At 66.7% G+C, this 53,022-nt stretch carries 49 protein-coding genes (1 of these 49 only partly in view); 33 read left to right on the forward strand and 16 right to left on the reverse strand.

Going from position 1 to position 53,022, the window contains the following annotated elements:
* A protein-coding gene (locus KOE53_RS09000) for an acyl-CoA dehydrogenase family protein (protein ID WP_188058201.1) crosses the window boundary here: on the forward strand, window positions 1–172 show its end. It extends 995 nt beyond the left edge of the window; only the last 172 of its 1,167 coding nucleotides appear in the window; the start codon falls outside the window, past its left edge; the stop codon is at window positions 170–172.
* Between the two features lie 108 nt (window positions 173–280).
* Here KOE53_RS09000 and KOE53_RS09005 read toward each other — a convergent pair whose 3' ends face one another.
* From KOE53_RS09005 to xseA, 6 genes are all read right to left on the reverse strand, one after another.
* Window positions 281–775 (reverse strand): tetratricopeptide repeat protein, encoded by a 495-nt coding sequence (locus KOE53_RS09005; RefSeq protein ID WP_188058202.1) that lies wholly within the window; start codon window positions 773–775, stop codon window positions 281–283.
* A 99-nt stretch (window positions 776–874) separates the two neighbouring features.
* Window positions 875–2,281, reverse strand: coding sequence for a class II fumarate hydratase (locus KOE53_RS09010; RefSeq protein WP_188046274.1), 1,407 nt, complete (start codon window positions 2,279–2,281; stop codon window positions 875–877).
* A gap of 57 nt (window positions 2,282–2,338) precedes the next feature.
* On the reverse strand, window positions 2,339–3,013 hold the full coding sequence (locus tag KOE53_RS09015; protein WP_188046275.1) for a carbonic anhydrase: 675 nt from the start codon (window positions 3,011–3,013) through the stop codon (window positions 2,339–2,341).
* 10 nt (window positions 3,014–3,023) lie between these two features.
* A complete protein-coding gene (locus tag KOE53_RS09020; RefSeq protein WP_188046276.1) occupies window positions 3,024–3,674 on the reverse strand; it encodes a DUF4245 family protein in 651 nt (216 codons plus the stop codon).
* 2 nt (window positions 3,675–3,676) lie between these two features.
* Window positions 3,677–3,910: an exodeoxyribonuclease VII small subunit gene (locus KOE53_RS09025; protein ID WP_188046277.1), complete on the reverse strand. Its 234-nt coding sequence runs from the start codon at window positions 3,908–3,910 to the stop codon at window positions 3,677–3,679.
* A 9-nt stretch (window positions 3,911–3,919) separates the two neighbouring features.
* Entirely contained in the window at window positions 3,920–5,167 is a 1,248-nt protein-coding gene (gene xseA, locus KOE53_RS09030; RefSeq protein WP_188058203.1) for an exodeoxyribonuclease VII large subunit, read from the reverse strand.
* Between the two features lie 111 nt (window positions 5,168–5,278).
* Here xseA and KOE53_RS09035 point away from each other — a divergent pair, with 111 nt between their 5' ends.
* Complete coding sequence (locus KOE53_RS09035; RefSeq protein WP_188046327.1) at window positions 5,279–6,310, forward strand: 4-hydroxy-3-methylbut-2-enyl diphosphate reductase; 1,032 nt, start codon at window positions 5,279–5,281, stop codon at window positions 6,308–6,310.
* Between the two features lie 33 nt (window positions 6,311–6,343).
* On the opposite strand, the gene KOE53_RS09040 is transcribed toward KOE53_RS09035, so the two are convergent.
* From KOE53_RS09040 to fbaA, 5 genes are all read right to left on the reverse strand, one after another.
* A complete protein-coding gene (locus KOE53_RS09040; RefSeq protein ID WP_215401684.1) occupies window positions 6,344–7,471 on the reverse strand; it encodes a PQQ-dependent sugar dehydrogenase in 1,128 nt (375 codons plus the stop codon).
* Between the two features lie 66 nt (window positions 7,472–7,537).
* Entirely contained in the window at window positions 7,538–9,052 is a 1,515-nt protein-coding gene (locus KOE53_RS09045; protein WP_188058205.1) for a pyridoxal phosphate-dependent decarboxylase family protein, read from the reverse strand.
* The gene (locus KOE53_RS09050; protein ID WP_188058206.1) at window positions 9,049–10,452 is read right to left on the reverse strand and encodes an MFS transporter; all 1,404 of its coding nucleotides are present in this window, start codon (window positions 10,450–10,452) and stop codon (window positions 9,049–9,051) included. The genes KOE53_RS09045 and KOE53_RS09050 overlap by 4 nt, the downstream gene beginning before the upstream one ends.
* Before the next feature lie 87 nt (window positions 10,453–10,539).
* Entirely contained in the window at window positions 10,540–11,391 is an 852-nt protein-coding gene (locus tag KOE53_RS09055; RefSeq protein ID WP_188058207.1) for a DUF6264 family protein, read from the reverse strand.
* A gap of 1 nt (window position 11,392) precedes the next feature.
* Entirely contained in the window at window positions 11,393–12,421 is a 1,029-nt protein-coding gene (gene fbaA / locus KOE53_RS09060) for a class II fructose-bisphosphate aldolase (RefSeq protein WP_188058208.1), read from the reverse strand.
* Window positions 12,422–12,595: 174 nt separating this feature from the next.
* Between fbaA and glpX the strand changes: the two genes are divergently transcribed.
* Window positions 12,596–13,579, forward strand: a complete 984-nt coding sequence (gene glpX / locus KOE53_RS09065; RefSeq protein ID WP_241095423.1) for a class II fructose-bisphosphatase — start codon at window positions 12,596–12,598, stop codon at window positions 13,577–13,579.
* Window positions 13,580–13,663: 84 nt separating this feature from the next.
* On the opposite strand, the gene KOE53_RS09070 is transcribed toward glpX, so the two are convergent.
* Together KOE53_RS09070 and KOE53_RS09075 are read right to left on the reverse strand one after the other, a co-directional pair.
* On the reverse strand, window positions 13,664–15,031 hold the full coding sequence (locus tag KOE53_RS09070) for a DNA recombination protein RmuC (protein WP_188058209.1): 1,368 nt from the start codon (window positions 15,029–15,031) through the stop codon (window positions 13,664–13,666).
* Window positions 15,032–15,120: 89 nt separating this feature from the next.
* Window positions 15,121–15,705 carry a 3'-5' exonuclease gene (locus KOE53_RS09075; protein WP_188058210.1) on the reverse strand — a complete coding sequence of 195 codons (585 nt, stop codon included), beginning with the start codon at window positions 15,703–15,705 and terminating at the stop codon, window positions 15,121–15,123.
* A gap of 122 nt (window positions 15,706–15,827) precedes the next feature.
* Between KOE53_RS09075 and KOE53_RS09080 the strand changes: the two genes are divergently transcribed.
* The 4 genes from KOE53_RS09080 to KOE53_RS13730 all read left to right on the forward strand — a co-directional run bounded on the left by KOE53_RS09080 (window position 15,828) and on the right by KOE53_RS13730 (window position 19,693).
* A complete protein-coding gene (locus KOE53_RS09080; RefSeq protein ID WP_188046286.1) occupies window positions 15,828–16,253 on the forward strand; it encodes a DUF1761 domain-containing protein in 426 nt (141 codons plus the stop codon).
* 11 nt (window positions 16,254–16,264) lie between these two features.
* Window positions 16,265–17,338, forward strand: a complete 1,074-nt coding sequence (gene ychF, locus KOE53_RS09085) for a redox-regulated ATPase YchF (protein ID WP_188058211.1) — start codon at window positions 16,265–16,267, stop codon at window positions 17,336–17,338.
* 29 nt (window positions 17,339–17,367) lie between these two features.
* Window positions 17,368–17,985, forward strand: a complete 618-nt coding sequence (locus KOE53_RS09090; RefSeq protein ID WP_188058212.1) for a GNAT family N-acetyltransferase — start codon at window positions 17,368–17,370, stop codon at window positions 17,983–17,985.
* A 403-nt stretch (window positions 17,986–18,388) separates the two neighbouring features.
* Window positions 18,389–19,693, forward strand: coding sequence for a M23 family metallopeptidase (locus KOE53_RS13730; RefSeq protein WP_188058213.1), 1,305 nt, complete (start codon window positions 18,389–18,391; stop codon window positions 19,691–19,693).
* Between the two features lie 38 nt (window positions 19,694–19,731).
* Here KOE53_RS13730 and KOE53_RS09100 read toward each other — a convergent pair whose 3' ends face one another.
* The gene (locus KOE53_RS09100; RefSeq protein WP_188058214.1) at window positions 19,732–20,316 is read right to left on the reverse strand and encodes a DapH/DapD/GlmU-related protein; all 585 of its coding nucleotides are present in this window, start codon (window positions 20,314–20,316) and stop codon (window positions 19,732–19,734) included.
* A 583-nt stretch (window positions 20,317–20,899) separates the two neighbouring features.
* Window positions 20,900–21,553, reverse strand: a complete 654-nt coding sequence (locus KOE53_RS09105; protein WP_188046291.1) for an alpha/beta hydrolase family protein — start codon at window positions 21,551–21,553, stop codon at window positions 20,900–20,902.
* Window positions 21,554–21,653: 100 nt separating this feature from the next.
* On the opposite strand from KOE53_RS09105, the gene KOE53_RS09110 reads away from it, so the two are divergent.
* The 12 genes from KOE53_RS09110 (at window position 21,654) to KOE53_RS09165 (ending at window position 32,365) form a co-directional block, all read left to right on the forward strand.
* On the forward strand, window positions 21,654–22,592 hold the full coding sequence (locus tag KOE53_RS09110) for an alpha/beta hydrolase fold domain-containing protein (RefSeq protein WP_188058215.1): 939 nt from the start codon (window positions 21,654–21,656) through the stop codon (window positions 22,590–22,592).
* A gap of 46 nt (window positions 22,593–22,638) precedes the next feature.
* Window positions 22,639–23,184 (forward strand): PadR family transcriptional regulator, encoded by a 546-nt coding sequence (locus tag KOE53_RS09115; RefSeq protein ID WP_188046293.1) that lies wholly within the window; start codon window positions 22,639–22,641, stop codon window positions 23,182–23,184.
* A 5-nt stretch (window positions 23,185–23,189) separates the two neighbouring features.
* Window positions 23,190–24,902, forward strand: a complete 1,713-nt coding sequence (locus tag KOE53_RS09120; RefSeq protein ID WP_188058216.1) for an ABC1 kinase family protein — start codon at window positions 23,190–23,192, stop codon at window positions 24,900–24,902.
* 17 nt (window positions 24,903–24,919) lie between these two features.
* Window positions 24,920–25,657, forward strand: coding sequence for a hypothetical protein (locus KOE53_RS09125; protein ID WP_188058217.1), 738 nt, complete (start codon window positions 24,920–24,922; stop codon window positions 25,655–25,657).
* 9 nt (window positions 25,658–25,666) lie between these two features.
* Window positions 25,667–26,218: a HEAT repeat domain-containing protein gene (locus KOE53_RS09130; protein WP_353055626.1), complete on the forward strand. Its 552-nt coding sequence runs from the start codon at window positions 25,667–25,669 to the stop codon at window positions 26,216–26,218.
* Window positions 26,219–26,286: 68 nt separating this feature from the next.
* Complete coding sequence (locus KOE53_RS09135; RefSeq protein ID WP_188058218.1) at window positions 26,287–26,583, forward strand: putative quinol monooxygenase; 297 nt, start codon at window positions 26,287–26,289, stop codon at window positions 26,581–26,583.
* A 9-nt stretch (window positions 26,584–26,592) separates the two neighbouring features.
* A complete protein-coding gene (locus KOE53_RS09140; protein WP_188058219.1) occupies window positions 26,593–28,284 on the forward strand; it encodes an ABC-F family ATP-binding cassette domain-containing protein in 1,692 nt (563 codons plus the stop codon).
* 59 nt (window positions 28,285–28,343) lie between these two features.
* A complete protein-coding gene (locus KOE53_RS09145; RefSeq protein WP_188058220.1) occupies window positions 28,344–28,994 on the forward strand; it encodes a DUF1345 domain-containing protein in 651 nt (216 codons plus the stop codon).
* 50 nt (window positions 28,995–29,044) lie between these two features.
* Complete coding sequence (locus KOE53_RS09150) at window positions 29,045–30,550, forward strand: SulP family inorganic anion transporter (protein ID WP_188058221.1); 1,506 nt, start codon at window positions 29,045–29,047, stop codon at window positions 30,548–30,550.
* Between the two features lie 117 nt (window positions 30,551–30,667).
* Window positions 30,668–30,895 (forward strand): DUF4287 domain-containing protein, encoded by a 228-nt coding sequence (locus KOE53_RS09155; RefSeq protein ID WP_188046299.1) that lies wholly within the window; start codon window positions 30,668–30,670, stop codon window positions 30,893–30,895.
* A 5-nt stretch (window positions 30,896–30,900) separates the two neighbouring features.
* The gene (locus tag KOE53_RS09160) at window positions 30,901–31,776 is read left to right on the forward strand and encodes a homocysteine S-methyltransferase family protein (protein ID WP_223160190.1); all 876 of its coding nucleotides are present in this window, start codon (window positions 30,901–30,903) and stop codon (window positions 31,774–31,776) included.
* A gap of 19 nt (window positions 31,777–31,795) precedes the next feature.
* Window positions 31,796–32,365, forward strand: coding sequence for a hypothetical protein (locus KOE53_RS09165; RefSeq protein ID WP_188046301.1), 570 nt, complete (start codon window positions 31,796–31,798; stop codon window positions 32,363–32,365).
* Between the two features lie 9 nt (window positions 32,366–32,374).
* On the opposite strand, the gene KOE53_RS09170 is transcribed toward KOE53_RS09165, so the two are convergent.
* Window positions 32,375–33,178: a CPBP family intramembrane glutamic endopeptidase gene (locus tag KOE53_RS09170; RefSeq protein ID WP_188058223.1), complete on the reverse strand. Its 804-nt coding sequence runs from the start codon at window positions 33,176–33,178 to the stop codon at window positions 32,375–32,377.
* A 235-nt stretch (window positions 33,179–33,413) separates the two neighbouring features.
* Between KOE53_RS09170 and KOE53_RS09175 the strand changes: the two genes are divergently transcribed.
* The 14 genes from KOE53_RS09175 to KOE53_RS09240 all read left to right on the forward strand — a co-directional run bounded on the left by KOE53_RS09175 (window position 33,414) and on the right by KOE53_RS09240 (window position 52,789).
* Complete coding sequence (locus KOE53_RS09175) at window positions 33,414–35,027, forward strand: ABC transporter substrate-binding protein (RefSeq protein WP_188058224.1); 1,614 nt, start codon at window positions 33,414–33,416, stop codon at window positions 35,025–35,027.
* Window positions 35,028–35,102: 75 nt separating this feature from the next.
* Window positions 35,103–36,170 carry an ABC transporter permease gene (locus KOE53_RS09180; protein WP_188058225.1) on the forward strand — a complete coding sequence of 356 codons (1,068 nt, stop codon included), beginning with the start codon at window positions 35,103–35,105 and terminating at the stop codon, window positions 36,168–36,170.
* Between the two features lies 1 nt (window position 36,171).
* Window positions 36,172–37,155, forward strand: coding sequence for an ABC transporter permease (locus KOE53_RS09185; RefSeq protein WP_188058226.1), 984 nt, complete (start codon window positions 36,172–36,174; stop codon window positions 37,153–37,155).
* The gene (locus KOE53_RS09190; RefSeq protein ID WP_188058227.1) at window positions 37,152–38,846 is read left to right on the forward strand and encodes a dipeptide ABC transporter ATP-binding protein; all 1,695 of its coding nucleotides are present in this window, start codon (window positions 37,152–37,154) and stop codon (window positions 38,844–38,846) included. Before KOE53_RS09185 ends, KOE53_RS09190 begins: the two co-directional genes overlap by 4 nt.
* A gap of 255 nt (window positions 38,847–39,101) precedes the next feature.
* The gene (locus KOE53_RS09195) at window positions 39,102–40,724 is read left to right on the forward strand and encodes a peptide ABC transporter substrate-binding protein (RefSeq protein WP_188046303.1); all 1,623 of its coding nucleotides are present in this window, start codon (window positions 39,102–39,104) and stop codon (window positions 40,722–40,724) included.
* Window positions 40,725–40,909: 185 nt separating this feature from the next.
* The gene (locus tag KOE53_RS09200; RefSeq protein WP_188046304.1) at window positions 40,910–41,836 is read left to right on the forward strand and encodes an ABC transporter permease; all 927 of its coding nucleotides are present in this window, start codon (window positions 40,910–40,912) and stop codon (window positions 41,834–41,836) included.
* Entirely contained in the window at window positions 41,829–42,785 is a 957-nt protein-coding gene (locus KOE53_RS09205; RefSeq protein WP_188046305.1) for an ABC transporter permease, read from the forward strand. Before KOE53_RS09200 ends, KOE53_RS09205 begins: the two co-directional genes overlap by 8 nt.
* Complete coding sequence (locus tag KOE53_RS09210) at window positions 42,782–44,473, forward strand: dipeptide ABC transporter ATP-binding protein (RefSeq protein ID WP_188058228.1); 1,692 nt, start codon at window positions 42,782–42,784, stop codon at window positions 44,471–44,473. Before KOE53_RS09205 ends, KOE53_RS09210 begins: the two co-directional genes overlap by 4 nt.
* 112 nt (window positions 44,474–44,585) lie before the next feature.
* Window positions 44,586–46,490 (forward strand): translational GTPase TypA, encoded by a 1,905-nt coding sequence (typA, locus tag KOE53_RS09215; RefSeq protein WP_188046307.1) that lies wholly within the window; start codon window positions 44,586–44,588, stop codon window positions 46,488–46,490.
* A gap of 123 nt (window positions 46,491–46,613) precedes the next feature.
* Entirely contained in the window at window positions 46,614–47,540 is a 927-nt protein-coding gene (gene argF, locus KOE53_RS09220; protein ID WP_188058229.1) for an ornithine carbamoyltransferase, read from the forward strand.
* A 58-nt stretch (window positions 47,541–47,598) separates the two neighbouring features.
* Window positions 47,599–49,053, forward strand: a complete 1,455-nt coding sequence (argH, locus tag KOE53_RS09225; protein WP_188058230.1) for an argininosuccinate lyase — start codon at window positions 47,599–47,601, stop codon at window positions 49,051–49,053.
* Window positions 49,054–49,099: 46 nt separating this feature from the next.
* Window positions 49,100–50,416, forward strand: a complete 1,317-nt coding sequence (tyrS, locus tag KOE53_RS09230) for a tyrosine--tRNA ligase (RefSeq protein WP_353055627.1) — start codon at window positions 49,100–49,102, stop codon at window positions 50,414–50,416.
* 5 nt (window positions 50,417–50,421) lie between these two features.
* Window positions 50,422–51,219 (forward strand): nitrilase-related carbon-nitrogen hydrolase, encoded by a 798-nt coding sequence (locus tag KOE53_RS09235; protein ID WP_188058232.1) that lies wholly within the window; start codon window positions 50,422–50,424, stop codon window positions 51,217–51,219.
* Between the two features lie 163 nt (window positions 51,220–51,382).
* Window positions 51,383–52,789, forward strand: coding sequence for a pyridoxal phosphate-dependent decarboxylase family protein (locus KOE53_RS09240; RefSeq protein WP_188058233.1), 1,407 nt, complete (start codon window positions 51,383–51,385; stop codon window positions 52,787–52,789).
* Window positions 52,790–53,022: the final 233 nt, after the last annotated feature.

Here is a 53,022-nt window from a genome sequence, read left to right on the forward strand (position 1 = left end):
GACGGACGAGGCGAGGCGCGCGGTGGACGTCGCGATGCGCTTCGTCGGCTCCCGCGGGTTCCAGGCCGACTCCGAGCTCGCCCGGCTGTACCGCGACGTGCTCGCCGGGATGTTCCACCCGTCGTCTGCTGCGTCACTCGCGTCGACGGTGCGGCGTGGGCTGGCGGGATAGCGCGGCAGCTCGGCTCCGCTCCGCCGCAATCGAGAGTTCGCAAGCTGTGGGTGCTGAGGCATGCGCACCGGCAGATAGCGATCCCTCGATCGGGATTGACCGCTTCGATCAGCGGGGTGCGCTACCGCCCGCCCGCAGCTCGGCCGCATAGGCCGTGAGCGAGCGGCGGTAGCGCGGCAGCGTCGGCTCCAGCGCCTCGAGCGCCACGGCCAACGCGTCTTCGACTCGGCCCGCCGAATGCAGGCAGAGCGCGAGGAATGCCTCACGGGCGGCGCCCACCGACGTATCGGGCTCCGACGCGGACAACACGGCAACGGCCTCGTCAAAGCGGCCGAGGTTTCGGAGCGTCGATGCGTACTGAACGTCGAGTTGCGCGCGCTCGGGGCCGGCCAGCCCGAGCTCGATCGCCCGTTCGTATTCGGCCGCCGCTTCCGCCTCGTGACCGGCCGAGTCGTAGGCGCCGCCGAGTTCGAACGGCCCACGCGGGTCAGCGGACGGCAGCTCCGCGGCGAGCGCCCGCATCGCGGCGAGCGTCTCGGCAGGATCCTGCCCGCTGTCCCAGAGCTCGTCGACCCGTCGCTGCCATGCATCCTGCTGGTTCATGCGTCCGACGTTATCAAGGAGCGGCGCGGGTATGGCAAAGGGCCGAGATCCCGCAGGATCCCGGCCCCAGCCCTGACGGCAAGCCGTCGGAGTGTAGAACTACTTTGCGACGCCCGGGTGGGTCATCGAGAGCAGGTCGAGCGCCTTGTCGAGGTCGGCCTCGGTGACCTCGCCGCGCTCGACGTAGCCGAGGTCGACTACTGCGTCGCGCACCGTGATGCCCTTGGCGACCGAGTGCTTCGCGATCTTCGCGGCCGCCTCGTAGCCGATGAGGCGGTTCAGCGGGGTGACGGTCGACGGGCTCATGCCAGCCAGTGCCTCGGCTCGCTCGAGGTTCGCGACCAGGCCCTTGACGGTCTTATCGGCGAGCACGATCGACGCGTTCGAGAGCAGGCGGATCGACTCGAGCAGCGCCGTGCCCATGACGGGGATCTGCACGTTGAGCTCGAAGGCTCCCGATGCGCCCGACCACGCGATGGTCGCGTCGTTGCCGATGACCCGCGCGCAGACCATGAGGACGGCCTCGGGGACGACGGGGTTGACCTTGCCGGGCATGATCGACGAGCCGGGCTGCAGATCGGGGATGTGCAGCTCGCCCAGGCCGGTGTTCGGGCCCGAGCTCATCCAGCGGAGGTCGTTGTTGATCTTGGTCAGCGAGACCGCGATCGTGCGCAGCGCACCCGACGCTTCAACAAGTCCGTCGCGGTTCGCCTGCGCCTCGAAGTGGTTGCGCGCCTCGGTGATGGGCAGGCCGCTCGACGCCGCGATCTCGGCGATGACCTTCTCGGGGAAGCCGAGGGGGGTGTTGATGCCGGTGCCGACGGCGGTGCCGCCCTGGGGCACCTCGGCGACGCGGGGGACAGCCGCCTCGACGCGCTCGATGCCGTAGCGGATCTGCGCGGCGTAGCCGCCAAAGACCTGGCCGAAGGTGACGGGGGTCGCGTCCATGAGGTGCGTGCGGCCCGGCTTCACCGCGGTCGCCCACAGCTCGGCCTTCTCCTCGAACGCCTCGGCGAGGTGCGCGAGCGCGGGCTTCAGCTGCTCGATGAGCGCGCCCGTGACGGCGATGTGCACCGAGGTCGGGAAGACGTCGTTCGACGACTGCGAAGCGTTGACGTGGTCGTTCGGGTGCACGGGGGCGCCGAGGTGCTTCGTCGCGAGGGTCGCGAGGACCTCGTTCATGTTCATGTTCGACGAGGTGCCCGAACCGGTCTGGTAGGTGTCGACCGGGAACTCGCCGTGGTGTGCGCCGCCGATGATCTCGTCGGCGGCGGCCACGATGGCCTTCGCGATGTCTGCGTCGAGCACGCCGAGCTCGCTGTTCGCGATTGCGGCGGCGCGCTTGATGCGCGCGAGCGCGACGATCTGAGCCGGCTCGAGGCCGCTGCCCGAGATCGGGAAGTTCTCGACTGCGCGCTGCGTCTGTGCGGCATAGAGTGCGTTCTTGGGCACACGAACTTCACCCATGGTGTCGTGCTCGATGCGGTACTCGATCTCTTCAGTCACGTTGATCCTTAGTTTCGGCGGAGTGTCGGGGGAGGAAAAATTTCGGGGACGAGCTGCCTAGGCCGCGTCGTGGATGTCGATATCGAGCGTGCCGACGGCGGTGTACGGCACCGCGCGGCCCTCAACGAGGCGATACTGGCAGCCGACGATCGCGAGCTCGCCGCGGTCCACAGCGTCGCTAATCACCCGTGAGTTTCGCAGCAACTCGTTCACCGTGGCAGCAAGGTGCATGCGTCCCACCGCGTTCGCGTCGATCTGGGAGGCCTCGGCGTAGGGGCTCTCGTGGTGATCGCGGTGCCAGTACTGCTGCACGGCCGGCTGGATGGGCGCCAGGGTGTTGCGCACCGAATCGGTGACCGTGCCCGGCGTGCGGCTTGACTGGTCGATCGCCGCGGCCACCGCGCCGCACGAGTCGTGCGCAAGGACGACGATGAGCGACGAGCCCAGCTCAGTCACCGCGTACTCCATCGATGCAGTGATGGACTCGGCCACCACGTGCCCCATGTTGCGCGCGATGAAGAGGTCGCCCAGGCCACAGTCGAAGATGATCTCGGCCGCAAGGCGCGAATCTGAGCAGCCGAAGAGGGCGATGTCGGGCGTCTGCACGTTGACGAGCTCGGAGCGACGATCAACGTCCTGGTTCGGGTGGTTCGAGGTGCCGGCGATGAACCGGTCGTTCCCGGCACGAAGCGTGTCCCAAGCGACCTGTGGCGTGACGCGCTGCTTCGACATACGTGCTCCTCTATTTGCTGGGGGTGAGGCCCGCCACGGCGCGCTCCGCGAGGAGGCTGATCGCGTCGGGGGTGTCGGTTCCGTAGACCAGGATCGTGGCGTCGCCCGCCTCGGTCTGCAGGGCAAAGCTCGCGTTCGTCTTGTCGAGCTCGGTGGCGCCCTCGTGGTGGTCATAGACCGTCCAGTTGAAACCGCCAATCGTTGCAGCGCCCGTGGCCGTCTGCTTCTCAAGCTGCTCGGCGATCCAGGTGTCGTTCGCTCCGAACGCCTGCGTGACCGCCGCGAACTGCTCGTTATCGGTCGTGTAGCTCAGGTACCAGTAGGTGATCTTGTCGGTTTCGGAGTAGCGCAGCTCGGCCTGCTTCGCGCGCCAGCCGTCCGGAACCTTCGGGGCAATGAGCTCGTGCCCGGCGCTTGCCGAGGCCGCGGCCGCGAGGGACGCGACGTCGATGTCACGGTGCTCGGTGTTCCCGACACCGCGGGGGACCGCGAGGAAGATCACGGCAACGAGGCCGAGGGAGACGAGAAGGGAAAGGACGAGGTTGTTGACCGTCTTCCGCTCCCGGTAGAGGCGGCTATCGCGCGTCTTGCGTGCGTGCGTCTCGGCTGCGGTTTCGGGGCGTCCAAGCTCGGCAACAACGGCCTTCGTCTTGCGGCTCATGCCTACTCTGCGTCCCTCTCCGGAGTGTTGGCCACGCTCTTGCGGGCTTCTTCGAGGCGGCGGCGTGCGCCGAGCAGCCACTCTTCGCAGCGCGCGGCCAGCACCTCGCCGCGTTCCCAGAGCGCGAGCGACTCTTCGAGGGTCGCGCCGCCCTGCTCGAGGCGGGCGACGACCTGCACGAGTTCGTCGCGCGCGTCTTCATAACTCAGCGTCACGGGATCTGCGGGGGAGGCCATAGGGCAAGTCTAGCCGTCGGTCCCGACAGGGAGATCTATGCGTCCGTCGGACGTCGCACCCAGGCGCCCGCCCGCCACAGCAAGGCGCAGCTCGGTCCCGGCCGGTGCATCGGCCGGATCCCGCAGCACGGCGCCGCTCGGCAGCTGGGCGATCGAGTATCCGCGCTCCAGCGTCGCCTGCGGCGACAGCGCGCCCAGCCGGGCGCGCAGCTCGGCGAGGACGGTGCCCGAGTCGCGGACCGTGCGCTCCGCGAGCTCGGTGCCGCGAGCGATCCAGCGCGTCAGTTCCTCGGCGCGCTCGTCGATGAATCGCTCGGGCCGCGCGAGCACCGGGCGCCCGCGCAGCTGCGAGATCCGGTCGATCTCGTGCGAGACGAGCTGGCCGAGCCGCGTGCTCATGCGGCTGCGCGCCTGATCGATGCGGGCAAGTTCCTCGCCGACATCGGGTACCACGCGCTTCGCGGCGTCCGTCGGGGTCGAGGCGCGCAGGTCGGCGACCTCGTCGAGGAGCGGCCGATCGGCTTCGTGCCCGATCGCGCTGATAATGGGGGTCTGCGCGGCGGCGGCGGCGCGCACGACGCGTTCGTCGCTGAAGGCCAGGAGGTGCTGGAAGTCGCCGCCTCCGCGGGCGATGATGATGACGTCGACCTCGGGGTCCCGGTCAAGCGCCTCGATGCCGGCGACGACCTCGGCGGGCGCCTTGTCTCCCTGCACCGCGGCGTAGTGCAGGCGGAACTCCACGCCCGGCCAGCGGAGCTTCGCGTTGCGCAGCACGTCCTGTTCGGCATCTGAGTTCTTGCCGGTGATCAGGCCGATCCGGTGCGGCAGGAAGGGGAGGGGGCGCTTGCGGGCGGCGTCGAACAAGCCCTCACTGCGCAGTTGCTGGCGCAGCCGCTCGAGCCGCTCGAGCAGGTCACCCACGCCGACGTGGCGCAGGTCATGCACTTGCACTGTGAGGCTGCCGCCCTTCACCCAGAAGTTCGCCTTCACGAGCGCGACGACGCGGTCGCCCTGTGCGAAGTCGCCCGAGAGCTTCGACAGCACGGAGTTCCAGACCGAGAGGCTGACCGTCGCGTCCTCGTTCAGGTCTTTGAGCTTGCCGTAGACGTTGCCGCCGCGGACCTGCCACTGGGTGAGTTCGCCCTCGATCCAGACCATGCCGAGGCGGTCGATCCAGTCGCGCAGCTTCTGGCTCATGAGCGCGACCGGCCACGGCTCCTCGCGGGTGGAGGGTGCGGTGACGGAGAGGGGACTCATGCAGCGATCCTATCGAGCCAGGGGACAGTCAGGAGTGGCCCGTAGACTGGGCGCATGGCCAATTCTTCTGTGGATCAGCGCACGATTGGCGCCCCCGTCGTGAGTCTCTCAATGCCCCGCATGCGCCGTCAGGCCGGGCGGCTGCGCGACGAACCGGTCGAGGGCGAAAAGCTCGTGCTCCTCGCCGCTCCACGAGGGTATTGCGCTGGCGTGGACCGCGCCGTCGTCGCGGTCGAGAAGGCGCTCGAGCGCTATGGCGCCCCGGTGTATGTGCGCAAGCAGATTGTGCACAACGTGCACGTCGTGCGCACCCTCGAAACGATGGGCGCGATTTTCGTAGAAGAGGTTGACGAGGTGCCCACCGGCGCCCACGTCGTGTTCTCGGCCCACGGGGTGTCGCCCGCAGTCGTGCAGGAGGCCGAGGATCGCGGCCTGCAGGCGATCGATGCGACCTGCCCGCTCGTCACGAAGGTGCACCGCGAGGCCGTGCGCTTCGCGAAGCAGGACATGGAGATCTTGCTGATCGGTCACACAGGCCACGAAGAGGTCGAGGGCACCGCGGGCGAGGCCCCGGACCACATCACGATCGTGAACTCGCCCGACGATGTCGCTGGGCTTGAGGTCAAGGACCCGGAGAAGCTGGTCTGGCTCTCGCAGACGACCCTGAGCGTCGACGAGACCATGGAGACGGTGCGCCGTCTGCGCGAGAAGTTCCCGAAGCTGCAGGATCCGCCCAGCGACGACATTTGCTACGCCACCCAGAACCGTCAGGTCGCGATCAAGAAGATCGCCCCGCAGGCCGATCTCGTGCTCGTCGTCGGCTCGCAGAACTCGTCCAACTCGGTGCGCCTCGCGGAGGTCGCGCTCGAGTACGGCGCGAAGGCCGCCCACCTGGTCGACTACGCGCACGAGGTCAAGCAGGAGTGGCTCGCGGGCGTCCGCACCGTCGGCGTCTCGAGCGGCGCCTCGGTGCCCGAGGTGCTCGTGCAGGATCTGCTCGACGACCTCGCCGACGCCGGCTATGGCATGGTGCGCGCCGTCGTCACGGCGGAGGAGGACCTCGTGTTCTCGCTGCCGAAGGAGCTTCGCCAGGACAGCCAGGGTGTGCGCGACGAGCGTGCGCTCGGCGGGCGTCGCCGCTAGCGTTTCGTGGGCCAGCAGGATCCTGCTGGAAAGCTATTCGAGCCCGACGCTCATGATCAGGTCGTCCTCGGGGCCGGGAGTGCGCTGCCCGTCGGTGTTGTTCGTGACGAACCAGAGTGCTCCGTCGGGCGCTTCGGTCACGGCCCGGATCCTGCCGTACTCGCCCGCGTAATAGTCAGTCGACGTGCCGGGGTCTGCGACGGGAACCGAGCGGAGCACTGCGCCGCGGAGGTTCGCGATGAAGAGCGTTCCGCCGATGCGCGTCATGCCGCTCGGGCTCGCCGCGCTCGGTGCCCACTGCTGCACGGGGTCGGTGAAGCCGCTCTGCCCAGCGGCGCCCTCGACCGTCGGCCAGCCATAGTTGCTGCCCGGGGCGATGACGTTCAGCTCGTCCCACGTGTTCTGCCCAAACTCGGTCGCGAACATCGTGCCGTCGGCGGCCCAAGCGAGACCCTGCGGGTTGCGGTGCCCGAAGCTGTAGACGAGGCTGCCCGGGAACGGATTGTCTGCCGGCGCCGCGCCGTCGGGCGTCATCCGCAGGATCTTGCCCGCGAGCGACTCGAGGTCCTGCGCGAGGTTCGACTGGCTCGCGTCGCCGACCGTGGCGTAGAGCATGCCGTCCGGTCCGAAGGCCAGGCGGCCGCCGTTGTGGGTGCGCGCCGAGGGCAGCTGGCTGATGAGGGTCGAGGCCTCGCCGAGGGCGTACGCCCCGGGTGCCCCGGTGACGGCGAAGCGTTGAATGCGGTTCCCGTCGGCCCCGGTCGAGTACACGTACAGGCGGCCCTGCTCGTCGATCGCGAGGCCGAGCAAGCCGCCCTCCCCGCCGTGCTGCACGCCCGGCGCGATGCCGAGTTCGCGGGCCCTGCCGTCGGCCAAAAGCTCGAGGATGCGCCCGCTATCGCGCTCGCTCATGAGCGCGGTCTCGTTGAGGAACACCACCGACCAGGGCGCGTCTAGGCCCGAGGTGACCGCCTGCGGGGTGCCGACCGGCGCGACCGGCGCAGCGCTTTCCGCTGGCGGCGTGGTTGTGGGTGCCGGGGCGGGCGCAGGTTCGGCGGACGCCGTCGGGGCGGGCGCCTCTGCGGGCTGGGTGCAGGCTGCGAGCAGTACGCCCACGCCCAGCGCGGTGGCCACGAGGAGGGGGACCCGGTGTCGACTCATGGAGTTCATCCAATCGGTGAATCCCCCCAATGTACGGCGCATACCCTGGCGAATGCAGAGAGCTTTCTAGGTGCTGCTTGGCTCGGACAGCCGGGCGATCACCTCGATCAGCAGCGTCTCGGCCACGGGTGCTGGCAGCGCCTCGATGAGCGCCATGAGCGTCGACATCTCTTGGGGAAGGGCGTCGCCGCCCCCGCCGACGCCGACGACGCGCAGCATCGCCCAGGCGGCGCCGGGCGAGAGCCGTGCGCCCTCACGCATGAGTCCGAGGGCGCGGAGCCCCGCGAGCGCGACGCGCGGGTTTGCCCGCGGCACCCCGCGCACGTCGTCCGCTGCCTGCCGCATGGCGGGGAGGAGGGCAGGGAGCACCGACTCGGTCACCGGCGTAATGGTCAGGTGGGTGCTGTGCGGCACGCGCGTGCCGCTCGGCTGATCGATTCCGGGCTGTAGCTGCACCCGGAACCCGAGCGCGCTGATGCGGTCGGCGAAGCGGTGCGGGTCGACCTGCTGGGCTGCGGGCACGGACTCGTCCGCCACGACCGCGAGCAGCGGCCCCGTCGGGTCGCCCAGCACGGTGAGGCCCGGGATCGCGTCGACCTCGCGCCGGATCGCCGCCGTCGCGCGCACGCAGCGCCCGGTGAGCTCGGCGTAGCCGCTCGAGCCGAGCCGGGTCACGATCGCCCAGGCGGCGGCGAGGCCGGTCGCCGAGCGCGAGCCGAGCATCGTCGCGTTGACCACCGGGTAGCCGGGCCAGCGGGCGGTCGCGAAGAACTGCTTGCGCTGGCGGGCGCGGCCACGCTGCAACAGCACGGAGGCGCCCTTGGGGGCGTAGCCAAACTTGTGCAGGTCGGCCGAGATACTCGTGACGCCGGGAGTGCGGAGGTCCCACTTCGGGAGGCCCGGCCACCACGGCAGGGCGAAGCCCCCGATGCAGGCGTCGACGTGGCAGGAGATGCCGCGCGCACCGGCTTCGCGCGCGACCTCCACGATCGGGTCGAGGGCCGCCGTCGGGTAGGACGGCGCCGAGACCACGACGAGCGCGACGTCCTCGTCGAGCCGGTGGATGATGTCGGCGGCCGACACCGACCCGTCGCGCGCGACCGGGACCAGGTCGAGGTCGAGCTCGAAGTAGTGCGCGGCCTTCTGGAACGCGGCGTGCGCGGTGAGCGGGGCGACGAGGCGAGGGCGCAGGTTCGCGCGGGACCCCGGGTCCTCGGCCCGCCACAGGTCGCGCGCGGTCTTCACCGCGAGCAGGCAGCTCTCGGTGCCGCCCGAGGTGATGGACCCGACGACCCCGCGGCCGCCGTGCAGCATGCGCTTCGCGAAGGCGATGAGGTCGCGTTCCATCGCGGGCACTGACGGGAACGCGGTCGGGTCGAGGCCGTTGACGGTGCGGACGAGGCCGGCCGCGTCGCCCGCCAGCTCGTCGAGCTCAGCGAGCCCGGAGTCGTACACATACGAGAGCAGGGTGCCGCCGTGCGTCGGTGCATCGTGTTCGCGAAGCCTGGCGAGCCGCCGCAGCACCTCCGGGGCACTCGGCCCGCTGCCGAGGGCTTCGTGAGGGGTGTGATCGTGACTCATGCTGCCGCCTCCGGCTCAAGGTCGGCCTTGCGCAAGCGGTAGCGGCCGAAGACGAGGATGCTGATGCCCATCAGAATGGCGGGCACGATGCTGAACGCGATGCCGATGCCCGCGACGGCCGAGGCGGGCTGTTCGATCGAGACGCCGGCGGTGCTCTCGAGGTACCCCGTCAGCGTGAGCACGATGGTGAGTACGGTCGCACCAAACGCCATACCGGTAGTCTCGCCCGCCGTCCACACGCCGCCGAACGCGCCAGCTCGACCGTCGCCGCGTCGACTCGCGTCGTGCCGAATCACGTCGGGCAGCATCGCCATCGGTAGCGACTGCATGCCGGCGTACGCGGCGCCGGCAAGGGCGACCGGGGCCAGGATCCACCAGCCGGGCAGCCACAGCATCGCCGTCAGGGCGAGGGCCGCGACGGCGAACATTGCGCTGGCGATCACGAACGCGCGCTCCTTACCGATCGCGCCCGACAGCTTCGCCCAGAGCGGGGCGACGAGCAGGGCCGGCGCGATCAAGGCGAGGAACAGCGGCGTGACGCCTCCCTCGTCGCGCAGCACCCAGGTGGCGACGTACTGCGCGCCGGCCAACATGATGCCGGTGGCGAGACCCTGCAGCATGAAGGTCAAAAGCAGCGCACGGAAGGGCTGGCTTGCACGCAGCGTGGTGACGCCGTCGCGGTAGAACACGGCGAGCGTGGTGCGTGTGGGGAGCGTCGCCGCGTGCAGTCCGCGCGGTGCGGTGCTGCTGCCGATGAGCAAGCCAACGGCAAGCACGAGCCCGGCGATCACCGCCATGACGAGGTAGCCCAGGTTCGGATTGTCGGGGAAGAGCCCGCGCAGCTCGGGGCCGCCCGCGCCGAAGAGCAGGATCGCGAGCGTGAGCACGACCACGCGCCAGGTCAGCAGTCGGGTGCGGTCGTCGTAGCCGTGGGCGATCTCAGCGGGCAGCGCGATGTAGGGCACCTGGAACAGACTGAAGGCGGTCGCTGCGGCCAGGAACGCGACGAACACCCAGAGGGCCGACAGCCCGGGGGCTAAACCGGGGACGACCGCGAAGGTGAGCGCGAACGCGACGGGCAGGGTCACCGCCCCGATGAGCATGGAGCGGCGCCGGGTACCGGTCCGCGCGAGGGCGCGGTCGCTCAGGCCGCCGATGACGGGGTCGATGAGGACGTCCCACACCTTGGCGAGCGTCACGATGAGGCCGGCGAGGGCCGCGGTCACCCCGAGCGTGTCGGTCAAGTAGTAGACGAGGACGAGGCCGGGGAGCGTCGCAAAGCCGCCCGTGCCGAGCGAGCCCGCGGCGTAGCGGGCGATCGTGCCGCGCGCGAGCGGCGCGGGGCCGCCCGTCGTGCGAGGCGGGGTGGCGGGGGAGGGAGGTGTCGACGCTGAGACCATGGCTGCATGCTATCGCCCTGCGCCGACACGCAGAACGCCCTCCCCGGTCGGGAAGGGCGTTCTGGCGACTCGTGTGAAGCGTGGAGGCTACATGCCGCGTCCCTGAAGCGAATCGAGCAGGAGCTGCATGCGCTCGGGCGTCATCTCGGTGGAAAACTCTGGGATCTGACTCATCGCGACGGTGAGAATGATGAACATCGCGATGAACGCCACGACGCCGCCGATGAGGGGAATAAAGAACGCGAGCTTGCGCCGGCGCATCCGCTGCACCGAAAGGATCAGAGTGATCGCGTACAGCCCGAGCGTCACCAGGGTGCCGACCGTGCCGATGGTCGTAATCGATGCCGGAGCGACCCAGTCGGGCAGCTCGATCAGTTCCGCAATGGTCGCGAGCTGCTGCGGCAGCATCATGAAGGAGCTGGCAAGGTTGAGCGCGCCAAACGCGCCAGCCGCGAGCAAGAGGATCGTGACGACGCGATCGCCGACGCGGCTCTTCGCCGGGGCGGCCGCGGGGCCTCCCGGTGCCGGGACGGGTGCCTGCATTGCGGGGACGCCTGCGGCGGGCGCCTCGAAGTGCTGCGGCGAGCCCGACCGCTGTTGCCCGACGCCCAGGTTATGCGGCACTCCGGTGAGCGACGGCGACGCCGCGGGCTTCGCAGCCCCGTTCGCTTGCGGGGCGGCGCCGGGGACGATCGCCCCGTACTGCGGCCCGGGAACCTCTGCGGGCGCGGCCGCAGCGCCGGCGTTCGCAGGATCCTGCCCAGGAGTCACCGTCTTTGCCTCGCTCGGCGGCTCCCAGGTCCACCCCTCGGGGGCGTACTCGCCGAACGCGGGGCGCGGGCGTTCCGTGGGTGTGGGTGTGGGTGTGTTGACTTCGGTTTCTGCAGCCGGCGTCGCGTTGGTGGGCTGCGGATCGGCAGGATCCTGCGGGGACGTCATGCTACGCGCTCACCGACTTACCGGCAGAGCCGAGCTGGGCGGCAGCCTCGCTGACGCGGGCGCCCATCGCGGACTCGGCCTTCTTGCCCCACGCGCGCGGGTCGTACTGCTTCTTGTCGCCGACCTCGCCGTCGATCTTGAGCAGGCCCTCGTAGCCCGTCAGGATCGAGTCGACGACCGAACGCGTGAACGCGTACTGGGTATCGGTGTCGATGTTCATCTTGATGACACCATTCGCGACCGCCTCGGCGATCTCGGCGGGGCTTGAGCCGGAGCCGCCGTGGAAGACCAGATCGAGGGGCTTCGGTCCCGTGCCGTAGCGGGCCGCGAGGCCGTCCTGAATCTCCTTGAGCAGCGCGGGGCGCAGCTGCACGTTGCCCGGCTTATAGACGCCATGCACGTTGCCGAAGGTCAGCGCGGTGAGGTAGCGGCCCTGCTCGCCGAGGCCGAGCGCCTCGACGGTCGCGATCGCGTCCTCGAGGGTCGTATAGAGCTGGTCGTTGATCTCCTGCTCGACGCCGTCCTCTTCGCCGCCGACGACACCGATCTCGACCTCGAGGATCGTGTTGATGGCGTGCAGGCGGGGGAGGAGCTCCTTCGCGATGCGGAGGTTCTCGTCGAGCGGCACGGCCGAGCCGTCCCACATGTGCGACTGGAAGTACGGCAGGCCGCCGTTTCGCACGCGCTCCTCGCTCGCTGCGACCAACGGCAGGAGGAAGTTGTCGAGGTTCTCCTTGGGGCAGTGATCCGTGTGCAGTGCGACGGTCACGGGGTACGCCTTGGCGACCTCTTCCGCGAAGAGGGCGAACGCGATCGCGCCGCCCGCGCGGTTCTTGACGGTGTGCCCAGCGAAGTAGTCTGCGCCGCCGGTGGACACCTGCACGATGCCGTCCGAGCCCGCCTCAGCCAGGCCCTGCAGCGCTGCGTGCAGCGTCTGCGAGCTCGAGACATTGATCGCCGGGAAAGCGAATGCGCCGGCCTTCGCAGTGTCGAGCATTGCGGCGTACTGTTCCGGGGTGGCGACGGGCATCGCAGCTCCTTCGTGTTCAGAGACGGGTCGGCCCACCAGTCTACTGAGTTCGCGATAGGCTGGGGTGGGAAACGCTGGGCGAGGAATTGGCCCAGATCCGGACTCGCGGGACCAGCCTGCGCACCGGTTACATTCCGCGCGAAATGCGGCGCGGAGCAAAGGAGACACCCCCATATGAACGACGGCCACTCGCTTCGTACCTGGCAGCCTGATCGGAACCTCGCGATGGAGCTCGTCCGCGCGACCGAGGCCGCAGCGATTCGTGCGACTCCGTTCGTGGGTCACGGCGACAAGAACGCTGCCGACGGCGCGGCCGTCGACGCGATGCGTCGGTTCCTCTCGACCGTCAGCATGAACGGCACCGTCGTCATTGGCGAGGGCGAGAAGGACGACGCCCCCTGGCTGTACAACGGCGAGAAGGTCGGCAACGGCGAGGGCGCCGAGTGCGACGTCGCGGTTGATCCGATTGACGGCACGTCGCTGACTGCTGCTGGCCGCCCCGGCGCGATTTCGGTCATCGCGGTCGCCGATCGCGGCAGCATGTACGACCCCTCGGCCGTCTTCTACATGGACAAGCTGGTCTGCGGGCCCGACGGCATCGGCATCGTCGACATTCGCAAGCCCATCGGCGAGAACATCCGCGCGCTCGCGAAGGCCAAGGGCGTCGACACGTCCGAGATCCGCGTCGCCGTGCTCGATCGCCCCCGCCACGAGCTGCTGATCGCCGAGATCCGCGAGGCCGGCGCCGGCACGCGCCTGCTGCTCGACGGCGACGTCGCTGGTGGCGTCAACGCTGCCCGCTTCGACTCGAGCATTGACCTCTGCGTTGGCATCGGGGGCACCCCCGAGGGCATCATCACTGCGTGCGCAGTGAAGGCGCTCGGCGGCGTCATCCAGGGCCGCCTCATGCCGCGCGACGACGACGAGCGTCAGAAGGCGATCGACGCCGGTCACGACCTCAGCCGTGTGCTCGAGGCGAACGACCTCGTCGCGAGCGACAACACCTACTTCGTGGCCTCGGGCATCACCTCGGCGGACTTCGTCGACGGCGTGCGCCGCCGCGGCCCGTTCGTCCGCACCGAGAGCATCGTCATGCGCTCGCACTCGGGCACCATCCGCCACGTCATCAGCGACTCGCTGGCGGATCGCTGGGCGTAACCGCTCACCGCAAACAGGGCCGCGCCGGGGGAAACCCTGGCGCGGCCCTGTTTGCGTTTTGGCGGGTATGACTTTCCGCCCGAACTACTCCGCTTCGAGCTCGTCAAAGATATCTTCGAGCTCGAGCTGTTCGCCGCCGAGCTCAAGGGTCTCGACCGAACGCAGCCGGCGCTCGACCGCGCGAGTGCGCGTCTTGCCCTGCTGCACCGTGTTCTGCACGGTCTGCAGTTGCTTTTCCAGCTTGTCCCAGACCTGGCCGTACTTCTGGAACTCCTGCTTCGCGGCGCTGAGCACCTGCCAGACCTCCGAGCTGCGCTGTTCGATCGCGAGGGTGCGGAACCCCATCTGCAGGCTGTTCAGCAGCGACATGAGCGTCGTCGGCCCCGTGACGATCACGCGGATCTCGTTCTGCAGTTTGCTCGTGAGGCCCGGCCGGCGAATTACTTCGGCGAAGAGGCCTTCGGTCGGCAGGTACATGATCGCGAAGTCGGTGCTGTGCGGCGGGTCGATGTATTTCTCGGCGATGAGTTTCGCCTGGGTGAGGATGACGCGCTCGACCACCTTGCTCGCCGCTTCGGCCGCGTCCTTGTCACCGGATTCCTGCGCCTCGAGCAGCCGCTCGTAGTCCTCCTGCGGGAACTTCGAGTCAATCGGCAGGTACACGGGCCGCTCGCCCTCGGTTCGCCCGGGCAGCTTCACCGCGAACTCGACGCTGTCGCGCGAGCCCGGCGTGATGAACACGTTCTGCTCGTACTGATCGGGTGTGAGCACGTCCTCGAGTTGGCGGGCGAGCTGCACCTCGCCCCAGCTACCGCGGCTCTTTACGTTCGTGAGCACGCGCTTCAGCCCGCCGACGTCGGACGCGAGCGTCTGCATCTCGCCGAGACCCTTCTGGACTTGTTCGAGCCGGTCGCTGACGAGCTTGAACGACTCACCCAAGCGCTTCTCAAGCGTCCCCTGCAACTTCTCGTCGACGGTTTCGCGCATCTTCTCGAGCTTCACCTCGTTTCCCACGCGCATGCCCTCGAGCTTCTCGTCGACGGTGAGGCGCAACTGTTCGAGCTTGGTCTCGTTCCCGAGGCGCAACTCTTCAAAACGCGTCTCGACGGTCGTCTTCAGCTCGTTCTGCGCGAGCAGCGATGTCTGGGAGGACTGGTGCAGCTTCTCGTTGACGCCGGTGAGCGAACGGTCGAGCAGGTCGCGCAGTTGCGCCTGGGCCGTCGTCTGCCCATGATGCTCGCGCGCGAGCGCCTGACCGAGCTCGGTGCGCTGCAGCGCGAGATCCTGCCGCACGGTGTCGCCCACCTGCCGCAGATCACCTCGCAGCTGCGCTGAGGGATCCTGCCCCGTCGCCCCCGCGCCCGACCGCCCGGTGCGCAGAATCACCGCGACCAACACGGCAATCAACAGCAGCAAATTCGCCACGAGTAAGACGATGATCATCGCGTCCATGCATGCACCCATTTCCAGTAGAGCTCCTGAAATCGACGCTACTGGAAACCTCCGACATCGCCGGGCCCACCGGCCCGATCACGGCCGGCCTACAGCTTGAGTGGCTGCGCCTTCAACTGGTTGATCTTGACGCCGGTGGCCTTTGCCAGCGCGGCGATCCCGTCAGCGTCGAAGCGCCTCGCCGAATCGACGATGATCGCGGCGCACGCCTCGGCATCCGCGAGGGCGTCGTGGTGCGGGAAGTCTCGAAAGCCCGCGGCCGCCGCGGCAAGCGGGAGCTTGTATGACTCGAGCTCGTACGTCTTCCGCGCGACCTGCACGCTGCAGAAGTACCGCATGCGCGGCGTCGGCTGCACGGTCGCGGCGCACGCGCCCCGGATCACGCCCATGTCGAACCCGGCGTTGTGCGCGACCACGATGTCCGAGCCCACAAAGTCGCGAAGGGCGGGCAACTGCTGTTCCCAGGACTGCGCGTGGGCGACCTGATCGGGGGTGATGCCGTGGATCTTGATGTTCCAATACAGGAACTCGCCGTGCGCTGCGGGCGGGCGGATCAGCCAGTCGGCCCGCTCGACCACGACGCCGTCGCGCACGCGAACCAGGCCTACCGCGCAGGCGGAGGCGCTATGGCTGTTCGCGGTCTCAAAATCGATCGCGGTGAAGTCAACTGGCACTCATTGATCCTGGCACAGACCGCTGACATCGACCGGTGAGCTCAGGGCGTATCGCGATGTCGTCGGCCGGGAGTAATGTGTGCCTTCACAGCGATCCCGCTCAGCGAACACAAGGAGCCACCATGATTCCCGCAATCAACTTCTTCGCCGTCATCGCCGCGACGCTTTCCACGATGCTCGTTGGGTCGATCTGGTACACCCCGAAGGTGTTTGGCACCTACTGGATGCGCGTCGCGAAGGTCACCCCGGGGGAGGGCAAGAGCGCGGTCGGCCCGATCCTGGTCACCCTGGTGGTGAGCTTCATTTCCGCCTGGGTGCTGGCTGGTGCGATCTACCTCTCGTTCAACTTCTATGGCGGCAGCTTCCTGGTGAACGCGCTCCTGACTGGTTTGATCCTGTGGGCCGGTCTCACGGCCGCCCGCTTCATTACGCATGACGCATTTGAGGGCCGACCAGTCGGCCTGACGGTGCTGAATTGCGCCCACGAACTCGTCACGATTCTCGTGATGAGCCTCATCCTGGGCGTGTGGCCGCCCGCGCTCGCCTAGACTGGCTTCTCGTGGCTCTTACTCTTGGAATCGTCGGTCTCCCGAATGTCGGCAAGTCGACCCTGTTCAACGCGCTGACGCGCAACCAGGTGCTCGCCGCGAACTACCCGTTCGCGACGATCGAACCGAACGTCGGGGTCGTGAACCTTCCCGACAAGCGGCTGAACAAGCTGGCCGAGATCTTCGGATCCGAGCGGATCTTGCCGGCTCCCGTGTCGTTCGTCGACATCGCCGGCATCGTGCGTGGCGCGAGCGAGGGCGAGGGTCTGGGCAACAAGTTCCTCGCGACTATTCGCGAAGCCGACGCCATCGTTCAGGTCGTCCGCGGCTTCAGCGATCCCGACGTGATCCACGTCGACGGTGGCGTGAACCCCGCCAGCGACATGGAGACCATTAACACCGAGCTGATCCTCGCCGATCTGCAGACGGTCGAGAAGGCTATCCCGCGCCTCGAGAAGGAAATCAAGGCGAAGAAGCAGGATCCCGCCGTCCTCGCGGCCGCCATCGAGGCCCGCGATGTGCTCAACGCGGGCACGCCGCTGTCGCTCTCGAAGGTCGACATGGAGCCGATCCGCGAGCTGGGCCTGCTGACCGCGAAGCCGTTCCTCTACGTGTTCAACGTCGACGAGGGCATCTTGGGTGACGCGGCGAAGCTTGAGGAGCTCGCGAAGCTCGTCGCCCCCGCGAAGGCGATCTTCCTGGACGCGAAGCTTGAGAGTGAGCTCATCGAGCTCGACGAAGAGGACGCTGCAGAGATGCTCGCCTCGATCGGCCAGGAGGAAAGCGGTCTCGACCAGCTCGCCCGCATCGGCTTCCAGACGCTAGGGCTCCAGACCTACCTCACCGCTGGTCCGAAGGAGTCGCGCGCCTGGACGATCCCCGTCGGTGCGAAGGCACCGCAGGCCGCCGGCGTTATCCACACCGACTTCGAAAAGGGCTTCATCAAGGCCGAAGTTATTTCGTTCGATGATCTCGTCGAGACCGGCTCGATCGCCGAGGCTCGCGCTCAGGGCAAGGCCCGCATGGAGGGCAAGGAATACGTCATGCAGGACGGCGACGTCGTGGAGTTCCGCTTCAACGTGTAGCGGATCGAGGTGTGGCCGGGGTGGCGGGGGTGTCTGAAGTGAGTCCGCTCGTGCTGCACCGACTTGCGACTTCGGATCGTCCCGGGTTCGTCGCGCGTCTTCAGGCCTCGTTCGCTGCCGGTGCGGCGTCATTTGGCGACGAATCGACTGAGCCGGTCATCTCCGAAGTGGAGATCTATGAGTCGATGGATCAGCCCGGAGCGATCTCGTGGGAAGTTCGAGAACGCGGGAATCGTGTGGGCGGAATCGTCGTCGCGTTTGAAGATGACGGACGTCGAGCATCTTTAGACCTACTGTTCATCGACACAGGTGCGCAGAGCATGGGGATCGGCGCGAGGGTTTGGTCGGCGATCGAGGCGCTCTACCCTGAGGTCGAGGTGTGGAAGACCTTGACGCCTTACGAGGACACGAGGAACATTCATTTCTACGTGAACAAGTGCGGTTTTCAGATCGTAGAGTTCTTTCACCCGGGGCACCCTGACCCGAATGGACTGGTCTTTGCTGTGGGCGCTGAGGGTGACTCGAACCCGGACCTGATGTTTGCGTTCGAGAAGAAGCGTTCACCACTCGGCGAGCATGCCCGCTCCGGGATGTTCGTAGACGAGTCGCCGGACGGCGGCGTCGTGGTGCTCCGCGGTAACGTCTAGGGCTACTGACGCATCCCGTTTTGTCCTGTTGGCGGGGTCAGATCTTTTGGAAGCAGGGGCACCGAGCGCACCTGGCCGAGGCCGTACGTCAAAGGTATCGAGTTTCAGTACACTGTGAGCGATGACGGGGTAACGGGCCAGGATGCGCGCTTCTCGACTTCCTGCAACACGCTGTGGAGTTCACGACGCAGGCTGCGGCGTCCAATCGCGGGTTCGCGTACATGATCGGCTAGCGACCGGACTGATCGTGCTGCTGCCCGAGCTACCGCTCAACGATCACCCGTGTGCAGAATCCTGAGGTGTTGAACCGTGGCGCAGTCAGACGCACATCCGGTGGGGACCTAGGTCCTGAGTTCAGCTGTATCGCTGGACGGTGCAAAAAGGTGGCTGATAGCCTCCGGAAATGTCGAAGAACCTGCAGTCCCGCCGCGCAAGTGTTCTCGCAGCGCTCGTGGCCACCGTCGCACTTCTTGCGGGGTGTTCCTCGGCGCCGAAGGCCGCGACCACCGCGCCGCCGCCGGCGGGCTCGGTCGCCGGCGTAGAGGTGCCCGACGCGTTCACCGCGATCACCGTCTCCCCGATCGGAAACCCTCCGCTCCCGTTCCTGGGCACGGACGGCAAGTACCACGTCGTCTATGACCTGCAACTCACCAATGCCACACAGCAGCCGGCGAGCCTGGACGCCATCGATGTAGTCGACGGCAAAGATCCGAAAGCGGTCATTGCCAGCTTCTCGGGGACGCAATTGGTGGACGCGAATTGCACGTTCGGCGACTGCAACCGGCTGCGAGGCCTGCCCGCGGGCTATATCGACAGCGCGACGATTCCGGCGCAGGAGAGCCGAGTCTTGTTCATCGATTTCGCACTCGACTCGCGCGACGACGTACCGAGTGCACTGCTGCACCGCCTGTACGTCACCGGCGCGAATTCGCCCGCCTTTGGCGAACCGAAAGCGGTGGACTACCTGGCGACCCCCATCGCTATCTCCACGGAGACCGTGCCGGTGATCTCGCCGCCACTGAGTGGTGAGAACTGGATCGCGCTCAACGGTTGCTGCGAGCCTGGCTTCCCGCATCGCAGTTCAGTGATGTCGGTCAATGGCAAGCTCAACAACAGCCAGCGCTTCGCAATTGATTGGAAGCGCACGAACGACCAGGGCGAGTTCTACTCGGGTGACAAGACCAGCAACGAGAGCTACGTCGACTACGGCGACGACATCCTCGCCGTCGCCGATGCCACGGTGGTCTCGATCCTGGACGGGATGGAAGCGAATGCTCCGGGCGTGCTGCCCGCGAGCAACCCCGAACTCGCCGCGAAACTGACCGTCGAGAACGTCGACGGAAACCACGTGGTGCTCGACCTGGGCGATGGCGTGTACGCGATGTACGCGCACATGATCTCCGGGTCCCTGAAAGTGAAATCGGGCGACAAGGTGAAGAGGGGGCAGGTCATCGGCCATCTCGGCAACACCGGAAACGCGAACGCCTCGCACCTCCACTTCCAGCTGATGGACGGGCCGAGCCTCCTCGAAGCGGACTCTCTTCCCTACGCGTTTGACCGCTTCGGGTTCGATGGACAGGTCGCTCCGCAGCAAATCGCCGACGCGGACGACTACCTGAGCGGCACGTTCCTGCAGGGAAAGCTCTCCCGCCCCGAGGCGCGCACGAACGAGTTGCCCCTCAACTTGGCGATCATCGACTTCCCCTAGGCAAGCTGGGTCGAGAGGCGGTTCGTCTGGTGCAGGATCTAACCGTCCTGCACCGTGCCCACCTGTTTTGCGGGCACTCCCACGACGATCGCCCCAGGCGCCACATCCTTGGTGACAACCGCGCCCGCGCCTACCACGGCGCCATCGCCGATTGCCACGCCAGGCAGTACCGTCACGTTGGCCCCGAACCACACGCCGCGGCCGATGACTACGCGCGCCGGGTGCATGTCAGCCCGTCGGCTCGGTGCCATGTCGTGGTTCAGAGTGGTGATGACGGCGTTGTGGCCGATGAGAGACCCGTCGCCGATTTCGATACCGCCCTGGTCTTGGAAGCGGCAACCGCTGTTGATGAACACGTTCTCGCCGAAGCGAATGTTCTTCCCAAAGTCGGCGCTGAACGGCGGGAAGAGCTGGAGAGTGTCGGGGACCTGATGTCCGGTCAGCTCACTCAGTAGGGCTCTGACCTCATCAGGTGAGTGATATTGCCCGTTGAGCTCGGCGGTGATGCGCAGCGACTCCTGGCTCGCGGCGTGCATTGCGGCGTGGTGCGGGGAGCCTCCGGGGATCGTCTCCCCGGAGTTCAGAGCCGCAAGCAGGGCGTCGAGTCCATGAATTTCAGCCATGTCCCTACGGTACGCGCCCTTGATGGATGCCCCAGTGCATGCACAAACCTGAGGTTGGGTGAGGCGATCCCTTGAATTGCGGCATCTTCCAACAATCGGATTTGAGTGGCTGCCCGCTCTACCGCCTCCTCAGGGCGGAGTATGGGACCGAACGCAGAGAGGCCCGCGTCATACGCTGCGTCGATCCTCAAGAGGACGTCCTCGTTTCCCGCGTCCAGTCATTCCCCAGCGAGGGTGCCGTGCGCGAGAATATCCGCGGGGAAATGGATCGGGTCGTCGAGCACGAGGTCGGCCTCATGCGCGCGTGCCCGCCGGAGATCAGCAGGTACCGGCCCCGTCGGATCGGGATGCGCCAGACATCCATCTGCTCCGGGTCCCAGATATCGAAGACCTCACCGCCCTCGTCGAGCAGGCGCGTAGCGAACGCCGAGGCAACAGGGTCACGCTCAGGGCGCCCCAAATACGTCAGGAACCTCGGGAGGTTAGTGAGGCCGACGGAGTCTCGTGGCGTGGACACGCAATCGGCGTTATGGCAGCGCTGGATGTGGGCGGCCGGCGTTGCAATGCCGCGCAGGCGTCAGGCTCAGGAAACCTCGGCAACAAACTCGCGCACCGATTCCGCGATGAGCCGCGAAACGCCGCCCGCGTCCAGCGGTGACGACTTCAGGACCTTCATCGAGTGGTCGGCGCCGGGCACCTCGATGACGCGAATGCTGCGGCCCGAGTGTGGGGCGAGCGCCGTCAGCACCTCCTCCGCATCGCCAAACGTGTCCCGAACACCCTGCAAAACGAACACTGGCACACGCGGCTCGAGCAGCTCGTCAATCCGCGACTTCTCGGGTTTCCCTGGCGGGTGCAGTGGAAAAGCGAGGCACACGACTGCGGCGGCGCCAACCGCCGCTGCGGTGCGGCACGCGACGCGGGCGCCGGCGCTTCGCCCGCCGACAACGAGGGGGAGACCCGCGGCCAGCTCGGCCACGCGCGGCGCGGCTTCCAGCCACCCCACGTCGAGGGCCGCAGGCCGCGGGGCGACCTTTCGTCCCGCCATCCGCCATGGCTGCTCGTAGCGCGCGACGGTGATGCCAGCGCCGGGCAACGCTGCCGCGAGCGCCGACAGGTCGACCGCGTCAATCCCACCACCGGCACCGTGACCCAGCCAGAGCACCGCGCGCGGATCCGCTGCCGCATCGACGACGAGCCGTCCTGGTCCGAGCGAGGTCTGGATGTCGATGTGCATAGCTACGACGGTAACCGACTCTCCATCAGTTGGCCCGGCCTCACTCGGAGCACGGGGACTATCCTGGCTGCAGTCCGACGTCGAACCCCGGGAGACCCCTATGCCGATTCGCCTGCCTGAGCCCTTCGTGCCTGTCTTTCTTAAGGCGATCCGGGCCAATCGGCCGTTCGTTACGGCAGCGGGCGCTCACGACCGCATCCGCGAGCGCACGCTGCGGCCCACGTCGTACGGGCCGCCGGAGCGCCTGTCAGGCGTGCGTGTCGGACGCCGAGTGCCGAACCCGCTCGGCTGGCCCGTCTACGACGTCGAGCCCACGGGCGCCGAGCCCAAGCTATCGTCGGTCGTCGTCTACGTGCACGGGGGCGGCTGGGTGAATGAGATCGCGGGTCAGCACTGGCAGTTGATCGCCCGGATCGCGCGCGAGACCGGGCAGCGAGTCGTCGTGCCGATCTACCCGCTCGTGCCGTTCGGCACCGCGCGCGAGGTGCGCGACGGCGTCGTCGCGCTGGTGCAAGAAGAGCTCGATGGCGAGGGCGAGGTGAGGTTGGCCGGGGATTCCGCTGGCGGCCAGATCGCCCTTTCCGTGGCGCTCGCGCTGCGCGATGCGGGCAGGATCCTGCCGTCGACCACGCTGCTCTCGCCCGCGCTCGATCTCACCTGGAAGAACCCCAGGATCGATGCCGTACAGCCGAGCGATCCGTGGCTCGCTCGCCCCGGAGGGCGTGTGCTCGCGGACGCGTGGCGTGGCGAGGACGACATCAAGGATCCGGTGGTGAGTCCGCTCTTTGGAGACCTCACCGGCCTCGGCCCGCTGACGATCCTGACGGGCACGCGCGACGTGCTGAACCCTGACGCGCACCTCTTGCGCGACCAGGCGCGTGAGGCGGGGGTCGCGGTGGATTGGCACGAGGCTCAGGGGCAGGTGCACGTGTATGCGCTTTTGCCCACGGGGACGGGGGAGCGTGGCGCGCGCGTCATCGTGGAGAGCCTGCAGCCCGAGCTGAGTGTTCGCCGCGAGAGACTATCGCTGAGGGAGTGAGCGATATATCCTCGAGGTATCGTTCACGATCACTGAGGAGGGCATCATGAGTAGTTCATTCCCCACCGGAAGCTTCGGGTCAGGGCACCACACTGACACGATGTGGCAGGCGATGGAGCAGCTGCGCGCCAAGTTCGAGAAGCGTGTCGGCGGGCGCGTGGGCCGGGGCGAGGTGCGCACCGCGGTCCTGTCGTTGCTGCGCGAAGAGCCGATGCACGGCTACCAGATCATCCGCGAGATCGAAGAGCGCAGCGGCGGGAGTTGGAAGCCCAGTGCGGGCTCCGTCTACCCCACCCTGCAGCTGCTTGCCGATGAGGGCCTCATTCGCGCAGAAGAGTCGAACGGTCGCAAGACCTACACTCTGACGGACGCCGGGCGCGAGGAAGCCGCAGACCTCGAGGCGCCGGCCCAGTGGGAGGCCTCAGATTCGGGGAAGGGCTCAGCGTTCGCTGAACTGTCCAAGGCGGGCTTCGATCTTGCACAAGCCGCATCGCAGGTCGGGCGCACCGGCTCGCCGGAACAGGTGAAGCAGGCCGTCACGGTGCTCGACGAGTCTCGCCGCCGCCTGTACGCCATTCTCGCCCAGGACTAGCGCGAGTGCCCCCGGTACTCCCCACTCGAAAGGGCGCGCTGCCCAGCACGAAAGTCTCTCGCGCGCGGTATCGCAGGATCCTCCGCTTCGCCGGCTGGCATCTGGCGGTCACCTGGTGGTTCGAGCTGATCCTGCCCCGGCTGGGGCTGGCAGGGCTTGCCGAACGCACGCGGGCGAAACGCATGCACACCTTCGCTAGGCGCTTTCACCTGCTCGCGGTCGATCTCGGCGGGCTGATGATCAAGGTCGGCCAGTTCATGTCGTCGCGCCTGGACGTCCTGCCCCCGGAGATCACCTCGGAGCTGGAGGGCCTGCAAGACGAGGTACCGGCAGTCCCGTTCAGCGAGATCCGGGCGCTCGCCGAGGCGGAGCTGGGCGTCTCGCTGGATCTCGCGTTCGAGAGCGTTGACGAGATTCCGCTGGCCGCAGCTTCGCTCGGGCAGGCGCATCGCGCCAGGCTCGCGGCAACTGACGCGGCGGACACGGGGCTGCGGGACGTCGTGATCAAGGTGCAGCGGCCAGGGATCGACGAGATCGTCGACATCGACCTCGCGGCGCTGCGCAAGGTGGGCGGCTGGCTCAGCCGGGTGCGCATCGTCGCCGATCGCGTCGATATGCCTGCTCTGGTCGAGGAGTTTGCAGCGACCAGTATGGAGGAGATCGACTATCTCCACGAGGCGGCAAGCGCCGAACGTTTCGCGGACAACTTTGCAGGCAATGCGCGGGTGGCCGTGCCCAGGATTGTGTGGGAACGCACAAGCCGCCGGGTACTGACGCTCGAGGACGTGACGGCGATCAAGATCACCGATTCGTTGGCGCTGCGCGCGGCAGGCATCGATCCGGCGACAGTCGCACCGGTATTCGCTGAAGTGATGTTCGACCAGCTGTTCACGCACGGGTTCTTCCACGCTGACCCGCACCCCGGGAACATTTTCGTCACCCCGGGGGAGGCTGGCGAGGGCGGCCCCGATTGGAAGCTGACGTTCATCGACTTCGGCATGATGGGCGAGGTGCCGGCCGACACGCGCGCGGGCCTGCGCACATTACTGGTCGCGGTTGCATCGCGCGATGGTCGTGGCCTCGTCGAGGCGATCCGCAAGGTGGGAGTGCTGCTGCCCACCGCGGAGACGACCGAGCTTGAGCGCGCCATGACACAGCTCTTCGCGCGCTTCGGGGGTATGGGGTTTGCCGAGCTCAAGGACGTAGACCCCAGGGAGTTCCGCGATTTCGCCGTGCAGTTCGGCGATGTCGTGCGATCGCTCCCCTTCCAGCTGCCCGAAAACTTCATGCTGATCATCCGAGCGATGTCACTCACCTCTGGGGTCTGCAGCGCGCTCAACGCCGAGTTCAACCTGTGGGACTCGGTCGAACCGTACGCGGCGCAGCTGCTGCGTGACGAGGGCGGCAACGTCGTCCAGGACTTCGCCCAGCAAGCCGCCACGATGGTTGGCGTCGCGTGGCGGCTGCCGAAGCGAATCGACTCGGTGCTCACGCGGGCGGAGGACGGGCAGCTCGCGGTGTCGAGCCCGCGACTAGAACAGCGGGTGGCCCGGCTCGAGCGCACCGCCAGGCGGGGCCTTTCCGGGATCCTGTTCGGGTCGCTGTTGATCGGTGGTGCCGTGCTGCGTGCCGACGACGCGGTGCTGGGGACCGTCGTGATTGCCCTGTCCGTGCTGCCGCTGCTGCACGCCCTGCTCGCGGGCGATCGGCGTCCGTGACTGACAGACTGGGCCGCATGGGCGTTCACTCCTTCCACCTCGCGCACCTGCCGCTCCACCGCGCCGCTGGTGCGCTGCTGAAGGCACCGAGCGCACCGGGGCTGCGCCGCATCGAAGTGCTCGGGGGGATGGAGCTCGGTTCGCCCGTGTTTTCCGTCCGCCGCATGCAGATGCAGCGCATGTCGGTGTTCGCGGAGTGGGATGACGAGGCGGCGCTCGATGCCTTCCTCAAGCAGCACCCATTCGGACAAAAGCTCGGCGAGGGCTGGCACGTCCGGCTCACATTCCTGCGCCGCTGGGGCAGCGTGCGTGAGTTTGCCCACCTGCCCGAGGTGGCGGGACGCTCCGAGCGAGACGAGCCCGTCGTCGCGGTGACGCTCGCCCGCATGCGCCTCTTCCAGCTGCCGCGGTTCATCCGCTGGGGCCGCCCGGTGGAACGCCAGGTGCGGGACCACCCCGAGGCGACGCTCGCGCTCGCCGCCATTCGGCTCCCGAGAACCGTGTCAACGTTTTCGATCTGGACGAACGCGCGGGCCATGACGGGCATGGTGTTCGGCCGCGACGCCGCCCACGATGCCGGCCGCGACTCGGGCGACGGCGCTCGCCGCCACGCCGCGGCGATGGCCGAACGCGACCGCAAGGACTTTCACCGCGAGTTCACGACGCTGCGCTTTCGGCCACTTTCCGAGCACGGTTCCTGGGAGGGCCAGTCTCACTACGTTCCTTGGCAGGTGGGAACAAGCCGCAGCGCCTAGGGTGGGTGGGTGCCTCACAACCCAGCAGCAGATTCAGCGCCCACTCCGGTTCCCGTCGATCTTCCCCTCGAGCGGAGGCTTGGGGCCGCCATCGAGCTGTACGGCGAAGCCGACGTGATCGCCCGCGCGCTCGGGCTCATGGCCGGCAAGAACGAGGGAGCCGACTTTTTGCTCTACGTCGGCGGCGAGCACGCGCAGGGCGTTCTCGACGGCGCTCCCGTGTTGTTCTGGCCCGAGCTCTGGGGTCTTCGCGCCCTGCTGTACGTGTGGGATGACTCGGCCATCGCCGCGGTGATCCACTCCCTGAACGACCCCGCCTGGCGCGTGCGCGAGATGGGCGCCCGGGTGATCGCCGCGCGCGGACTTCCCGCGGTAGTTGAATTGACCCAAACGCTTGCCGATGGAGTTCCTCGCGTGCGCGTCGCGGCGGCGCGCGCGCTCGGCGCGGTCGGATCGCCGGAAGACATGGACAGCCTCCGGAAGCTGCTCAAGGACCCGATGGTTGAGGTGCGTCGCGGCGCCCAGCAGGGACTCGACACGCTGCGGGACCGCTTCCGTTAAACGGCATCTGCCCCGGCGAAGTCAGGGACCGGTTGCGCTGTCAGCCGAGAACAGGGTGAACTGGGAGCATGAACGAAATCGTGCTCACCGGCCAGCTGATCTGCTCCCACGCCGCTGAGGCCGACATCGTGCGGCATCACTTGCCGCGGCATGCGGAACTCTCCAGGGCCGAGCATGGATGTCTGTCGTTCGAGGTCGCCGTGACCCCCGACCCGCTGATCTGGCAGGTCGACGAGAGATTCGTGGATGTCGCGGCGTTCCGCGCGCATCAGCATCGCGCATCGGCGAGCGAGTGGGGTCAGGCGACAGCGGCGATTCGACGCAGCTACACGGTGCGCGAGATACCGCCCGCAAATCCTCAATAGGCTAGACGGATGACCGCAACACTCGTGGCAAACGGCCTGGCCGGCGGCTACGCCCATCGCATCCTCTTCGAAAACCTCGACCTGACCGTCGCGCCGGGCGACGTTGTCGGCGTGGTCGGGGTGAACGGCGCAGGCAAGTCGACCCTGCTGCGCATCCTCGCCGGCGAGCTTGAGCCGCAGGCCGGCACGGTCAGTCTCGCCCCGAGCGATGCGTTCGTGGGCTACTTACCGCAGGAACACGACCGAGTGGCGGGCGAAACCATCGCCGCCTACGTCGCCCGCCGCACCGGCTGTGCGCGCGCCACCGCCGAGATGGACGCGGCCGCTGCCGCTCTCGGTGACACCGAGCCGCAGGCACCGGGTGCCCCTGACCCCGGCGACGTCTACGCTGCGGCCCTTGACCGCTGGCTTGCGAGCGGCGCCGCCGACCTCGAAGAGCGGCTTCCCGCGACCCTCGCCGACCTCGGCCTGAGCCTGAGCGATGGTGCGGAAGCGTCGAGCAACGTCGTCAGCCCGGACTCCCTGATGACCTCGCTCTCGGGTGGCCAGGCGGCACGCGTGGGTCTCGCCGCGCTGCTGCTCTCCCGCTTCGACATCGTGCTGCTGGATGAGCCGACGAATGACCTCGACCTGGACGGCCTGGACCGCCTGGAGACCTTCGTGCAGGGTCTGCGCGGCGGCGTCGTGCTCGTCAGCCACGACCGCGAGTTCCTCGCGCGCTGCGTGACGCGCGTGCTCGAGCTCGACCTCGCGCAGAACAGCAACCAGGTGTTCGGGGGCGGCTACGAGTCGTACCTTGAGGAGCGTGAGATCGCGCGCCAGCATCGGCGCGACGACTACGAGGAATTCGCCGCGAAGAAGGCCGACCTCGTCGGGCGAGCCCGCACGCAGCGCGAGTGGTCGAGCCAGGGTGTGCGCAACGCCATGAAGAAGGCTCCTGATAACGACAAGATTCGCCGCAAGGCGTCCACCGAGTCGAGCGAGAAGCAGGCGCAGAAGGTGCGCCAGATGGAGAGCCGCATCCGTCGCCTCGACGAGGTCGAGGAGCCGCGCAAGGAATGGCAGCTCGAGTTCACGATCGGCGCAGCGCCGCGCTCGAGCGCCGTGGTCGCGACGCTCAACGCCGCCGTCGTGCACCAGGGCGACTTCACGCTCGGCCCCGTCTCGGTGCAGCTGAACGCGGGCGAGCGCATCGGCATCACCGGCCCGAACGGCGCGGGTAAGTCCACCCTGCTGCGCGTGCTTTTGGGTCGACAGGCCCCCGACGAGGGATCCGCGGCGCTCGGCACCTCAGTCGCCATCGGCGAGGTAGACCAGGCGCGATCCCTCTTCGCGGGGGTTGCCCCGCTCGCCGACGTCTTCGAGGGACTCGTCCCCGAGATGTCCGCGGCAGAGGTGCGCACCCTGCTCGCGAAGTTCGGACTCAAAGCCGATCACGTCATGCGGGCCGCAGGTGAGCTCTCGCCAGGGGAACGCACGCGCGCCGGGCTGGCGCTGCTGCAAGCCCGCGGCGTCAACGTGCTCGTGCTCGACGAGCCGACGAACCACCTCGACCTCGCCGCCATCGAGCAGCTCGAGCAAGCGCTCGAGACGTACGAGGGGGCACTGCTGCTCGTCACCCACGATCGGCGCATGCTGAGCACGGTTCGCCTGGACCGCCGCTGGCACGTCGATCACGGGACGGTCACCGAGCTGGTCTAGGCCCGGCAGGATCCTGTCGCGCGCCCGGTCTCGATAAGACCTCAAGCTACGATCGGGCCATGACCCGTTTGTCTGTGCGCGCCCAGGTGCGACTCCGTTGGATTGCGTCGCTCGTCGTGGGCGTAGCGGTCGGCGCCGCAGCGGCGCCTCCGCTCGGAATCGCTGCGGGCTTTCTCGCGGGGTGGACCGCCCTTGCTATTACGGTCCTGAGCTGGACCCTGCTGACGGTCTGGAACATGGGCCCCGAGGAGACTCGCGACCACGCAACTGCCGAGGACACCGGACGCAACCTCGCCCGGATCGTCGCCATTCTGGGCAGTGTCGTGAGCCTCGCAGCTGTCGGCGTCGTGATGGTGCAGGGGCGGCAATCGGGCGGGGTGGAAGCGTTGGTGCTCGCTGGCATTGCAGTGCTCAGCGTCGTCTCATCGTGGGCCTTGATTCAGACGAACTACCTGCTGCACTACGCCCAGATGTACTACCAGGGTGGACCCGGGCTGCAGGGCGGCATCAGTTTCAACCAGAGTGCAGACCCGCAGTACACCGACTTCGCCTATTTCTCGGTGGGACTCGGGATGACCTACCAGGTTGCAGACACAGCAGTCACGAACAACGCGATCCGCAGAATCGTGATCGGTCAGACCTTGCTTGCCTACCTGTTTGGCTCGGGCATCCTCGCGACGGTGATCAACCTGGTCGCCGGGCTCGGCTAACGGGATTCGGCCCGCTGCCGCGACTTCCCACGCATGGGAGGATGAACCCCATGGCCCCCACTCGAGCATCCGCGACCCCACTCGAGCGACAGTCGGTGCTCCGCACCCTCCGCACGCCGCGCTGGCTCGGGACCGAAGTGCTCGCCGGGATCGTCGTGGCGCTCGCGCTTATTCCCGAGGCCATCGCGTTCAGCGTGATCGCCGGGGTCGACCCGCGCGTGGGGCTTTTTGCCTCGTTCACGATGGCGGTGACTGCAGCGATCGTGGGTGGTCGCCCGGCGATGATCTCGGCCGCCACGGGAGCGGTGGCACTCGTCATCGCGCCGCTCAACTCGACGCACGGCCTGCAGTACCTCATTGCTGCGGTGATCCTGGCGGGGATCCTGCAGATGCTCTTCGGCGCGCTCGGCGTCGCAAAGCTCATGCGGTTTATCCCGCGCTCGGTCATGATCGGCTTCGTCAACTCGCTCGCGATCCTCGTCCTGATGGCGCAGCTTCCCGAGCTCACCGGGGTGCCGTGGCTCGTCTATCCGCTCGTCGCCGCCGGCATCGCGATGATCTGGGGCTTCGGCAAGCTCACCCAGGCCATCCCTGCCCCGCTCATCGCCATCGTTGTCCTCTCCCTCGTCACCGTGCTGGGTGGATTCGACGTCCCGACGGTGGGCGACAAGGGAACGCTGCCCGATGCTCTGCCGACCTTCTTCTTGCCCGACGTGCCGCTCACCCTCGAAACGCTCCAGATCATCCTGCCGTTCTCGGTCTCGATGGCCCTCGTTGGGCTGCTCGAGTCGCTCCTCACCGCGAAGCTCGTGGACGAGGTCACGGACACCCACTCGAACAAGACGCGCGAGGCTTGGGGGCAGGGAATCGCGAATGTTGTGACCGGGTTCCTCGGCGGTATGGGCGGGTGCGCCGTCATCGGTCAGACGATGATGAACGTCAAAGCCTCAGGGGCGCGCACTCGCATCTCGACCTTCGTCGCGGGCGCTTTCCTGCTGGTGCTCGTTGTGGTGCTCGGCGACGTGGTCGCGGTCATCCCGATGGCCGCCCTCGTCGCCGTGATGATCTTCGTCTCAGCGATCACCTTCGACTGGCACTCGATCCGACCGTCGACCCTTCGGCGCATGCCCAAGTCCGAGACCGCCATCATGCTCATCACCGTCGCGACGGTCGTGGCGACACACAACCTCGCGATCGGCGTCGGGGTGGGCGTCGTCGCAGCTTCGATCCTGTTCGCCCGCCGCGTGGCGCACTTCTGCACGGTGTCCCGCGCGATCGAGACTGACGAAGTCGGCGAGATCGCGCGCTACACCGTCGAGGGCGAACTGTTCTTCGCCTCGTCGAACGACCTCGTGACTCAGTTCTCCTACGCGGAGGATCCGGGCCGGGTGGTCATCGACTTCTCGCGCTCCCACCTCTGGGATGCCTCGACGGTCGCCGCCCTCGACAGCGTGCAGGCGAAGTATGCCGCTCGGGGCATCGACGTGGAGCTCGTCGGCCTGAACGAGGCGAGCACGCGTATCAGGCAGCGTCTCGGCGGCAAGCTCGGCGCCTAACGTTCATCTACTGACGCAGGATCCGCCCGCACGACTCGCCCGGGAACGCCGGGGGCCTGTGTCAGACTGGGCGCACATGAGTCGCATGGGCGGCGCGAGGTGAGCAAAGGGGCCACGATGACCGAAAAAGTACAGGGACCGAAGTCCTACTTCCCGTCCATCGAAGCCAAGTACGGCAAGAGCATCGATGAGTGGTTCGAGACGCTCGCCCCGCATGCCGGCAAGAAGCACATGGACCAGGTCGCGTTCCTCAAGGAGCTCGGCGTGGGACACGGCCACGCGAACGCCCTCGTGCACGTCTTTCGCGCCGAGCACGGTGGCGCGGGCGAAGGCGAGACCGCGTGAGCCACATGATTGCCGACGGCGGCATTGAGACGGAACTCGAGGACCGGCTTGGGCAGGAACTGACCGAGTTTGCGGCGTACCCGTTGCTCGCAACGGCCTCAGGGCGAGAAGCACTGCGCGAGTATTTCCGCCCCTACATGGCGCTCGCTGAGACCACAGGAATTCCCATCGTGCTCGACACCCCCACCTGGCGCGCAAACGCCGACTGGGGCAGCGTGCTGGGCGACGATGCCGAGTCGCTCGCGCGGGTCAACGCGGACGCCGTTGCCTTCGTGCGCACAACAGCCGAGGCGTTCGCGCCGGAGGCCGAGGTCGTCGTGAACGGCTGTATCGGCCCCCGGTTCGACGAGTTCGACGCGGCGACACGGATGAGCCCAGAAGACGCCGAGCGCTACCACGCGCCGCAAGTTGCCGCCCTCGCCGAGGCCGGTGCCGACCGCGTGACCTCGGTCACCACACTCGACGCGGCAGAGGCGATCGGCGTGGTCCGGGCAGCGGTCGCCTCCCGGGTCCCGGCGTACGTGTCGTTCACCGTCGGGGAGGACGGGTTACTCGCCGACGGGTCGACCCTCGACATCGCGATCCGGGCGGTTGACGAGGCTACCGGCTCGGCCGCGTCGGGCTTCTTGATCAACTGTGCGCACCCCGCCGCCGCCGCACGCGCGCTCGCGAAGGCGCCTTCCGCAGGTGCCCGTGAGCGGCTGGTAGGCGTGCGGTTGAACGCCGCGCACGAGGGCGACGAAGGTCCCGGTGACGCGCCGGAGGCGTTCGCCGCCGCCACGCTCGCGCTCGCGAACTCTGCGCCGAGCCTTGCCGTGTTCGGTGGCTGCTGCGGTACCGGCCCGGCACATATTGGTGCGTTGGCAGGTCTGCTCGGCTAGCCCCGGTAGGGTGGTGGACGTGAATGACGCCACCCCGAACTTCCAGGACGACGCCACGAACACCCGCAACCCCGCGCTGATTCCATGGATCGTGGTGGGCCTTGCGTCGGTCCTGGCGATCCTCGTGTCGATCCTCGTGATGAATCTGTCGCGCGGTGGGGCAGATGTGTCTGCTGACCCGATCCAGACGACCGAGCCCGCCGTCACCTCGCCGAAGCCGACGACGTCGCCGACGACCAAGCCGACTGCCGAGCCCACACCGAGCAGCGACCGCGCGCCGTCGGTGGACGTCGGCACGACGAGCTCGATGCGCATCGATCAGTGGAACGCCGTAACCGACGTGTCCGGCCGCTTCGGCGCCCTGAATTACGTCTTCGACGGGGAGACCATGCAGATCACCTCGGCGCTCACTGACTCGTTCCCCGCAAGCTGCGGCGCGGCGATGAAGACGGGCTGGGGTATTGAACGCGTGGCCGGGACCAGCTACAAGGTCGTGAAGCCGGCCGGGCAATGCGCGGACTCGCCGGAACTGTACGACCAGGTCTGGGGCCTCATGCAGGCGATGGCCGACGCGATCAAGCCGGCCTAGTCCCGTTCGCTACGGGGTCCGCCCGAACAGGCCGGGCCACCACGCGACCGCGAGGGCGTACCCCGCAAAGCTCACAATGTCGAGAATCCAGTGCGCGACGATGAGCGGCAGGATCCTGCCGTAGCGCTGGTATGCCCACCCGAAGAGCAGCCCCATCACGACGTTTCCAATGAACCCGCCGAACCCCTGGTAGAGGTGGTAGCTGCCGCGCAGCAGTGCGCTCGTCACGATGATGCTCCACGGGCGCCAGCCGAGGTCGCGGAGCCGGGCGAAGAGGTAGGCGACCACGATGAGTTCCTCGCCGAGCGCGGCGCGAAGCGCGGCCAAGACCAGCACCGGGACGGTCCACCAGTAGGCGTCCAGCTCGGTCGGGATGACGTTCACGTTGATGCCGATGGATCGCGCAAAGAGATAGAAGGCGAGACCCGGGATCCCTATGGCGGCGGCGAGGGCGACGCCCCAGCCGGTGTCGCGGATCCACCAGGCACCGGGGCGCGAGGCGAGGCCGAGCCGGCCGAGGTGGGGGCGACTCTGCTGCCAGAGGAGGAAGACTACGAGGGCGACGGGAGCGAGCCCGAAGGCGAAACCGAGAAGCTGAGACACCAGGTCGAACGCTGGGCGATCGGAGAGCTGTCGGTTGATAGTCGCGGTCTGTTCTGCGAGTGCAGCCTCGCGGGTGAGGCGCTCGATGATCGAGACGATCGCATAGATCGCCGAGGCGCCAAACGAGAGCGCGAGCACGACGGCGATCTCGGCGCGAATGCGCCCTCGGGACAGCGTCTGCTGGATCGGCGCGGAAGACAGGGGCTGCATGCCTTCAGCGTAGGGCGTGTGCTTGGCATTTCTCTACCAAATACTCCAGCCAGGGGCCGCTTCTGTTGTGGGAATCGCGCTTGCCCGGCTACGGTTTGGTCACCTTTGAGTCGCGGGGCCACTCGGCGCTAGGCCCGGCTCGGACGCCATCGATAGCATCAGAGCGTCTCGACACTGATCCACCAATGAGGGTGCGATGTTGCGCCCGTGTTGGGGAGCACACAGGAGGAATTCAATGAAGAAAACTCTGATGGCCGCGGCAGCGCTTGCGGGCGCTGCCCTGTTGATTTCCGGATGCGCCTCGGGCGGATCCGGCGGTGGCGGGGGAGGCGGTGGCGGCGATGCCAGCTTGCTGATCGGCACCACCGACAAGGTCACGTTCATCGACCCGGCGGGCTCGTACGATAACGGCTCGTTCGCCGTGATGAACCAGATCTACCCGTTCCTGCTCAACAGTGAGTACGGCAGCGCCGCGGTGTCGCCGGATATCGCGGAGTCAGCGGAGTTCACCACCCCAACCGAATACACCGTGAAGCTCAAGCCGGGCCTCAAATTCGCAAATGGGAACGATCTCACCGCATCTGACGTGAAGTTCAGCTTCGACCGCCAGGTCAAGATCGCCGACCCGAACGGCCCCTCTTCGCTGCTCGGCAACCTGGAGTCGACCGATGCCGTCGACGACACCACCGTGGTCTTCAACCTGGTCAACGGCAACGACCAGATTTGGCCCCAGATCCTGTCGAGCCCAGTCGCCCCGATCGTCGACGAGGACGTGTTCTCGGCCGACGCGGTTACGAGCGACGAGGACATCGTCAAGGGCAAGGCGTTTGCCGGGCAGTATGTCATCGATTCGTACAAGCTCAACGAGCTCATCTCGTACAGCCCGAACGCGGACTATCAGGGCATGCTCGGCGCCCCCGCTAACACGGGCGTCACGGTGAAGTACTACGCCGACGCGTCGAACATGAAGCTCGAGGTTGGGCAGGGCGACATCGACGTGGCTTACCGCAGCCTGAGCGCGACCGACGTCGCCGATCTGGCGAAGAACGACAAGGTCAAGGTCGTCGACGGTCCCGGCGGCGAGATCCGCTACATGGTCTTCAACTTCGACACGCAGCCGTTTGGCGTGAAGACGGCGGATGCCGACCCGGCGAAGGCGCAAGCCGTGCGCCAGGCGATGGCCGACCTGATCGACCGTTCGGCCCTCGCGACCGATGTCTACAAGGACACCTTCCAGCCGCTCTTCTCGGTGGTTCCCGACGGCATGGACTACGCAGCCCAGCCGATGAAGGAGCTGTACGGTGACGGCAATGGAGGCCCCAGCGTCGACGCGGCCACCAAGCGTCTTGCAGACGCCGGAGTCGCAACTCCGGTCGTGCTCAACATCCAGTACAACGGCGACCACTACGGTCCGTCGTCGGGTGATGAGTACGCGGCCATTAAGTCGCAGCTGGAAGAAGGTGGCCTGTTCACGGTCAACCTGGCCCAGACCGAGTGGGGCCAGTACTCGAAGGACCGCAGCGCTGACGTGTACCCGATCTACCAGCTCGGCTGGTTCCCGGACTACTCGGACGCGGACAACTACCTGTCGCCGTTCTTCACCAAGGACAACTTCCTGGTGAACCACTTCGACAACCCCCAGGTTCAGGAGCTGATCACGGCCGAGCAGATCGAGGGTGACACCACGAAGCGCGGCGAGATCATCGGCCAGATCCAGGACATCATGGCGGACGAGCTCTCGACGCTGCCGATGCTCCAGGGCAAGCAGGTCGCGGTTGTGGGCGCGGGAGTTGAGGGCACCACCCTCGACGCCTCGTTCAAGTTCCGCTACGCGCCGTTGACCAAGTAGCTCATCGCGTGCGTGTGCTGCCCAGGCGAGGCCCGGGCAGCACACGCACGCACTGCTTTGACTGAGGGAACAGGTATGACAGCGGTCAGTACGACCCCCACGCCCACCCAGAAGGCCTCGCGCGGAGGTATGTGGCGTTACATTCTGGTGCGGCTGTTGCTCATTATTCCGACGGTGTTTATTCTCGTGACCGTCGTCTTCGTCCTGATGCGCATGACCGGTGACCCGATCACCGCGGCGCTGGGCGGACGACTGCCGCCCGACCAGCTGGCCGAGCGGGTGCACGCCGCCGGGTTCGACCGGCCCATCTTGGTGCAGTACCTCGAGTACATCGGCGGCGTCTTCCGCGGCGACTTCGGCAATACGCTCACCGATGGCCGACCCGTGGTCGAGATCCTGCTGCAGTACGGCACGGCGACGCTTGAGCTTGCGTTCTACGCGCTCATCGTGGCCTTCCTGATCGGCATTCCGTTCGGCCTCATCGCGGCCTACCGCCGCGACCGCTGGCAGGACGCGACGCTGCGGATACTCGCGATCCTCGGGTACGCCACCCCCATCTTCTTCATCGGCATTGTGCTCAAGCTCGTCTTCGCGGTCTGGCTCGGGTGGACCCCGGTCTCAGGCCGGGCGAACACTCGCACCGAGCTTTCGCTGCAGACGCTTGACAACCCCACGGGCATCTACCTCATCGATGCGATCAGGCTCGGGGATCCATCCGCCGTCGGCGACGTGCTCTCGCACGCGATCCTGCCGGCGCTCGCGCTCGGCATCCTCACCGCCGGTATCTTCTTGCGCCTCGTGCGCACCAACATGATCGGCACGCTTGGCGCGCAGTTCGTCACGTCGGCCCGGTCCAGGGGCGTGAGCGAGTACCGGCTGGTCACCAAGCACGCCTACCGGCCCGCCCTCATCCCCATCATCACCGTGATTGGTCTGCAGATCGCGCTCCTCCTCGCCGGAGCAGTGCTTACCGAGACGGTCTTCGAATGGAAGGGCATCGGTTTCATGCTTGCCGAGTACCTCAAAGCGCGAGACTTCGTGGCGGTGCAGGGCATCGTGATCATGATCGCAGTCATCGTCGCCGTGACGAACTTCCTCGTCGACGTCATCGCCGCCATGATCGACCCGAGAGTGAGGTACTGACATGTCACGCTCACAGATCCCGAGGACCGAAGCGATCCTGACCGCCGGAGGGGCCCCGCGCCGACGCCTGCGCGACCGGTTGCCAGTTGTATCGCACCTGCGCCAAAGCGTGGGGCTGCAGCGCGGCATGCTCATCACCGGTCTCATTCTCACGGGCACGTTCGTGCTCGTTGCCGTTTTCGCCCCGCTCATCGCCCCGTACGGCTTCGCCCAGCGCGCCGTCGATGGGGTGAGCTTCGGCACCACGGTCGCACCCAACTCGACAAACCTGCTCGGGACGACAGTGAGTGGATTCGACGTGCTCTCGCGCACGATCTGGGGGGCGCAGACGGCGCTCCTGGTCATTCTTGCGGCCCTCGCGTTCTCCGTCTTTGTGGGCGTCGCGCTCGGTCTACTCGGTGGCTACTTCGGTGGGTGGGTCGATCGCGCGTTGGTCATGCTGTCTGATGCGATCTACTCATTCCCATCTCTGCTGCTCGCCATCATCATGTCGATCGTGATCAGCCGGGGCCAGTCGACCCTGGCGGGCGGCATTCTTGCCACGGCAATCTCGATCACGGTGGTGTTTGTGCCGCAGTACTTTCGAGTGATTCGGGCCGAAGTGGTCCGCGTAAAGAACGAGCCATTCGTCGAGTCGGCGCGGGTGACGGGGGTGCCGACGGGCCGAATCCTGGTTCGGCACGTATTGCGCAACTCGACCCGTTCGCTACCCGTCGTCGTGACGCTGAATGCCTCCGAGGCCCTGCTCACTCTCGCGGGCCTCGGCTTTCTTGGATTCGGTATCGAGGCAACTTCGGCCGCCGAGTGGGGATACGACCTGAATCGCTCAGTCGCCGACGTAGCGAGTGGCGTGTGGTGGACGGCAATGCCGGCTGGCATCGCGATCGTGCTGGTGGTGCTCGGCATCACACTGGTGGGCGAGAGCCTGAACGACTTGAGCGATCCGCGGCTGCGTACACGCCGTCGCGCGGGAGGTGCGGAATGAGCACGAATATCACCGATGGCGTAGACGTCGTCGAAATTACCGATTTGAAGGTGCGCTTTGCAACGGACGGCGAGCCGGTCACCGCGCTTGACGGGGTCAGCCTTGCGGCCCGTCCCGGCGAGGTTCTCGCGATCGTGGGGGAGTCGGGCTCGGGCAAGTCCGTTACTGCGCAGACTCTGCTTGGCCTGCTGCCGGAAACGGCGAGCGTAACCGGTGCGGTGATCATCCGCGGCCACGGTGACCGCGAAACCGATGTCGTTCACGCGACGCCGGCGCAACTTCGTCGCATGCGGGGCACCGACGCGGCGATGGTGTTCCAGGAGCCCTCGACCGCGCTGAACCCCGTCTATACGGTGGGGTGGCAGATCGCCGAGGGAATCCGCGCCCATCAGAAGGTCTCGAAGGCCGAGGCGAGAGTGCGCGCGATCGACGTGCTGCGCCGGGTCGGCATCCCCGACCCTGAGCAGCGCGTGGACCATTACCCGCACCAGTTCTCCGGCGGACAGAAGCAGCGCGTGGTGATTGCTATGGCGCTGGTCATGAACGCCCGGCTGATCATCGCGGACGAGCCCACGACCGCGCTCGACGTGACCGTGCAAGCCGAGATCCTGGACCTGCTGCGCACCTGCCGCGACGAGTTCGGCGCGACCGTCGTGCTCATCACCCACAATATGGGCGTGGTTGCCGACCTCGCAGATCGGGTCATCGTGATGTACCGAGGCAAGATCGTCGAACAGGCGCCGGTCGCCGAGTTGTTCGCGCACCCGCGCGAGGAGTACACACGCCAGCTGCTCGCGGCCGTGCCGCATTTGGGGCGGGGGAAGAGCTCCCGTCAGGATCCCTCCGCCGTTCTGTCGTCCGTGCCTCCAGTTGATGCGGTCATCGTGGCGAGCGGCGCCGAGATCGGGTACCCAGGCCGGTTCGGACGCGGCGGCACCCGTGTGGTGCACGGAGTTGACTTCTGGATCGCTCCCGGTGAGGTCCTGGGTCTGGTTGGCGAATCAGGATCGGGCAAGACGACGATCGGGCGGGCCGTCGTCGGCCTCACCGAGGTCATGGGCGGCTCTCTGAAGGTGCTCGGTACTGAGATGCGCAGCGCAAAGTCGCGCCACTTGACGAAACTCCGACCCGACATCGGATTCGTCTTCCAGGACCCCGCCACGAGCTTCAACCCCTTGCTCACCATCGCCGAGTGCGTCGCCGAGCCGCTGATTGTGCACGGGCGCGCTTCGGGGGTGACCGCGGCCCGGCCGCGCGTCAATGAACTCCTCGAGGCGGTGCGGCTGCCGATCGAGTTCGGTGACCGCTACCCGCACGAACTCTCGGGCGGCCAACGCCAGCGTGCGTCGCTGGCCCGGGCACTCGCGCTCGACCCCAAGCTGCTCATTGCGGACGAGCCGACGAGCGCGCTCGATGTGTCGGTCCAGGCGCAGGTGCTGCAGCTCTTCGCGCATCTGCAGGGTGAGCTGGGATTTGCCTGCCTTTTCATCAGTCACGATCTCGCGGTAGTGGACGAGGTCGCCGACCGCGTGGTAGTGCTCAAGAACGGCGAGATTCGTGAGCAGGGCAGCACGGTCCAGGTGCTCCAAGGACCAACCGACGACTATACGAAGCGGCTTTTGGCATCTCTGCCGGTCCCGGATCCTGCCCGGCAGGCGGCTCGCCGGGCAGAATGGAACAGCCTGCGTTAGGGGGCATTCAGGCTCTGTATGGGGCAATCTCAGTAGTGGACTCTCCACAATTCTGAGTGAGAAAACTAATGGTACGTTGTTGATTTCGGAGACGCCTGGCTACGGTTTGGTCACCTTTGCGCCAGGTGTGGCCATCTGTGGGGTTCGCCCCGAGCCAGATTCGTTAGGCTCATGTCGTTATCTCGCGGGGGTGCAAGGTGGCGCGCTACTCGGGCGTCGACGAGACCCCTGCGAATCCCTTTTCAAGGAGGAAAAATGAATCGTTCACGCATGGGACTCGGTGTCATCGCCGTGGCCACCGCGGGCATTCTGGCACTTGCGGGTTGCTCGCAGGGTGCAGGAGACGGCGGCGGTAGCAGCGGCGGAGACACGTCGGCAGTCATTACGACCAATGGTTCGGAGCCGCAGAGCGCGCTGATCCCGACCATGGTCAATGAGGTCGGCGGCGGCAAGATTCTCGACGCCATGTTCGCGGGCCTGGTCTACTACGACGCAGACGGTGCGCCGCACAACGACATTGCCGAGTCGATCGAGTCCGATGACGCGACGAACTACACGATTACGATCCGCGACGACGCGAAGTTCACCGACGGTACCGCGGTCACGGCGAAGAACTTCGTCGATGCGTGGAACTACGGTGCGGCGCTCGACAATGCGCAGCTCAACAGCTACTTCTTCGAGGACATCGAGGGCTTCAGCTACGACGAGAACGTTCCCGAGCTCTCGGGCCTCAAGGTCGTAGACGACACGACCTTCACGGTGAAGCTGAACAAGGCGGCCTCGGACTTCCCGCTGCGCCTCGGCTACTCGGCATACTTCCCGCTGCCCGACTCGGCATGGGATGACCTCGAGGCGTACGGCCAGGCACCCATCGGCAACGGCCCCTACAAGCTCGGTGAGGGGGACGCCTGGAAGCACAACGAGGAGATCGCGCTCGTCAAGAACGACGACTACAACGGTCCTCGCGAGGTCAAGAACGGTGGCCTCACCATCAAGTTCTACGTCTCGCTGGACGCGGCGTACTCGGACATCCTCTCGGGCAACCTCGACGTGATCGACGCGATTCCTGATGCATCGCTCGCGAACTTCGAAGCTGACCTGGGCGATCGTGCGGTCAACCAGCCCGCCGCGATTTTCCAGTCCTTCACCATTCCTGAGAGCCTCGCGCACTTCGGTGGGGAAGAGGGAAAGCTGCGCCGCGCGGCCATTTCCATGTCCATCAACCGTGATGAGATCACTGACGTGATCTTCGAGGGCACCCGCACCCCCGCAAGCGACTTCACCTCGCCCGTCATCGACGGCTGGTCGGATTCGCTCAAGGGCGCTGAGGTCCTCGAGTACAACCCCGAAGAGGCGAAGAAGCTGTGGGCTGAGGCCGACGCAATCGCGCCGTGGAGTGGCACCTTCGAGATCGCGTACAACGGTGACGGCGGACACGCTGCCTGGGTTGACGCGACCACGAACAGCATCAAGAACACGCTGGGTATCGAGGCTGCGGGCAAGCCGTACCCGACGTTCCCTGAGCTGCGCGACGAGGTCACGAACCGCACCATCCAGACGGCCTTCCGTACCGGCTGGCAGGCGGACTACCCGGGCCTGTTCAACTTCCTGGGCCCGTTGTACGCCACGAACGCTGGCTCGAACGACGGCGACTACTCGAGCGAAGCCTTCGACACGCTGCTGCAGGAGGGCGCGGTTGATACCGATCTCGCCTCGGCAAACATGAAGTTCCAGGAAGCGCAGGAGGTGCTGCTCGCAGACCTTCCGGCGACCCCGCTCTGGTACTCGAACGTGACCGGCGGCTACGCCGACACGGTTGAGAACGTGCAGTTCGGCTGGAACTCGGTGCCGATCTACTACGAGATCACCAAGAAGTAGTTCCCTAGTGCGAAGGCCCCGGGGCTCACCCGCCCCGGGGCCTTCCCGCGATTTCATCACGGCCTCGTCACCCCGATCGTCGTGCTCCGTGTTTGCGACAGAGCCGCCGCGAACCACCCATAGAACTCGAAGTTACGAGAGAATTTCCCCATGTCAGACTTCACCCACGGAACGGGGGACTAGGCGTGCTGCGTTATATCCTCTTCCGTTTGCTGCAGGTCGTGCCCGTGCTCCTCGGCACCACCTTCCTCATTTATTTCATGGTGTTTGCCATGCCAGGCGATCCCATCGCCGCGATGTTCGGTGACAAAACCCCGAACCCGGCGGTCGTTGAACGTCTGCAAGAGCAGTACAACCTCGACAAGCCGTTTATCGTCCAGTACCTGATCTACCTCGGGAAGATCTTCGTCGGCGACTTCGGCACGAGTTTCTCGGGCCAATCGGTCAATGAGATTCTGGCCCGTACCTTCCCCGTGACGATCAAGCTCGCGGCGATCGCGATCGTGATCGAGCTGACGCTCGCCGTCGTGATCGGCCTCATCTCGGGGCTGCGCAAGGGCAAGTTCTTCGACAACATCAATCTCATCATCGGTCTCGTCATGATGAGTGTGCCGATCTTCGTGATCGCGTTCATCGCCCAGTTCTTCTTCGGTATCAAGCTGGGCTGGTTCCGGACAACGGTGGGTACCGGAGCCCCCATCCAGGACCTTCTCCTCCCGGGTATCGTGCTCGGCATTAGCCTGTACGCCACCAGCATGCGTCTCACGCGCGCCTCGGTGATCGACACCCTGAACCAGGACTTCGTGCGGACCGCCTACGCCAAGGGCCTCTCCCGCGGGCGCGTCATTCCGGTGCACGTGCTGCGGAACTCACTCATCCCGACCGTCACCAACACTGCGGCCGACTTCGGGATCTTGATGGTGGGCGCGACCGTGACCGAGGGCATTTTCAACGTGCCTGGCGTCGGGAACACGCTTTACCAGGCAATCCTGCGCGGCGAGAACGCCACGGTGGTCTCGTTCGTCACCGTGATGGTACTCGTCTACCTCGGCGTGAATCTCGTCGTAGACCTTTTGTATGCCGTGCTTGATCCGAGGATCCGTTATGCCTGAGTCGCGAAGTAATCCCATCCCCGAGCACTTTGTTGCTCCCTTCGAAGAGACCCCGGTCGCCGCGGTCGACGCGGTGCGCATCGCCGAACGCAAGTCCAATCTGTGGCTCGACGCCTGGCGCGATATGCGCAAGCGGCCGATGTTCTGGATCTCGTCCGCGATCATCCTGCTCGTAATCGTCGTCTCGCTGTTCCCAACTCTCTTCACCCAGGTGGATCCTCGGGCCTGCCAGCTCGCTCTTTCGAACGGCGGTCCCACCGCGGGTCACCCGCTCGGCTTCACCCGCCAGGGCTGCGACGTCTACTCGCGGATTATCCACGGTACGTCCACCTCAGTATCGGTCGGCCTCATCGTGATCACGATGACCTTCGTTATCGGCACCATCATGGGTGCGCTCGCCGGCTTCTTCGGCGGCTGGGTTGACACGGTGCTCTCGCGCCTGGGAGATATTTTCTTCTCGATTCCCTACATCCTCGCGGCAGTGATCGTGATGAGCGTCTTCTCTGCGCACCGCAACGTCTTCGTCATCGCGCTCGCGATCGGGGCCTTCTCCTGGCCGGTGACGGCGCGCATCTTGCGCGCCGAGATCCTGCGCGTGAAGAACGCGGACTTTGTGATGGCGTCCAAATCGCTCGGCCTCTCGCGCATGAAGACGCTGATCAAGCATGTGCTGCCGAACTCGATCGCTCCCGTGATCGTCGTCACCACGCTCTCGCTCTCGGCCGCGATCGTTGCCGAGGCGGTGCTTTCGTTCCTGGGGCTCGGCCTGCCCACCTCGATGTTCATGAGTTGGGGCAACGACATCAGCGCCGCCCAAGGCGACCTGCGCAATAACCCGCAGACCCTGATTTACCCGTCCATGGCGCTCACGATCACCGTGCTGGGCTTCATTATGCTCGGAGAAGTCGTCCGAGATGCACTTGATCCGAAGGCGAGGGCGCAGCGATGAACGAGCGTCAACCACTGCTGAGCGTGCGCGACTTGCGGGTCGCGTTCAATAACGGCGGCCAGACCAACGAGGTGCTGCACGGCATCAACCTGGATGTTTACCCCGGCGAGACTGTCGCGATTGTGGGGGAGTCCGGTTCGGGAAAGTCGACCGCGATGCACGCCGTGATCGGCCTGCTCCCGGGCACGGGCGCCGTCACGGGCGGCTCCATCCGCTGGAACGACCGTGAGCTGGTCGGTCTGCACCGCCGTGACCTCGAGTCGATCCGCGGACGCGAGATCGGTTTCGTGCCGCAGGACCCGATGTCGAACCTCAATCCGGTGTGGTCGATCGGCTATCAGGTCAAGGAAGCGATCCGTGCCAACGGCGTCGCCACCGGCAAGAAGGAGATCGAGGAACGCGCAGTCGAGGTGCTCAAGCAGGCTGGCCTTGCCGATGCCGAGCGCCGGATGCGCCAATACCCGCACCAGTTCTCGGGCGGCATGAAGCAGCGTGCGCTCATCGGTATCGGTATGTCGGCGAACCCGCAGCTGCTCATCGCGGACGAGCCCACCTCTGCGCTCGACGTCACGGTGCAGCGCGTGGTCCTGGACCACATGGCGAAGCTCACGCGCGAGTCAGGCACCGCCGTGGTGTTCATCACGCACGACCTGGGCCTCGCGGCAGAGCGGGCAGAGAAGCTCATTGTGATGTACAAGGGCAAGATCGTCGAGTCGGGCCCTAGCCGGGAGATTTTGCAGCGCCCGCAGCACCCCTACACGCAGCGTCTCGTCTCGGCCGCGCCGAGCCTCGCGTCACGCAGGATCAGTGCCGGGGTGAGCGTCGCGGCGCCGGCGAGCGAGTTCGACCTCGCCTCGCTTGCCGCCCAGTCGACGCAGGTCGTCGGGGCAGGGGAGACCCTGATCGAGGTCTCGAACCTCTCCAAGGTCTACAAGCTGCGCAAGGGCAACTTCGGCCACGAGGATTTCAAGGCCGTGGATGACGCCTCGTTCACCATCAAGCGTGGACAGACGATGGCGCTGGTGGGTGAGTCGGGGTCGGGGAAGTCCACCATCGCGAAGATGGTGTTGCAGCTCGAACAGCCCACCGCCGGCAAGATCGTGATCGCGGGCCGGGATACCAGCCTGATGGATGCGAAGGAGACCTTTGCGTTGCGGCGGACGTTGCAGCCGGTATTCCAGGATCCTTACGGTTCGCTCGACCCGCTGCACAACATCGGCAACACCATCATGGAGCCGCTGAACATCCACAAGGTGGGCGACAGCGCCAGCCGCAAGGCACGCATGCTCGAGCTGCTCGACCAGGTAGCCCTGCCGCGGGAGCTCGCGACCCGATACCCCAACGAGCTGTCCGGTGGACAGCGGCAGCGAGTTGCCGTGGCGCGAGGGCTCGCCCTCAAGCCAGAGATTCTGGTGCTCGACGAGGCTGTTTCGGCGCTTGACGTTCTCGTTCAGGCGCAGATCCTAGAATTGCTGGCAGAGCTGCAGCGCGAGCTGGGGCTGACGTATCTCTTCATCACGCACGACCTTGCGGTTGTGCGTGTGATCGCGGACGAAGTCTGCGTCATGCAGCAGGGGCGAATTGTTGAACACGCTCGCACTGAGCAGGTGTTTGACACCCCCCGCGAGGAGTACACAAAGAATCTTTTGGCCGCAATTCCGGGCGCAAATATCCCGCTGGGAGCCTGACTTCCGGTTTTACCAGCCGATTCCCCACACCGATTCGCTAAACTAGCTCGTCGGCTTCTTCAGCATCCCGCTCAGCCGGCGACGCAACCATCCTCGTTAGGACAATACTTCTATGGCTCTTGCCACCCGCGAAGACCTTCGCAACGTCGCCATCGTGGCTCACGTCGACCACGGAAAGACCACGCTCGTTGACGCGATGCTCCGCCAGACGAACTCGTTCGACGCACACGCTGACGTGAGTGACCGCGTGATGGACTCGAACGATCTCGAGCGCGAAAAGGGCATCACGATCCTCGCGAAGAACACCGCCATTAGCTATGACGGTGAGCACGCGAAGAACGGCCCGATCGTGATCAACGTTGTTGATACGCCCGGCCACGCCGACTTCGGCGGCGAGGTGGAGCGCGCACTGTCGATGGTCGACGGTGTTGTTCTGCTCGTCGACGCGTCCGAGGGCCCGCTGCCCCAGACCCGCTTCGTGCTGCGCAAGGCCCTTGAGGCCAAGCACCCCGTTATTCTTGCCGTCAACAAGACGGACCGTCCCGACTCCCGCATTCAGGAGGTCGTTGACGAGAGCCAGGACCTGCTGCTGGGTCTTGCGTCGGACATGGCGGATGAGCACCCCGATCTCGATATCGACGCCGTGCTCAACGTGCCCGTCGTCTACCTCTCGGGCCGCGCCGGCGCTGCCAGCCTGAACCAGCCGGCCAACGGCACGCTGCCCGACACCGACACTCTTGAGGCGCTCTTCGGTGCGATCATCGAGCACGTTCCTGCACCGACCTACGATGACGAGCACCCCCTGCAGGCGCACGTTACCAACCTTGACTCCTCGCCGTTCCTCGGCCGTATCGCGCTGCTGCGCGTCTTCCACGGCGAGATCCGCAAGGGCGAGACGGTTGCTTGGGTGCGCCACGACGGCACCGTGCAGAACGTCCGCATCACCGAGCTCATGCTCACCAAGGCGCTCTCGCGTTACCCCGCCGAGAAGGCTGGCCCCGGCGACATCGTTGCCATCGCCGGTATCGAGGACATCACCATTGGCGAGACCATCGCCGATGCTGAGGACGTTCGTCCCCTGCCGAAGATCGAGATCGATGCACCCGCAATCTCGATGACGATTGGTTCCAACACCTCGCCGCTCGTCGGCAAGGTGAAGGGCCACAAGCTCACCGCCCGCATGGTCAAGGATCGCCTCGACCGCGAGCTCATCGGTAACGTTTCGCTCAAGGTCGTTGACGTGGGACGCCCCGACGCGTGGGAGGTGCAGGGCCGCGGCGAGCTCGCTCTGTCGATTCTGGTCGAGAACATGCGTCGCGAGGGCTTCGAGCTCACCGTCGGCAAGCCTCAGGTGGTGACGAAGGAGATCAACGGCAAGAAGCACGAGCCGTTCGAGCACCTGACCATCGATACCCCCGAGGAGTACCTCGGCGCGATCACTCAGCTCATGGCGACCCGTAAGGGCCTCATGGATGGCATGTCGAACAACGGCACCGGCTGGGTGCGCATGGAGTTCATCGTCCCCGCGCGTGGCCTCATCGGCTTCCGCTCGGAATTCATGACCACCACCCGCGGCACCGGCATCGCCAACGCGATCTCGCACGGCTACGCCCCGTGGGCTGGCCCCATCGTCACCCGCAACAACGGTTCGATCGTTGCGGACCGCATGGGTGTCGTGACCCCCTTCTCGATGATCAAGCTGCAGGAGCGGATGACCTTCTTCGTCAGCCCCACGCAGGAGGTCTACGAGGGCATGGTCATCGGCGAGAACTCGCGCAACGAGGACATGGACGTCAACATCACGAAGGAGAAGCAGCTCACGAACATGCGTGCCGCGAGCTCGGACACCTTCGAGTCGATGACCCCGCCTCGCCAGCTCTCGCTCGAGGAGTGCCTCGAGTTCGCCCGCGAGGACGAGTGCGTCGAGGTTACCCCCGAGGTCGTTCGTATTCGCAAGGTTGAGCTCGAAGCTGGCGCACGCCAGCGCGCGACGGCTCGCCTGAAGAGCCAGAAGTAACTCTCTCTGAGTGTTGAGGGGCCCGGGGTGCGAAAGCGCCCCGGGCCCCTCCTTCGTTTCCGGGAATCGGTGACGAATGCGGCCGCGAATTGGCATTGCCCCCTCCAGTCATAGACTGGAGGGGTGATCAGACACTTCCTTCGCGACGACGACCTTTCCCCTGCCGAGCAGACTCTGGTGCTCGACCGTGCGGAGCGTCTGAAGCGCGATCGATTTGCGGAGCGACCGCTCGAGGGCCCGAAGACCGCCGCGGTGATCTTCGACAAGACCTCGACCCGCACGCGGGTGAGCTTCTCGGTGGGGGTCAGTGATCTCGGTGGTGCGCCACTGATCATGGACTCCGGATCCTCACAGCTCGGCGTCAAAGAGTCGATCGAAGACACCGCAAAGGTGCTCTCGCGCATGGTTTCGCTGATTGTCTGGCGTACTTTTTCGCACGCTGGACTCGAAGAGATGGCGGCGAACTCCAGCGTTCCCGTCATTAACTCGCTCTCGGACGACTTCCACCCCTGCCAGATCCTCGCCGACCTGCTCACCATCCGTGAGCACAAGGGCGAGCTTGCGGGCCTCACTGCGACCTACCTGGGCGATTCGGCCAACAATATGGGCCACTCGTACCTGCTCGGCTTTGCGACCGCTGGCATGCACGTCCGCATCGCTGGCCCAGCCGGCTTCCACCCGCGCGCCGACATCATCGCCGACGCCGAGAAGATCGCCGCGCAGACCGGCGGCAGCGTGACGGTATTGCAGGATCCCGTCGCCGCCGTGACCGGCGCCGACGCCGTGATCACCGACACCTGGGTGTCGATGGGGCAGGAAGCGGAGAAGGCCGAGCGCGTCGAGCGTTTCGGCCCGTATCGGGTCACCCCCGAGCTCATGCAGCTCGCCCAGCCCGACGCGATCTTCCTGCACTGCCTTCCCGCATATCGGGAGTACGAGGTCGACGCCGCCGTCATCGACGGGCCGCAGAGTGTCGTGTGGGACGAGGCGGAGAACCGCGTCCACGCGCAGAAGGCGCTCATGTCCTGGCTGCTCGACGAGAGCAACTAGCACCTACTTTTTCAGACTGTTCACCCGGCCCCGCAACGGCCAAAAGATTGGGATCATCATGACCGACGAAAGCCTCGCCGCCGCCAGCCCTGACGAGTCGAGCAACCGCGCAGCCGAGGATGGCGCCCTCTGGGGCGGCCGTTTCGCGAGCGGCCCGTCGCCCGCGCTGCAGGCGCTGAGCAAGTCCACCCAGTTTGACTGGATCCTGGCGCCCTACGACATCGCCGGCTCCAAGGCGCACGCTTCGGCCCTCGCCGCCGCGGGATACTTGGACCCCGAAGAGCTCGCCGCAATGCGGGCCGGGCTCGACGAACTCGCCGCGCGGGTGGCGAGCGGGGCATTCGTCGCCGCAGAGTCCGACGAGGACGTGCACTCAGCGCTCGAGCGCGGGCTGATCGAGATCACGGGCGTGCAGCTCGGCGGCAAGCTTCGCGCGGGCCGCAGCCGGAATGACCAGATCGCGACGCTCGTGCGCCTCTTCCTGCTGGACCACGCGGCGGTGCTTCGCGTGCAGCTGCTCGACCTGCTCGACGCCCTGCTCGACCAGGCGCTCGCGCACCCCGAAGCGATCATGCCGGGGCGCACCCACCTGCAGCACGCCCAGCCAGTGCTGCTCGCGCACCACCTTGGCGCGCACGCGTGGCCGATCGTGCGCGACCTCGAGCGCATCCGCGACTGGGCGAGCCGCGCGCAGCACTCGCCGTACGGCGGGGGCGCCCTCGCGGGCAGCTCACTCGGCCTCGACCCGCGCCTGGTGGCGAGCGAGCTCGGCCTCGGCGAGCCGCTGGAGAACTCGATCGACGGCACCGCGGCGCGCGACGTCGTCGCCGAGTTCGCGTTCATCTGCGCCCAGATCGGCATCGACCTGTCGCGGCTTTCGGAGGAGATCATCCTCTGGAACACCAAGGAGTTCGGCTTCGTTCGCCTGCACGATTCCTTCTCGACTGGGTCGTCGATCATGCCGCAGAAGAAGAACCCCGACATCGCCGAGCTCGCGCGCGGCAAGTCGGGGCGCCTGATCGGAAACCTGACGGGACTGCTCGCGACGCTGAAGGCAATGCCGCTCGCGTACAACCGCGACCTGCAGGAGGACAAGGAGCCGGTGTTCGACTCGGTCTCGCAGCTCGAGATGCTGCTGCCCGCGTTCACCGGCATGGTCGCCACGATGCGCTTCGATACCGAGCGCATGGCGGCGCTCGCCCCCCAGGGCTTCTCGCTCGCGACCGATGTCGCCGAGTGGCTCGTGAAGCAGGGGGTCATCTTCCGCGACGCCCACGAGATTTCGGGCGAGCTCGTCCGGTTCTGCGAGGAGCGCGGCCTCGAGCTGCACGAACCGAGCGACGAGCAGCTGCAGAGCGTCTCGCCGGAGCTCACCCCTGCGGTGCGCGACGTCCTCACGATCGAGGGCTCGGTGAACAGCCGGGTCGGCGCGGGCGGTACTGCTCGCGTGCGGGTCGACGATCAGCTTGCGCGTCTGGCCGAGCGCATCGCAGAGTTCCGTTCGGCAAAATAGCACCCACCGGATCCTGCGCAGAAACTAGATGAAGGACGAACCCGCTGTGAACGAACGCACCGAGATCTTCGCCGCCCAAAAGCTCGACGACAGCTTTGCAACGCTGTGGGACGAGCTCGAATGGCGCGGCCTCATTCACGTATCGACCGACGCCGAGGCGTTGTCGACACTGCTCGAGGGCGAGCCGTTCACCTATTACTGCGGGTTTGACCCGACCGCGCCAAGCCTGCACCTGGGCAACCTCGTGCAGCTCTTGCTCCTGCGCCGGCTGCAGCTCAAGGGGCACAAGCCGCTCGGCCTCGTGGGCGGCTCCACCGGACTCATCGGCGACCCGCGGCCCACTGCGGAGCGCACGCTGAACAGCCGCGACACGGTGGCCGAGTGGGTGTCGCGCCTGCAGGCGCAGGTATCGCGCTTCCTCTCTGCCGAGGGGGACAACGCGGTGCGCCTCGTGAACAACCTCGATTGGACGGCCGAGCTCACTGCGATCGACTTCCTGCGCGAGATCGGCAAGCACTTCCGCGTCGGCACGATGCTCAAGAAGGACGCAGTCGCGGCCCGCCTGAACTCAGAAGAGGGCATCAGCTACACCGAGTTCAGCTACCAGATCCTGCAGGGCTACGACTTCCTTGAGCTGTTCCGCAGCTACGACTGCGTGCTCCAGTCGGGCGGCAGCGACCAGTGGGGCAACCTTACGAGCGGCACCGACCTGATCCGCCGCGAAACCGGCAAGTCGGCGCACGCGATCGGCACCCCGCTGATCACGAACTCGGACGGCACGAAGTTTGGCAAGAGCGAGGGGAACGCCATCTGGCTCGACCCGAGCATGTGCTCGCCGTACGCGTTCTACCAGTTCTGGGTCAACGCGGACGACGCCGACGTGATCGACCGGCTGAAGGTTTTCACCTTCCTCTCGCGCGCCGAGATCGAGGAGCTCGCTCGCCAGGTTGCGGAAGAGCCCTTCCGTCGCGCCGCCCAGAAGCGCCTGGCCTACGAGGTCACGTCGCTCGTGCACGGCAAGACTGCAACCGAGGCGGCCATCGCTGCGTCGGACGCGCTGTTCGGCAAGGGCGACCTCACCGCGCTCGACTCGGCAACATTGGGCGCGGCGCTCACCGAGCTGCCGCATGTGCGGGCCGAGCTCGGTACGCGCGTGATCCAGCTGCTCGTCGACGCCGGCCTGGTCTCCTCTTTGGGCGAGGCGCGGCGAGCGATCGCTCAGGGCGGCGTCACCATCAACGGCGCCCCGATCGACACGGACGACGCGGAATTGGTGGCGGGCCACCTGCTGCACGACACCTACGCCGTGCTGCGCCGGGGCAAGAAGACTCTTGCGGGCCTCATCGTGGGCGGCGAGGGCTAACCATCATGCGCATCGCCCTGCTCCAAGCATCATCGTCGCCGCTTGACGTCGACACGAACCTCGGCGCGCTGCGGGCGGGGGCGGCGGAGGCGGTCGCCGCCGGCGCCGAGCTGATCCTTGCCCCCGAGTTGTTCGTGACGGGTCACGTGCCGCTGCTCCTCGCAGACTGGCTCACACAGGATCGCGTCGCCGACATTCCCGAGCGTATCGCGCTCATCGCCGCCGAGCAGGGCATCGCGGTGGCCACGGGGTTCCCCGATCTGCACCCCGAGGGCGGGTTCACCATCTCCGCTGGTCTCTGGAGCGCGAGCGGCGAGGAGGTGCTGCGCTACGCGAAGGTCCACCTGTGGGGGGACGAGCCGGGCGCGTTTACCGCGTCGACGGTGGCGCCCCGAGTCGCGGACTGGAACGGACGCCGCGTGGCCTTCCAGATTTGCTACGACATCGAGTTCCCCGAGCCCGCGCGCTTCCTCGCCGCGCAGGGCGCGGACCTGTTGCTCGTGCCGACAGCGATCGAGGCCGGCTCGGAGTACGTGCCCATGACGACGGTCCCGTCGCGTGCCGCCGAGAACGCCCTGGTCGTCGCGTACGCGGACCATGCGTTCCACGCAGATCTGCCGTTCGCAGGGTTGAGCACGGTGGCGGGGCGCGAGGGGCGCGTGCTCGGTCGCGCCGGCGCCGGGGTCGAGCTGCTCGTAGCGGACATTCCCGATCCGGCTCCCGTTTTGGCGGGCGAGGCAGACTACCTCCGCGACCGCCGGCCGGAGCTCTACCGGGAGTGGGATTCCTCGACTTCGAGGTGATCCTCGTGACGCGAGCGGCCTGGGCATTGCGCCTGGGCCGCTTGTGCGTTCGAGGGGGAGCGGTTGCCGGTCGCGCCTGCGAGAATCTTCGGCCGGTTCTCTGGCAGAGTGACGCCTTCGCGCGAGACAATCAATGACACCACTCAGCGCGGAGGAGCCAGCAATGACGCACAGCGGCACATCAGATTCCGGGGCGAGCGGCCACCACACTCGCATGCACGAGGTTTCCGTGGAGACGGAACGCATCGTCGACCGGGTACTCGAGTACTCACGGCGCAGGATCCTGTCGGAGAACACGCCCCTTGATCACCCCTCCACCGAGGCGGAACTCACGCGCCTTGCGGGGACCACCATCGACGAGCACGGCATTGGGGAGGCGCGTGCACTTGCGGTTTTCGAGCACGTGCTGGCGCCCGCCTGCATCACGACCGACCACCCGCAGTTTCTGTCATTCATCCCGAGTGCCCCGTCGAAGGCGGCCGTCGCATTCGACCTCGTCGTTTCGGCGAGCGCGCTGTATGGCGGGTCTTGGATGGAGGGGGCCGGGGTCGTGCACGCCGAGAACGAGGTGCTTCGCTGGTTGGCGAACGAGTTCGGGCTGCCGAAGGGCGCCGGCGGGGTGTTCGTACAGGGCGGCACCATCGGAAACCTCTCGGCGCTGGTCGCGGCCAGGGAAGTGGCGCGCGACAAGTTGGCGAGCCAGGCATCCCCTTCGGGCCGCTGGGTCATCGTCTGCAGCGCTGAGGCCCACTCGTCAATCGCGGCGGCGGCACGGGTCATGGACGTGGATATTGCGACCGCGGCCGTCGATGCGGATGGCGTGCTGCGCGCAGAGTCGGTCAGAGCGCAGCTGCAGGATCACGGAGATCGGGTGATCGCCGTCGTCGTGACGACAGGGACGACGAATTTTGGGATCGTCGATGACGTCGCGGGGATCGCGGCGCTGAAGCAGGAGTTCGACTTCTGGCTGCATGTGGACGGAGCCTACGGGCTCGCGGCGATGCTCTCGCCGCTGAGCCGCGAGCAGTTCGCCGGGGTCGAACTCGCCGATTCACTGGTCGTCGACCCGCACAAGTGGCTGTTCGCGCCCTACGACGCGTGCGCGCTGCTGTACCGCGACCCCGAAACGGGGCGTCGGGCCCACACGCAGCACGCCGAGTACCTCGACGCGCTCACCGAGGCGACCGAGTGGAGCCCCTCCGATTACGCGACGCAACTGACGCGCAGGCCGCGCGGCCTGCCGCTGTGGTTCTCGCTCGCCACGTACGGAGCTGCCGCCTATCGCGATTCGATCGGTCACTCGATCACGCTCGCTCGACGCATCGCCGACGAGATTCGGCAGCGGCCCGGGCTGCAGTTGGTGCGTGAGCCGCAGCTGTCGGTGGTGGTCTTCGAACGAACGGGTTGGGAGCGGGCGGATTACGACCGCTGGTCGCACGGCTTGCTCGAAAGCCAGCAGGCGTTCGTCGTGCCGAGCTCCCATGCCGGAAGAGCGAACGCGCGCTTCGCGATCGTCAATCCGCTCACGACCTATGAGCAGCTGGTGGGGATTCTCGACAGCATGGAGTGAGTGCGTTGCGAGGGAGCGCCCAAAACGCCCGGGATTTTGGTCGAAATCGGTGTTTCTGGCGACTTTGGGCCGGATTGGCACGGTTTATGCAGATCGTCCGGGTCGCCTCGGGTTTGTAACTTCCGCGTGTTTCCGGGGGGACACGCCCGGCGGCGGGGCGTGATTTGCCCGCGGGCCGGATCGAACGTAATGTTATCCCTTGTCAGCACGGCAGTGCGGGACACGGAATGTGG

The sequence above is a fragment of the Leucobacter sp. CX87 genome (genome assembly GCF_018682295.1).
In the GTDB taxonomy this organism is placed as follows: Bacteria; Actinomycetota; Actinomycetes; order Actinomycetales; family Microbacteriaceae; genus Cx-87.

Coding starts and splice junctions, on each gene's coding strand:
- KOE53_RS09005 (WP_188058202.1), bottom strand. CDS start 775: ATGAACCAGCAGGATGCATGGCAGCGACGGGTCGACGAGCTCTGGGAC.
- KOE53_RS09015 (WP_188046275.1), bottom strand. CDS start 3,013: ATGTCGAAGCAGCGCGTCACGCCACAGGTCGCTTGGGACACGCTTCGT.
- KOE53_RS09020 (WP_188046276.1), bottom strand. CDS start 3,674: ATGAGCCGCAAGACGAAGGCCGTTGTTGCCGAGCTTGGACGCCCCGAA.
- KOE53_RS09025 (WP_188046277.1), bottom strand. CDS start 3,910: ATGGCCTCCCCCGCAGATCCCGTGACGCTGAGTTATGAAGACGCGCGC.
- xseA (WP_188058203.1), bottom strand. CDS start 5,167: ATGAGTCCCCTCTCCGTCACCGCACCCTCCACCCGCGAGGAGCCGTGG.
- KOE53_RS09035 (WP_188046327.1), top strand. CDS start 5,279: ATGCCCCGCATGCGCCGTCAGGCCGGGCGGCTGCGCGACGAACCGGTC.
- KOE53_RS09040 (WP_215401684.1), bottom strand. CDS start 7,471: ATGAGTCGACACCGGGTCCCCCTCCTCGTGGCCACCGCGCTGGGCGTG.
- KOE53_RS09045 (WP_188058205.1), bottom strand. CDS start 9,052: ATGAGTCACGATCACACCCCTCACGAAGCCCTCGGCAGCGGGCCGAGT.
- KOE53_RS09050 (WP_188058206.1), bottom strand. CDS start 10,452: ATGGTCTCAGCGTCGACACCTCCCTCCCCCGCCACCCCGCCTCGCACG.
- KOE53_RS09055 (WP_188058207.1), bottom strand. CDS start 11,391: ATGACGTCCCCGCAGGATCCTGCCGATCCGCAGCCCACCAACGCGACG.
- fbaA (WP_188058208.1), bottom strand. CDS start 12,421: ATGCCCGTCGCCACCCCGGAACAGTACGCCGCAATGCTCGACACTGCG.
- glpX (WP_241095423.1), top strand. CDS start 12,596: ATGAACGACGGCCACTCGCTTCGTACCTGGCAGCCTGATCGGAACCTC.
- KOE53_RS09070 (WP_188058209.1), bottom strand. CDS start 15,031: ATGGACGCGATGATCATCGTCTTACTCGTGGCGAATTTGCTGCTGTTG.
- KOE53_RS09080 (WP_188046286.1), top strand. CDS start 15,828: ATGATTCCCGCAATCAACTTCTTCGCCGTCATCGCCGCGACGCTTTCC.
- KOE53_RS13730 (WP_188058213.1), top strand. CDS start 18,389: ATGTCGAAGAACCTGCAGTCCCGCCGCGCAAGTGTTCTCGCAGCGCTC.
- KOE53_RS09100 (WP_188058214.1), bottom strand. CDS start 20,316: ATGGCTGAAATTCATGGACTCGACGCCCTGCTTGCGGCTCTGAACTCC.
- KOE53_RS09105 (WP_188046291.1), bottom strand. CDS start 21,553: ATGCACATCGACATCCAGACCTCGCTCGGACCAGGACGGCTCGTCGTC.
- KOE53_RS09110 (WP_188058215.1), top strand. CDS start 21,654: ATGCCGATTCGCCTGCCTGAGCCCTTCGTGCCTGTCTTTCTTAAGGCG.
- KOE53_RS09115 (WP_188046293.1), top strand. CDS start 22,639: ATGAGTAGTTCATTCCCCACCGGAAGCTTCGGGTCAGGGCACCACACT.
- KOE53_RS09125 (WP_188058217.1), top strand. CDS start 24,920: ATGGGCGTTCACTCCTTCCACCTCGCGCACCTGCCGCTCCACCGCGCC.
- KOE53_RS09135 (WP_188058218.1), top strand. CDS start 26,287: ATGAACGAAATCGTGCTCACCGGCCAGCTGATCTGCTCCCACGCCGCT.
- KOE53_RS09140 (WP_188058219.1), top strand. CDS start 26,593: ATGACCGCAACACTCGTGGCAAACGGCCTGGCCGGCGGCTACGCCCAT.
- KOE53_RS09145 (WP_188058220.1), top strand. CDS start 28,344: ATGACCCGTTTGTCTGTGCGCGCCCAGGTGCGACTCCGTTGGATTGCG.
- KOE53_RS09150 (WP_188058221.1), top strand. CDS start 29,045: ATGGCCCCCACTCGAGCATCCGCGACCCCACTCGAGCGACAGTCGGTG.
- KOE53_RS09155 (WP_188046299.1), top strand. CDS start 30,668: ATGACCGAAAAAGTACAGGGACCGAAGTCCTACTTCCCGTCCATCGAA.
- KOE53_RS09160 (WP_223160190.1), top strand. CDS start 30,901: ATGATTGCCGACGGCGGCATTGAGACGGAACTCGAGGACCGGCTTGGG.
- KOE53_RS09170 (WP_188058223.1), bottom strand. CDS start 33,178: ATGCAGCCCCTGTCTTCCGCGCCGATCCAGCAGACGCTGTCCCGAGGG.
- KOE53_RS09175 (WP_188058224.1), top strand. CDS start 33,414: ATGAAGAAAACTCTGATGGCCGCGGCAGCGCTTGCGGGCGCTGCCCTG.
- KOE53_RS09180 (WP_188058225.1), top strand. CDS start 35,103: ATGACAGCGGTCAGTACGACCCCCACGCCCACCCAGAAGGCCTCGCGC.
- KOE53_RS09185 (WP_188058226.1), top strand. CDS start 36,172: ATGTCACGCTCACAGATCCCGAGGACCGAAGCGATCCTGACCGCCGGA.
- KOE53_RS09190 (WP_188058227.1), top strand. CDS start 37,152: ATGAGCACGAATATCACCGATGGCGTAGACGTCGTCGAAATTACCGAT.
- KOE53_RS09195 (WP_188046303.1), top strand. CDS start 39,102: ATGAATCGTTCACGCATGGGACTCGGTGTCATCGCCGTGGCCACCGCG.
- KOE53_RS09205 (WP_188046305.1), top strand. CDS start 41,829: ATGCCTGAGTCGCGAAGTAATCCCATCCCCGAGCACTTTGTTGCTCCC.
- KOE53_RS09210 (WP_188058228.1), top strand. CDS start 42,782: ATGAACGAGCGTCAACCACTGCTGAGCGTGCGCGACTTGCGGGTCGCG.
- typA (WP_188046307.1), top strand. CDS start 44,586: ATGGCTCTTGCCACCCGCGAAGACCTTCGCAACGTCGCCATCGTGGCT.
- argH (WP_188058230.1), top strand. CDS start 47,599: ATGACCGACGAAAGCCTCGCCGCCGCCAGCCCTGACGAGTCGAGCAAC.
- KOE53_RS09235 (WP_188058232.1), top strand. CDS start 50,422: ATGCGCATCGCCCTGCTCCAAGCATCATCGTCGCCGCTTGACGTCGAC.
- KOE53_RS09240 (WP_188058233.1), top strand. CDS start 51,383: ATGACGCACAGCGGCACATCAGATTCCGGGGCGAGCGGCCACCACACT.